Annotated in this window: 51 protein-coding genes (2 of these 51 only partly in view); 26 read left to right on the top strand and 25 right to left on the bottom strand. The window is 70.6% G+C overall.

Going from position 1 to position 56,431, the window contains the following annotated elements; genetic code table 11:
• Positions 1-66, top strand: the end of a protein-coding gene (locus tag K8Z49_RS24640) for an Lrp/AsnC family transcriptional regulator (RefSeq protein WP_024934832.1). It extends 948 nt beyond the left edge of the window; only the last 66 of its 1,014 coding nucleotides appear in the window; the start codon falls outside the window, past its left edge; it ends in the stop codon at positions 64-66.
• Here K8Z49_RS24640 and K8Z49_RS24635 read toward each other — a convergent pair.
• Positions 57-689, bottom strand: coding sequence for a TetR/AcrR family transcriptional regulator (locus K8Z49_RS24635; RefSeq protein WP_412515324.1), 633 nt, complete (start codon positions 687-689; stop codon positions 57-59). The two genes, K8Z49_RS24640 and K8Z49_RS24635, sit on opposite strands and share 10 nt — an antisense overlap.
• A gap of 95 nt (positions 690-784) precedes the next feature.
• Here K8Z49_RS24635 and K8Z49_RS24630 point away from each other — a divergent pair, with 95 nt between their 5' ends.
• From K8Z49_RS24630 to K8Z49_RS24620, 3 genes are read left to right on the top strand one after another with little or no spacing between them, the layout of a single operon-like run.
• Positions 785-1,639, top strand: a complete 855-nt coding sequence (locus K8Z49_RS24630; protein ID WP_021599663.1) for an enoyl-CoA hydratase/isomerase family protein — start codon at positions 785-787, stop codon at positions 1,637-1,639.
• Positions 1,640-1,687: 48 nt separating this feature from the next.
• Positions 1,688-2,221: a thiamine pyrophosphate enzyme-like TPP-binding protein gene (locus tag K8Z49_RS24625; protein ID WP_021599662.1), complete on the top strand. Its 534-nt coding sequence runs from the start codon at positions 1,688-1,690 to the stop codon at positions 2,219-2,221.
• A complete protein-coding gene (locus tag K8Z49_RS24620) occupies positions 2,221-2,811 on the top strand; it encodes a thiamine pyrophosphate-dependent enzyme (protein ID WP_021599661.1) in 591 nt (196 codons plus the stop codon). Before K8Z49_RS24625 ends, K8Z49_RS24620 begins: the two co-directional genes overlap by 1 nt.
• A gap of 18 nt (positions 2,812-2,829) precedes the next feature.
• On the opposite strand, the gene K8Z49_RS24615 is transcribed toward K8Z49_RS24620, so the two are convergent.
• The 3 genes from K8Z49_RS24615 to K8Z49_RS24605 all read right to left on the bottom strand — a co-directional run bounded on the left by K8Z49_RS24615 (position 2,830) and on the right by K8Z49_RS24605 (position 5,628).
• The gene (locus tag K8Z49_RS24615) at positions 2,830-3,399 is read right to left on the bottom strand and encodes a carboxymuconolactone decarboxylase family protein (RefSeq protein ID WP_146877371.1); all 570 of its coding nucleotides are present in this window, start codon (positions 3,397-3,399) and stop codon (positions 2,830-2,832) included.
• A 160-nt stretch (positions 3,400-3,559) separates the two neighbouring features.
• The gene (locus tag K8Z49_RS24610; protein WP_412515323.1) at positions 3,560-4,117 is read right to left on the bottom strand and encodes a YceI family protein; all 558 of its coding nucleotides are present in this window, start codon (positions 4,115-4,117) and stop codon (positions 3,560-3,562) included.
• 20 nt (positions 4,118-4,137) lie between these two features.
• Positions 4,138-5,628 carry a DHA2 family efflux MFS transporter permease subunit gene (locus K8Z49_RS24605; RefSeq protein WP_412515322.1) on the bottom strand — a complete coding sequence of 497 codons (1,491 nt, stop codon included), beginning with the start codon at positions 5,626-5,628 and terminating at the stop codon, positions 4,138-4,140.
• A gap of 69 nt (positions 5,629-5,697) precedes the next feature.
• Here K8Z49_RS24605 and K8Z49_RS24600 point away from each other — a divergent pair, with 69 nt between their 5' ends.
• On the top strand, positions 5,698-6,129 hold the full coding sequence (locus K8Z49_RS24600; RefSeq protein WP_021599260.1) for a MarR family winged helix-turn-helix transcriptional regulator: 432 nt from the start codon (positions 5,698-5,700) through the stop codon (positions 6,127-6,129).
• A gap of 17 nt (positions 6,130-6,146) precedes the next feature.
• On the opposite strand, the gene K8Z49_RS24595 is transcribed toward K8Z49_RS24600, so the two are convergent.
• Positions 6,147-9,332 carry a hypothetical protein gene (locus K8Z49_RS24595; protein WP_412515321.1) on the bottom strand — a complete coding sequence of 1,062 codons (3,186 nt, stop codon included), beginning with the start codon at positions 9,330-9,332 and terminating at the stop codon, positions 6,147-6,149.
• 185 nt (positions 9,333-9,517) lie between these two features.
• On the opposite strand from K8Z49_RS24595, the gene K8Z49_RS24590 reads away from it, so the two are divergent.
• The 5 genes from K8Z49_RS24590 to K8Z49_RS24570 all read left to right on the top strand — a co-directional run bounded on the left by K8Z49_RS24590 (position 9,518) and on the right by K8Z49_RS24570 (position 14,548).
• A complete protein-coding gene (locus K8Z49_RS24590) occupies positions 9,518-9,643 on the top strand; it encodes a hypothetical protein (RefSeq protein WP_021599262.1) in 126 nt (41 codons plus the stop codon).
• Between the two features lie 164 nt (positions 9,644-9,807).
• Positions 9,808-10,329, top strand: a complete 522-nt coding sequence (locus K8Z49_RS24585; RefSeq protein WP_412515320.1) for a DUF3592 domain-containing protein — start codon at positions 9,808-9,810, stop codon at positions 10,327-10,329.
• Between the two features lie 337 nt (positions 10,330-10,666).
• On the top strand, positions 10,667-11,017 hold the full coding sequence (locus K8Z49_RS24580; protein WP_412521329.1) for a hypothetical protein: 351 nt from the start codon (positions 10,667-10,669) through the stop codon (positions 11,015-11,017).
• Positions 10,903-11,553, top strand: coding sequence for a TSUP family transporter (locus tag K8Z49_RS24575; RefSeq protein ID WP_412521157.1), 651 nt, complete (start codon positions 10,903-10,905; stop codon positions 11,551-11,553). Before K8Z49_RS24580 ends, K8Z49_RS24575 begins: the two co-directional genes overlap by 115 nt.
• A gap of 547 nt (positions 11,554-12,100) precedes the next feature.
• Positions 12,101-14,548, top strand: a complete 2,448-nt coding sequence (locus tag K8Z49_RS24570; protein WP_412515319.1) for a hypothetical protein — start codon at positions 12,101-12,103, stop codon at positions 14,546-14,548.
• Positions 14,549-14,605: 57 nt separating this feature from the next.
• Here K8Z49_RS24570 and K8Z49_RS24565 read toward each other — a convergent pair whose 3' ends face one another.
• Entirely contained in the window at positions 14,606-15,613 is a 1,008-nt protein-coding gene (locus K8Z49_RS24565) for an ATP-dependent DNA ligase (protein WP_412515318.1), read from the bottom strand.
• Positions 15,614-15,749: 136 nt separating this feature from the next.
• Positions 15,750-15,944: a hypothetical protein gene (locus tag K8Z49_RS24560; protein ID WP_412515317.1), complete on the bottom strand. Its 195-nt coding sequence runs from the start codon at positions 15,942-15,944 to the stop codon at positions 15,750-15,752.
• Between the two features lie 180 nt (positions 15,945-16,124).
• On the opposite strand from K8Z49_RS24560, the gene K8Z49_RS24555 reads away from it, so the two are divergent.
• Positions 16,125-17,519, top strand: a complete 1,395-nt coding sequence (locus K8Z49_RS24555; protein WP_021592792.1) for an alanine/glycine:cation symporter family protein — start codon at positions 16,125-16,127, stop codon at positions 17,517-17,519.
• A gap of 65 nt (positions 17,520-17,584) precedes the next feature.
• Here the strand turns inward: K8Z49_RS24555 and K8Z49_RS24550 are convergent, their stop codons facing one another.
• Both K8Z49_RS24550 and K8Z49_RS24545 read right to left on the bottom strand, forming a co-directional pair.
• Positions 17,585-18,865, bottom strand: a complete 1,281-nt coding sequence (locus K8Z49_RS24550; RefSeq protein ID WP_021592793.1) for an ArsB/NhaD family transporter — start codon at positions 18,863-18,865, stop codon at positions 17,585-17,587.
• 14 nt (positions 18,866-18,879) lie between these two features.
• A complete protein-coding gene (locus K8Z49_RS24545; RefSeq protein ID WP_021592794.1) occupies positions 18,880-20,139 on the bottom strand; it encodes a cation:proton antiporter in 1,260 nt (419 codons plus the stop codon).
• A gap of 141 nt (positions 20,140-20,280) precedes the next feature.
• On the opposite strand from K8Z49_RS24545, the gene K8Z49_RS24540 reads away from it, so the two are divergent.
• Positions 20,281-20,757: a CBS domain-containing protein gene (locus K8Z49_RS24540; protein ID WP_021592795.1), complete on the top strand. Its 477-nt coding sequence runs from the start codon at positions 20,281-20,283 to the stop codon at positions 20,755-20,757.
• On the opposite strand, the gene K8Z49_RS24535 is transcribed toward K8Z49_RS24540, so the two are convergent.
• Complete coding sequence (locus tag K8Z49_RS24535) at positions 20,754-21,227, bottom strand: RrF2 family transcriptional regulator (RefSeq protein ID WP_021592796.1); 474 nt, start codon at positions 21,225-21,227, stop codon at positions 20,754-20,756. The two genes, K8Z49_RS24540 and K8Z49_RS24535, sit on opposite strands and share 4 nt — an antisense overlap.
• 83 nt (positions 21,228-21,310) lie before the next feature.
• Here K8Z49_RS24535 and K8Z49_RS24530 point away from each other — a divergent pair, with 83 nt between their 5' ends.
• Together K8Z49_RS24530 and K8Z49_RS24525 are read left to right on the top strand one after the other, a co-directional pair.
• Positions 21,311-22,054, top strand: a complete 744-nt coding sequence (locus K8Z49_RS24530; protein WP_412515316.1) for an SDR family oxidoreductase — start codon at positions 21,311-21,313, stop codon at positions 22,052-22,054.
• Positions 22,055-22,251: 197 nt separating this feature from the next.
• Entirely contained in the window at positions 22,252-25,707 is a 3,456-nt protein-coding gene (locus K8Z49_RS24525; protein ID WP_412515315.1) for a hypothetical protein, read from the top strand.
• Here the strand turns inward: K8Z49_RS24525 and K8Z49_RS24520 are convergent.
• Both K8Z49_RS24520 and K8Z49_RS24515 read right to left on the bottom strand, forming a co-directional pair.
• Complete coding sequence (locus K8Z49_RS24520) at positions 25,694-27,268, bottom strand: Imm49 family immunity protein (RefSeq protein WP_412515314.1); 1,575 nt, start codon at positions 27,266-27,268, stop codon at positions 25,694-25,696. The two genes, K8Z49_RS24525 and K8Z49_RS24520, sit on opposite strands and share 14 nt — an antisense overlap.
• 79 nt (positions 27,269-27,347) lie before the next feature.
• Positions 27,348-28,328 (bottom strand): GlxA family transcriptional regulator, encoded by a 981-nt coding sequence (locus tag K8Z49_RS24515; RefSeq protein ID WP_021592800.1) that lies wholly within the window; start codon positions 28,326-28,328, stop codon positions 27,348-27,350.
• A gap of 107 nt (positions 28,329-28,435) precedes the next feature.
• Between K8Z49_RS24515 and K8Z49_RS24510 the strand changes: the two genes are divergently transcribed.
• On the top strand, positions 28,436-29,416 hold the full coding sequence (locus K8Z49_RS24510; RefSeq protein ID WP_412515313.1) for an NADP-dependent oxidoreductase: 981 nt from the start codon (positions 28,436-28,438) through the stop codon (positions 29,414-29,416).
• Positions 29,417-29,513: 97 nt separating this feature from the next.
• On the opposite strand, the gene K8Z49_RS24505 is transcribed toward K8Z49_RS24510, so the two are convergent.
• Positions 29,514-30,965 (bottom strand): MFS transporter, encoded by a 1,452-nt coding sequence (locus K8Z49_RS24505; RefSeq protein WP_021592802.1) that lies wholly within the window; start codon positions 30,963-30,965, stop codon positions 29,514-29,516.
• A 273-nt stretch (positions 30,966-31,238) separates the two neighbouring features.
• Between K8Z49_RS24505 and K8Z49_RS24500 the strand changes: the two genes are divergently transcribed.
• Both K8Z49_RS24500 and K8Z49_RS24495 read left to right on the top strand, forming a co-directional pair.
• The gene (locus K8Z49_RS24500; protein WP_021592803.1) at positions 31,239-31,589 is read left to right on the top strand and encodes a DUF6153 family protein; all 351 of its coding nucleotides are present in this window, start codon (positions 31,239-31,241) and stop codon (positions 31,587-31,589) included.
• Between the two features lie 73 nt (positions 31,590-31,662).
• Complete coding sequence (locus K8Z49_RS24495; protein WP_412515312.1) at positions 31,663-32,268, top strand: DUF305 domain-containing protein; 606 nt, start codon at positions 31,663-31,665, stop codon at positions 32,266-32,268.
• Between the two features lie 170 nt (positions 32,269-32,438).
• Here K8Z49_RS24495 and K8Z49_RS24490 read toward each other — a convergent pair whose 3' ends face one another.
• A complete protein-coding gene (locus K8Z49_RS24490) occupies positions 32,439-32,918 on the bottom strand; it encodes a MarR family winged helix-turn-helix transcriptional regulator (RefSeq protein ID WP_111830561.1) in 480 nt (159 codons plus the stop codon).
• Positions 32,919-32,948: 30 nt separating this feature from the next.
• On the opposite strand from K8Z49_RS24490, the gene K8Z49_RS24485 reads away from it, so the two are divergent.
• Genes K8Z49_RS24485 through K8Z49_RS24475 form a run of 3 tightly spaced genes read left to right on the top strand, consistent with a single transcriptional unit; the run spans position 32,949 to position 35,404 of the window.
• Positions 32,949-34,025 (top strand): GNAT family N-acetyltransferase, encoded by a 1,077-nt coding sequence (locus K8Z49_RS24485; RefSeq protein ID WP_412515311.1) that lies wholly within the window; start codon positions 32,949-32,951, stop codon positions 34,023-34,025.
• 52 nt (positions 34,026-34,077) lie between these two features.
• A complete protein-coding gene (locus K8Z49_RS24480; RefSeq protein ID WP_021592807.1) occupies positions 34,078-34,572 on the top strand; it encodes a hypothetical protein in 495 nt (164 codons plus the stop codon).
• Positions 34,544-35,404 carry an alpha/beta fold hydrolase gene (locus K8Z49_RS24475; RefSeq protein WP_412515310.1) on the top strand — a complete coding sequence of 287 codons (861 nt, stop codon included), beginning with the start codon at positions 34,544-34,546 and terminating at the stop codon, positions 35,402-35,404. The genes K8Z49_RS24480 and K8Z49_RS24475 overlap by 29 nt, the downstream gene beginning before the upstream one ends.
• Positions 35,405-35,627: 223 nt before the next feature.
• On the opposite strand, the gene K8Z49_RS24470 is transcribed toward K8Z49_RS24475, so the two are convergent.
• From K8Z49_RS24470 to K8Z49_RS24425, 10 genes are all read right to left on the bottom strand, one after another.
• The gene (locus K8Z49_RS24470; protein WP_075021582.1) at positions 35,628-36,623 is read right to left on the bottom strand and encodes a LacI family DNA-binding transcriptional regulator; all 996 of its coding nucleotides are present in this window, start codon (positions 36,621-36,623) and stop codon (positions 35,628-35,630) included.
• A 111-nt stretch (positions 36,624-36,734) separates the two neighbouring features.
• The gene (locus K8Z49_RS24465) at positions 36,735-37,781 is read right to left on the bottom strand and encodes an aldose epimerase family protein (protein WP_075021581.1); all 1,047 of its coding nucleotides are present in this window, start codon (positions 37,779-37,781) and stop codon (positions 36,735-36,737) included.
• 50 nt (positions 37,782-37,831) lie between these two features.
• The gene (locus K8Z49_RS24460) at positions 37,832-38,707 is read right to left on the bottom strand and encodes an SMP-30/gluconolactonase/LRE family protein (protein WP_075021580.1); all 876 of its coding nucleotides are present in this window, start codon (positions 38,705-38,707) and stop codon (positions 37,832-37,834) included.
• A gap of 52 nt (positions 38,708-38,759) precedes the next feature.
• A complete protein-coding gene (locus tag K8Z49_RS24455) occupies positions 38,760-39,704 on the bottom strand; it encodes a sugar kinase (RefSeq protein ID WP_075021579.1) in 945 nt (314 codons plus the stop codon).
• Between the two features lie 41 nt (positions 39,705-39,745).
• Positions 39,746-40,381 (bottom strand): bifunctional 4-hydroxy-2-oxoglutarate aldolase/2-dehydro-3-deoxy-phosphogluconate aldolase, encoded by a 636-nt coding sequence (locus K8Z49_RS24450; RefSeq protein ID WP_075021578.1) that lies wholly within the window; start codon positions 40,379-40,381, stop codon positions 39,746-39,748.
• Between the two features lie 5 nt (positions 40,382-40,386).
• Positions 40,387-41,424: a zinc-dependent alcohol dehydrogenase gene (locus tag K8Z49_RS24445; RefSeq protein ID WP_412515309.1), complete on the bottom strand. Its 1,038-nt coding sequence runs from the start codon at positions 41,422-41,424 to the stop codon at positions 40,387-40,389.
• A 49-nt stretch (positions 41,425-41,473) separates the two neighbouring features.
• A complete protein-coding gene (locus K8Z49_RS24440; protein WP_412515308.1) occupies positions 41,474-43,159 on the bottom strand; it encodes a dihydroxy-acid dehydratase in 1,686 nt (561 codons plus the stop codon).
• Entirely contained in the window at positions 43,159-44,073 is a 915-nt protein-coding gene (locus tag K8Z49_RS24435; RefSeq protein WP_412515307.1) for a dihydrodipicolinate synthase family protein, read from the bottom strand. Before K8Z49_RS24435 ends, K8Z49_RS24440 begins: the two co-directional genes overlap by 1 nt.
• A gap of 128 nt (positions 44,074-44,201) precedes the next feature.
• Complete coding sequence (locus K8Z49_RS24430) at positions 44,202-45,737, bottom strand: APC family permease (RefSeq protein WP_021592817.1); 1,536 nt, start codon at positions 45,735-45,737, stop codon at positions 44,202-44,204.
• A gap of 151 nt (positions 45,738-45,888) precedes the next feature.
• Positions 45,889-47,577 carry a phytoene desaturase family protein gene (locus tag K8Z49_RS24425; RefSeq protein WP_412515306.1) on the bottom strand — a complete coding sequence of 563 codons (1,689 nt, stop codon included), beginning with the start codon at positions 47,575-47,577 and terminating at the stop codon, positions 45,889-45,891.
• A 502-nt stretch (positions 47,578-48,079) separates the two neighbouring features.
• On the opposite strand from K8Z49_RS24425, the gene K8Z49_RS24420 reads away from it, so the two are divergent.
• From K8Z49_RS24420 to K8Z49_RS24405, 4 genes are read left to right on the top strand one after another with little or no spacing between them, the layout of a single operon-like run.
• Entirely contained in the window at positions 48,080-49,069 is a 990-nt protein-coding gene (locus tag K8Z49_RS24420) for a sugar ABC transporter substrate-binding protein (protein ID WP_081842460.1), read from the top strand.
• Between the two features lies 1 nt (position 49,070).
• The gene (locus K8Z49_RS24415) at positions 49,071-50,093 is read left to right on the top strand and encodes an ABC transporter permease (RefSeq protein WP_412515305.1); all 1,023 of its coding nucleotides are present in this window, start codon (positions 49,071-49,073) and stop codon (positions 50,091-50,093) included.
• Between the two features lie 13 nt (positions 50,094-50,106).
• The gene (locus tag K8Z49_RS24410; RefSeq protein WP_412521155.1) at positions 50,107-51,621 is read left to right on the top strand and encodes a sugar ABC transporter ATP-binding protein; all 1,515 of its coding nucleotides are present in this window, start codon (positions 50,107-50,109) and stop codon (positions 51,619-51,621) included.
• The gene (locus K8Z49_RS24405; protein ID WP_412515304.1) at positions 51,606-52,670 is read left to right on the top strand and encodes a phosphotriesterase; all 1,065 of its coding nucleotides are present in this window, start codon (positions 51,606-51,608) and stop codon (positions 52,668-52,670) included. The genes K8Z49_RS24410 and K8Z49_RS24405 overlap by 16 nt, the downstream gene beginning before the upstream one ends.
• Before the next feature lie 91 nt (positions 52,671-52,761).
• Here K8Z49_RS24405 and K8Z49_RS24400 read toward each other — a convergent pair whose 3' ends face one another.
• On the bottom strand, positions 52,762-53,703 hold the full coding sequence (locus K8Z49_RS24400; RefSeq protein ID WP_412515303.1) for an ankyrin repeat domain-containing protein: 942 nt from the start codon (positions 53,701-53,703) through the stop codon (positions 52,762-52,764).
• A 1,208-nt stretch (positions 53,704-54,911) separates the two neighbouring features.
• On the opposite strand from K8Z49_RS24400, the gene K8Z49_RS24395 reads away from it, so the two are divergent.
• Both K8Z49_RS24395 and K8Z49_RS24390 read left to right on the top strand, forming a co-directional pair.
• Positions 54,912-55,082: a hypothetical protein gene (locus K8Z49_RS24395; protein ID WP_021592823.1), complete on the top strand. Its 171-nt coding sequence runs from the start codon at positions 54,912-54,914 to the stop codon at positions 55,080-55,082.
• A 262-nt stretch (positions 55,083-55,344) separates the two neighbouring features.
• On the top strand, positions 55,345-56,431 hold the 5' portion of the coding sequence (locus tag K8Z49_RS24390; RefSeq protein ID WP_412515302.1) for a lanthionine synthetase C family protein. The gene runs 152 nt beyond the window's last position; only the first 1,087 of its 1,239 coding nucleotides appear in the window; it begins with the start codon at positions 55,345-55,347; its stop codon lies beyond the right edge, outside the window.

Below are 56,431 nucleotides of genomic sequence, written 5' to 3'. Positions count from 1 at the left end.
GTGCTCGACGCCGACGGCCGGGCCGTCGGGATCGTGCCGCTGCTGCCGGACGACCCTCAGCCGTAGGCGCGCAGGAACGCGTCGACCCCGCGGTCCACGAGGCGGAGGATCTCGGTCTCGTCGGCCCCGGTCTCGGCGCCGGCGTCGAGCGCGTGCAGGGCGAGCTCGACCGTGAGCGCGGTGAAGTGGCGCGCCGCGAGCTCCGGCTCGTCGGCGCGCAGCCCGCCGCCGGCGGCGAGCTCGGCGAACCGGGCGGCGAGCATCCGCTCGGGGCGGTCGCCGGTGGACAGCGCGAGCCGCGGGGCGGCGCGCTCGGACGCGAGCCTGCGGAACGTCACGTAGTCCGACGAGGGGAAGGTGCCGGTGACGATGCGCCGCGCGAAGGCCGACAGGCCCTCCCGCAGGCCGCGTCCGGGCCGCAGCTCCTCCTCGATCGCGGCGCCGACGGTGCGGACCAGGGACGCGTGGACGCGCTCGACCACGCGGAGGTAGACGGCGCTCTTCTCGCCGAAGTGGTCGTACACGGTGCGCTTGGAGACCCCGGCCCGGGCCGCGATCACGTCCATGCTCGCCCGCTCGTACCCGTCCGCGAGGAAGCGGTCCTCGGCCGCGTCGAGGATCGCGGCGCGCTTCGCCTCGGACCGCCGGCGCCGTCCCGGCGTCTGGACCTCGGCGATGGCTCTGGGCATGCCGGTAGCGTAGCCACCGAAAAGCACACTGGCTAGTGTGCTTTACTGGGCGGGCCCGGGACGCCCGAGCCGACCGATCACGACATGGAGGTCCGATGGCAGTCGATCTCGCCGAGCGCTGGGAGGGGCACCTTCCCCCCTCCCCGTTCGAGGAGTACTCCAGGAAGTACGCCGACTTCTTCGAGATGCGGCGCGAGGACGGCATCATCGAGGTCCGCCTGCACACCGGCGGCGGGCCGTACGTGCACACGCACGCCGCGCACAACGTCTGGCCGCGCGTCTGGCAGGAGATCGGCAACGACCAGGAGAACCAGGTCCTGATCATCACGGGCACCGGCGACCGGTGGATGACCGGCGACCCCAAGGGCCACAACCCCGCGCCGGCCTCCGACCTGGACCCCGACCTCTACTACCAGCGCGTCTACGACGGCTGGAAGGTCGTCGAGAGCTTCGTCGCCAACATCGACATCCCGACGATCGCCGCCGTCAACGGCCCTGGCGTGCACACCGAGTTCGCGACCCTCTCCGACATCACCCTCGCCGCGCCCGACGCCGACTTCATGGACCCGCACTTCTGGCTCGGCACCGCGCCCGGCGACGGCCAGGCGCTGGCGCTCCAGGCGCTCATGGGGCCTAAGCGCGCCGCCTACCACATCTACTGCGCCAAACCGATCCCCGCCGACAAGGCGCTCGAATGGGGCATCGTGAGCGACGTTCTCCCGCGCGAGCGGCTGCTCGACCGCGCCTGGGAGATCGCGCGGTTCATCATGCGGCGTCCGCGCTTCGCGCGCTGGGCCGCGCACAACATCCTGTCCCGGCCGCTGAAGAAGGCCGTGGCCGAGGACCTCGGCTTCCACATGCCGCACCAGATGCTCGCCACCCTGGCGAGCAAGAGGGTCGTCCCCGACCCGGATCTGTTCAACGACTCCGAGGCCCGCAAACTGTTCTGACGGTCCGAAGACGGACCGCCGCGCCCTTGTGAAAGGAGTCGCACGCACATGACCTACGCAGAGGCCGTCGCCGACGGCATCTGGGCGGCCGGAGCCGTGCGGGTCGGGTACATCCCCTCCGTGACGGTGGCGCCCGTCATCGCGGCGCTGGTCGCACGCGACGGCGGCGCGGACGGGGTCTCCCCGCGGGTCACCCCGCTGTCGCGGGAGGAAGAGGCCGTCGGCGTGATGGGGGCGGTCGCCTTCACCGGCCGCCTCGGCGCCGTGGTGATGCAGGACAACGGCTTCGGCAACGCCCTCACGGCCCTGACGACGTTCGCGCTCTCCTACCACCTCCCGCTCCTGGTCTTCGCGAACACGCGCGGGGGCCTCGGCGAGTACAACTCGATGATCCATTCCATCAGCCAGCCCACGCCCGCGGTCCTGCGGACCGTCGGGCTGCCCGTCATCGAGCTCGACCGGCGCAGCGGCGCGGGCGACTGGCGCGACACGGTCCAGGAGGCCGGTGTCCACGCCGTCATGACCTACCGGCCCGTCGTCGTCCTGGGGTCGTTCTGGAACACCGACGGAAAGGTCGCGTGATGAAGCGGATCGAAGCGCTCCGCGTCCTCGCGGAGCTGACGGACCGGCATCCCGTCGTCGTCACCTGCGCGGCGACGAGCCGCGAGCTCGCCTCGGTCAAGGACGGTGACAACCACCTCTACCTGCTCGACTCCATGGGCCTCGCCGGCTCGGTGGCCACGGGCCTCGCGCTCAGCCTCGACTCCGCCTTTCCCAAGGTCGTCGCCATCGAGGGCGACGGCTCGCTGCTCATGAACCCGAACGTCCTCCCCACGGGCGGGTACCTCGCCCCGGACAACCTCCTGCTCGTCCTGCTCGACAACGGCGTGTACGGGTCGACCGGCGCCCTGCCGACCTACTCGTCCACGATCGACCTCGCTCGGCTGGCCGAGGCGTCCGGGTGGACGACCCGCACGGTCGACACGGCCGACGGGTTGAAAGACGCCTTCGAGGACCTGCTCGCGGTGACGGGCCCGGCCTTCCTGCACGGCCGCATCGAGGTGGGCAACGCGCAGGGCATCGCCAAGCTCCTCATCGACCCCGTCTCGATCACGCACCGGTTCTCCCGCTGGCTGCGGGAGAACCACTCCGCGGGGGAGACGCCGGGCTGACGATCACCCGTGCGCTCGTCAGCCGGCGTCCGCCGGTACAGGCACGTCGTAGGCGTTGAGCACCATCGCGACGCTGGCGTACTGAGCGATCAGGAAGACGAGTTCCGCGGTGCCGGTCTCCCCGAAGGAGTCGACCGCGGCGCGGTACAGGGCTTCGGGCAGCGGCGCGCCGGAGTGGAGCCGGGCGGCCACATCATGCGCGACGGCCTCCTCGGACGTCAGCTCGGAGGGCCGCCGCCCGGCGGCCAGACCCGCGATGACGCCGCTCGGCAGCCCGACCGCCGCCGCGACCCTGCTGTGGGAGTAGAGCTCGTACGCCGCGCCGTACCTGGATCCGGTGGTGAGGATGGCGACCTCCCGCACGCGCGCCGGAAGCACGCCGCCGCTCGTGACGCTCGTGAACCACTCCAGTAGGGGGCGGGCAAGACCGGGGAAACGCAGCATCACGGGAAACGGTCCGATCAGCGCGCCGTTCTCGTCCGTCGAGGTGAACGGCATGTGCAGCCCGCTCATCATCTTCCGCACGTGTTCGTCGAGCTGCCGTTGCTCTCCCGTCAGGACGCTGGGCTCGACCGGGGGCATGCGCACGGATTCCTCCTTCGGACGGGGTCTCGGAGCGGCGTTCAGTCTGCAACGAGGCGGGCGAATGACCGGCAGGCTGCGTGATTCCCATCGAATAGGGGCCCGGAATGCACGAATGCTTCGTTCCTGGGCGCCAGCGGGTCACCGCCCTCACCGCGCCGCTCGTCTAGTCCTGCTGGAGGACGGCCAGGATTTCGAGTTGGACGGAGACGCGGTCACCGACCATGACGCCACCGGTTTCGAGGACCTTGCTGAAGTTGACGTTGTAGTCGTTGCGGTCGATCTCGAAGGTCGCGGTGCAGCCCGCCCTGGGGACCCCGTCGTGGCCGGGCGTGAAGCCGCCGATCTCGACGTCGGCGGTGATCTGCCGGGTGACGTCCTTGATCGTGAGGTCGCCGTCGACCAGGAAGGCGTCGCCGTGGGGCCGGATGCGGGTGGAGGCGAAGGTCAGGGTCGGGTAGGTGCCGGTCTCCAGGAAGTCGGCGGAACGCAGATGGTCGTCGCGCATCTCGTTGTTGGTGTCGATCGAGTCGGCGGCGATGGTGACGCGGACGGAGGAGTCGAGCACGTTCTCGGCCGCGTTGATCTCCCCGTCGAGGGTGCGGAACCTGCCGCGGGCCTTGGTGACCAGGTGGCGGACGGAGAACGTGGCGTCGGAGTGGATCGGGTCGATCTGCCAGGTACCGGGGATGTAGCCGGGAATCTGAGGAGCGGTGGCGGTCATGACACGTTCCTTTCGGGGATTCAGTGGGTGCTCGAAGCGAGGACGGGCGTGCGTTGCCCGGCGTCCATTTCCGTGGGCGGGGTGGTGTCGGCCGCGTCGGTTCCGAGTCGGGCGTTGACCAGGGCCATGACGGCGACCGCTCCGACCGCCAGGAGGGCGGCCGCGCCGGCGGCGGCGACCGTGTAGCCGTGGACGGTGCCGGCGGCGAGCGAGGCCGCGGGGTGGGCGGCGGTGCCGGTGACCGCGATGGTGTTGAGGACGGCCACCCCGGCCGACGCGCCGACCTGTTCGGAGACGTTGAAGGCGGCGCCGGCGATGCCGGTCTGGTGGGCGGGGACATCCAGGGTGGCGAGGTTGGCGGCGACCGGGGACAGGGCGCCGACCCCGGCGCCGATGAGCAGCAGCGCGGGCAGGACCCCGGAGGCGTAGCCGGTGCCGACGTCGAGGCGGGTCAGCCACGCCAGGCCCGCGGCGGCCAGCAGCAGGCCGATGGCCAGCAGCGTGCCCGTCCGCAGGCGGGTCATCACGCGCCCGGCGGCGGTGGAGGCGAGCAGGGTGGTCACGGCGAACGGCAGGAAGGCCGCGCCGGCGCGGACGGCGGTGTACCCGGCGATGGTCTGCAGGTAGTAGGACACCAGGAGGAACATCCCGGACATGCCGATCATGACCAGGACGAAGGCCAGGTAGGCGCCGCCCCGGTTGCGGTCGGTCACGATCCGCGGCGGCAGCAGCGGGTGCCGGATGCGCGTCTGGACAGTGGCGAAGGCGGTCAGCAGAACGATCCCGGCGCCGAGCGCGCTGAGCGTGACCGGTGCCGCCCAGCCATGGGCGATGGCGGTGCTGGACCCGTAGATCAGTGCCACCAGCCCGGCGGTGGCCAGAACGGCGCCCACCATGTCCACCCGCGCCCGGTGCGCGGGGCTCGCGGGCAGCACGAGGACGGCTGCCAGCCCTGCGAACAGGGCCAACGGGACGTTGATGTAGAGCGTCCAATGCCAGCTCAGGTGCTCGGTCAGCACGCCGCCCAGGACCAGCCCGACCCCCGCGCCACCGCCCATCACGACGCCGAACACGGCGAACGCACGACCGCGTTCGCGGGGGCCGGGGAACGTGGCGGCGACCATCGACATCGCCGCGGGCGCGAGCAGGGCGGCGAACGCGCCCTGGCCGGCGCGGGCGGCCAGCAGCGTCGCGAGGCCGGTCGCGGCGCCGCCCGCGGCGGACGCGGCGGCGAAGCCGGCGAGCGCGATGAGGAAGGCCTTCCGGGCGCCCAGATTGTCGGCGATCTTGCCGCCCGCCAACAGCAGCCCGGCGAAGGCCAGGGTGTAGGCGCTGATCACCCAGGAGCGGCCGGACTCGGAGACGCCGAGGTCCCGTCCGATCGTGGGCAGGGCGACGTTCACGATCGTGACGTCGAAGACCACAATGAGCTGGCCCAGCGCGATGACGGCCAGGGCCCACCATCGGCGGCGGTCGCCGATCGGGCTCGGTGTGTGTGCAGGGGTGCGCATCCGCGGATCTCCTCTGTTATCAGCTTGGCTGATATAAGTGGTATCAGCCAAGCTGATAAGATGTCAACCATGAGCCGTCCGCTGCCGCCGTTCATGCAGCTCCAGCACCTGGTCCGGGTAGAGCTACGGGACGCCCTGACCGATCTGGACCTCACGCCGGTGCAGAGCACGGTGCTGCACCTCATCGCGGCCACGCCCGGCATCTCGTCGGCCGAGCTGGCGCGGCGCACGCACGTCACCCCGCAGACGATGCACAAGATCGTCGCCGAGCTCGGCCGCCGCGACCTGCTCGAACTGAGTCCCCGTCCCGGACACGGCCGCATCCTCGGCGCCGCGCTCACCGAAGCCGGACGCACGCTCCTCGACAAGGCCGACGTCGTCGCCCGGGGCATCGAGGACCGCATGGTCGCCGGCCTCGACGATCATCAACGCAGGCAGCTCGCCGACCTGCTCCAGCGCTGCGTCACAGCGATCGCCGGCGACCGGCCGCCCGCGGGGTGACGCGGGCCGTTCAGAGGTCAGAGCAGGTCATGCCACTGCCATGCGGGTTCGGGGGTGCCGTCATGGGCGCGGCCGAACCTGAACCGTTCGGCTCGGCCGGGGGCGGCGTCCAGAAAGATCGTGAACGCGCCCGCGGTGGCCGCCCGCTCGGCCAGCGTGGCGACGGCATGCTCGGCACCGAGCTTCTGCAGGGCCTGCGACAGGGCGTCAGCGTGATGGGGCCTGTCGAGGGGGATGAGGGCGGCGCGCTCGGCCAAGGCCGCGGCGGCATGCGCGGTGCCGCCTTCCCCGAGTGCGCGTATCAGGCGCGCGATGCCGGCCGGTTCGTCGAGAGGCACCTGGGCGGCGCGGTCGGCCAGCCGCGCGGCGGCCTCCACCGCGCCCGCAGCCTTGAGCGCTCGCACGAGGCGGGCGATATCGCCCGGGACGTCGAGAGCGACCTGGACGGCGGGCTTACGGGCCAGCAGCGAAGCGATCGTTGGAGCGGCGTCCACGGCCCGTAGCTCCTCCAGCAGGTAGGCGACGCCTCCGGGATCCGTGAGAGCGACCTGGTCGGCGGGGGCGCGGGCCAGCAGCGAGTCGATCGCCCCATCGTCCCCCGGGAGTTCCCGCAGTGCGCGTATCAACCGGGCGACATCGCCAGGGGAACCGAGGGTGACGTGGTCACAGGCCCGACGGGTCAGGACCGCGGCGCTCTCCTCGGCGTTCGCGTCATGCAGCGCCCGGAGCAGCCGAGCGATCTCGCCTGGATGACCGAGCGGAACATCGGCGGCGGCGCGTCCGGCCAGTGCGGTCACGGCATCGCCCGCGCCCACCTTCCACAGCGCTCGCAGCAGGTCGGCCACGTCGCCCGGACGGTCGAGCGGAGCGCCACCGGCGACGTGTCCGGCCAGCGCGGTCACCGCCGTTCCTGAGCCGACCTCGTGCAGCGCATGCAACAGGTGGGCCGTCTCCAACACGTTGCTGAGCGGCGCGTGGGCGGCGGCGCGGTCGGCCAGCAGGGTGAGGGCCTGCTCGGCGCCCGCCTTCTGCATCCCCTTGAGCAGGTCGGCGAGGCGGTACGCGTTGTCGAGGGGGGCACGGTCGGCGATGCGTCCGGCCAGCACGGTGACGCCCTGCCCGGCGTCGACCTGCCGCAGGGCCTTCAGCAGGCGGGCGACCCCGCTCGTGTCATCGAGCGCGACCCGCTCCGCGGGATCGCGGGAAAGCAGCGTGGCCACCGCCTGCCCGCAGCCGGCCTCGTGCACGTTCCGCAGCAGTGCGGCGACGGCACCCGGCTCGTCGACGGGCGCGTGCGCCGCCGCGCGTCCGGCCAGGTCGGTGACGGCCTGTTCGGCGTTCACCCGACGCAGTTCCTTCAGCAGGTGCGCGACGCCTCCCACCTGATCGAGCGGCGCGTGGGCGGCGGCGCGTCCGGCCAGCGTGGAGATCGCCTGCTCCGCGCCCGCCTTCCACAATTCCAGCAGCAGCTCACCGATGCCCTGCGGATCGTCGACGGGCATGTGCGCGGCGGCCCGATCGGCGAGCAGGCCGACGCTCTGGCCGGCACCGGCTTTCCACAGCGCTCGCACCAGCCGGGCGACGTCGCGCGGGTCACCGAGGGACTGGCGCGCGGCGACCCATTCCGCGGCGTGCCCGGCCAGCCGGGGGTCGATGGTGCGGGCCCTGGAGACGAGCCGGAGGGCCGCGGCCGAATGGCCGGCCGCCACGGCGTATTTGCGCATCTGGGCCGCGTCCCGGTACAGCCCACGGGCATCGGCCTGGTCCGCGATCACGGCGAGGTCGTCGACGTCCGCGGAGGCGGCCAGGGCCTCCCACAGTGACCGGGGCGGGAGCGCATCGGCACGTTGCCTGCGTCCCGCCTGCTCCAGGTAGTCGGCCAGCCGGTACCGCGGTGCCTCCGTCCGCGCGTGCGGAGCAGTGTCCGCGCCGCGGGGGACGGGAGCGGGCCGGGGCTTGGACCGAGTCAGCGGGCCGAGCGCGCCCCTGCATGGCTGGGCGGTGTAGGCCAGGGCCTCCTCGAACCAGTCGTCCCGCGTCTGCGCCCATTCCTGGTCGGTCAGGTACCCCGGTGCCGCCACTTCCAGCAGCGCGTGCGGCAGGGCGGGGCCGTGACCCAGCCGGCGGGCGTCGACGGCCGCGTCGATCAACGCGCGCGCCGGCGGGGGCGCGGCCTGGTAGCGCTCCAGCAGGGCGGGGACTCCCGCCAGGTATTGGGCGATGTGCCCGTCCCGGGCTTCCTTGACGGCCTGCGCAAGCCGCGGGTCCCGCTGCGCCGCCTCGGCGAGCTCCGCCGGCCGCGTCCCGCCGAACGACTCGGGCACCCGGACGAGGCTCCCCGCCAGCAGCGCCCTGGCCTGCGCGTACGGGTCGGCAGAGGTGGGCACGGTGAGCAGGTCCCAGTGTTCGGGCCACAGGGTGGCCAGCACCAGCACCGGCCCCCTCCCCGGAGCGCGCAGCAGATCCCGCAGGCCGGCCGCGACCTGCTCGCCCACCGCGGGCTGGGCCGTCCGCAGGTAGAGCTGCGCGTCGTTCAGCCACACCACGGTGCGCGGCCTGACCCGCTCCAGCTCGGACAGGAAGGCCGCCGCCCGGTCCGGGAAGATCGGGTGCCACAACCGCCATCCGGCCGGCAGCCCTTGGACGGCCTCCCAGCACGCCCGGGTCTTGCCGGTCGACGACCCGCCCACCAGCGACACGATCGCGCTCTGCCCGTCCACCGCCCGCGCCGTGATCTCCGCGAGCCGCCGGTCGTGCTCGCGGGCCAGGTAAGGGGGAAGGACGGGGAGTTCCGGCGCTCCGGCGGCGGACTCGATCACGATCGGCCGGTGCACCTCCAGCGCGAAGGGATCGGTCAGCTCGCCGACCGGCGTGCCGGCGGGCACGTCCATCCGGGACTTCACCCACAGCTCACGGACCCGCTGGACGGCGTCCTCCGCGGCCCATCCGCCGGACCGGGCCAGCACCGTCGCGACCGCCACCACATCGGCCTGCGCGGGCGGCGGCACGGGTTCGCCCACGATCCGGCGCACGGTGTCGCGGCCCGGCGCTCCGGCCAGGTCGTCATCGGCGGCGATCAACGCGGTGATCTCGTCCAGCGACGGTGCCCCCGCCTGGAGATACAGCTCGTACAGCAGATCCTTGAGATCCCGCAGCGGCCCCGGCGGCACCTGCGGCCGCGGGATCGGCCGCGGCCGGCGCACCGGCCCGCTCCTCTGATCGCCACTCATCGCAACCCATCATCGCGCCTCCTCCCGATCACGGGCCTGAAAAGGCCCGACGTCCGGACGCGCCGCGTCACCGTCGCGACTCGGAACCGGGCCGCCGGGCGGATGCAACCTGAAACCGCCGGCCGGCACGCCCGATCCGCCCAGACAGGGAGACCGCGATGACCCGCATCGAACTCACCCGCACCGAACGGCTCCTGCTGGCCGCCGCCGCAGTGCGCGGCGCCGCCGCCGGCGCCGTCAGAGCCGTGACCACCTGGCTCATCGACCGATTCCTCACCCCTTGAGCGGAGAGCGGGCGCATCCCCCGACCGATGCGCCCGCTCCCACCTCCCACGCCACCAAGGCAGGGGCACCCATATGGGTAATAGGCACCCGTCCCGCGGCAGGCCGACAATCACGCCCAACGGCTATTCCCAGAGCGTTGTCCTGCCAGCAAAGGGTTTCGACGTTGGACAGCAACGAATTCGTGTGGGCGAACATCGGCGTCGCCGTCGGCGAGCTGGTGTTCCTGTCACTTTCGGCGAGGTACGCCTTGCGCGCCACCCGGCGTGTACGCGACCGGAGCCGGTTACGGAGCTTCCGCCGGACGGCGCAGGCCGCACACGGGATCGTGGTCGACAACCAGGCGGAATGGCTCCAGGGCCACACCAGCGTGATGGCCTTGGACTCCGCCATCGCCGTGAGTTCGAACGCCGGTGGCGCCATCTTCCGGCCGGTGGTGCGTTTCGAGACCCAGGACGGTACTCCCGTGACGTTCGCCGGCCGTACCCCGAGCAGCCGCCAATGGATCGTCGGCTCGTCCGTTCCGGTGAGCTATGACCCCGGCAACCCGTCCAACTCGGAAGTCACCGGCGAAACGAGAATCCGCCATCCCCTATGGCCCCTGCTGAAACTCATCCTGTGCCTCATGGTGCTGGCCTATCTCGTCGCCGCGCAGGCCTTCTACCTGATGCAAGGGGTCAACGAGTAGCCCCTGACCGCCCGATCGCCACCGTCGCCGAGCGGCCGACGCGGTACCAACGGACAGGTTGCCCACCACCGCGTGCATCGTGCCCGCAGAAATGGCCGTGCTACGGCCCTGCCGAGCCGACCCCGGTCATCATGCACGCACCCCGGCACGCTGGCGGAACAGCTCGATCCTTCGTCCCCCGGCGGACCGGCAGGCCGTTGTTCAGCACATCGGGGCGTCCACCACATCCGATTCCGCCCTGGCACATGACCCGGTCTGCTCACGGTGGGTGCCGGGTGACTGGGGCGGCAGGATCTAGTGCGGCGGCCGTCACCCGCGTCCGGGAGGCCGGTCGTGCATGGGTGCCGAGCTCGACGGTGTCTATGGCGTCGCGACCGACCACCGCCGCACCCTGCGACACCTGATCAGCGCCAACGACCAGGGCGCGGAGTGGACGACTGCGGGCATCTGCTTGGCTGAGGGCATGGCGGTGCAGGCGGAACTGGTCGGCTTCGCCATCGGCGCGCTGATCGCCGTGGTCACCGCCCCGTCGGGGTGTCGGGAGCGGTATTCCTGCTTCCGGCGCAGCTCAGCGTGCTGGGGGTTCCGAGCCCCGCCGTCACGCCGACCAACCTGCTGTTCAACGTGGTCGCCGGTCCGGGCGCCCTGGCCCGCCATCACCGCCAGGGGGATCTCGCGGGCCCGCTGACCCGGCTGCTGATCGCCGGGACGCTGCCCGGCGTGATGCTCGGAGCGTCCATCAGAGTGTTCGTGGTCCCTGGCCCCACGGTCTTCCGCGTTCTGGTCGCCCTGCTCCTGCTGCCGTTGGGCCTGTGGCTGTGCGTCCGCGCCGTGCGTCCGCCCAAGCACCAAACCGGTCAGCCGTCCACACGCTTCATCACCGCGCTCGCGCTGGCGGTCCGCACCGTCGGAGGCATATACGGGATCGGCGGTCGGCCCCATCCTGGTGGGCCGCGGTATGCCCATCGCCCGCGTCGCTCCGGCCGCGCTCGCATCCACCTTCCTCACTTCGCTGGTGGGCGCGGGCACGTACGCGGTCCTCTCGCTCACGCCCAGCCGTTGACGGCACCGAGCCGAGGGACCCGCCGATGTGTATCACCGCCCCTTCCCAGAAGTGCGAGCTCAACGAGTGTTGGGGGCTTCGAGCGGCGTCGATTTGAGGGGTTGACGGTGCCGGTGGGGCAATTTACGCTCCAGAAAGCGCTTTCTGAGGAGGGTCGATGAAGGGCTCTGCCAGCCGCCGGCGCCTGCTCGCCGTCCACGGAACGGCCGCCGGGCCGGTGGGGCTCGGCAGGTTCCCGGACGGCCAGAGCGGCGTCACCCGCCAAGATGCCGATCCCGGTCCCGGGGTCACGCCGCCCGACCTCGTCCCGGAGACCCGAGGCCCGGATCAAGGCGGTCTCCCTTCCGGCACAGTTGCCACGGCATGCCTAAGCGGGCGGCTATGCGCCAGTCCAGGCGCCGCGGCCGCATTCGCTGTGCGGTTCCCGGCTGTTCGCCATGCCATCGAGAAAGCGCTTTCACATCTGGGGCGGCGGCGCCTGCGCGGCAGCCCGTGGCAGCGCGGCGGCTCGGCGTCGCGCTCGGGAGGCCGCCCGCCCCGGCGCCGACGCCGCGCGGCCCGGCGCCTCGCGGGGCCGGGGCTTCCGGGGGCTGGCTGCCTTGACGTCTGGCCGCTTCGACGGTTGTCCGTTTCGGCGCCCGGTCCGATCAGGGGCCGGGCCCGATGACCTGCACCACTGACCGCTGATCTTCGTAAAGGAGCGAGGGCATGGAGACAGGACGGCGCGCGTTTCTCGCGGGGACGCTGGGGGTGGCACTGGCGGGCACGATGCCCGGATGGGCGGCTCCCGCAGGGGCGGCGCAAGGGCCGGAGGCCGGGACGCTCCGTCTGGACTTCGGCGGCGCGACGCCGGAGCCGGCGCCGGGCTACGTGCGGGTCGGGACGGAGGCCTACACCGAGGCGCGGGGATACGGCTGGGTCTCGGCGGACGGGCTCAGCATCCGTGACCGGGGCGGTGATGCTCCGCAGCGCGACTTCGTGTTCGGAAAAGCGGCCCATGTGTTCCGGATCGGGAGTCTGGCGCCGGGCCGCTACCGCCTGCGCGTCCTGTCCGGCGACCTGACGTTCGCCGACCACTTCACCCGGCTGCGGGTGCCGGGGGTGGACGGCGGCGAGCCGCTGCCGGTGCTGCATCCGAGCTACGCGCAGTTCGCCGAGCTGACCGCGACGCTCGTCGTCCCGGAGGGCGGCACGGGGGTCGACGTCACCGTGGACTCGCCCGCGGACAACTGGGTCGTCAACGCGCTGGTCATCGAGCCTGTGGCAGCTCCCGAGCCGGTCCGGGTCACCTTCACCGATGCCCCGGTCACCAGCACCTGGGGGCCGATCCTGACCACACCGGATCCGACGGCGCCGCTGCTCGACGGCCACCGGTCGCGGTCGGCGGGCGGCCGGGTCCGGCCCACCGGCCTCGGGCGGGGCGACTACCTGCGGCTGATCACGAGTGAGGTGGACTTCTGGAAGGCCGGGCAGGACGCCGACGGCGCGATCATCGATCCCTACCGGAACCGTGAGTTCCAGTACAGCACGCCCGCCTTCGCCCACGCCGCCGCGGCCCTGGTCGTGTACGCCGGACGGAAGGACCTCCTGAAACAGGCCGCGCTCGCGCTGGACTGGTCGGCCCGGGAACTCGCCGAGCGCACAGCCGCGGACGGCCACGAGGACTTCTTCGCGCCGATGCTCGCCCATGCGATCCGGCTGCTGGAACCGCATGTCCCCACGGCGCGCTCCGCGGCCTGGAAGTACGACATCGGCCGATTCGACCCGTTCGCCACCTACCGTTCGGGCATCGGTGCCAACAACTGGAACATCGTCGCCGCCAGCGGTGAGGCGCTGTTCCAGAAGATGGGCCTGCGGGCGGCGTCCGACCGCTACCCCGAGGTGAGCTTCGCCGCGCAGGGCAGGCACTTCGACACCTCCTACGGGCTCTATCTGGAAGGCCCGATGCCCTATGACCACTTCCCGCGCCTCTGGCTCGGAGATCTCATCGCGCGGGGGTACACCGGCCCGTACCGGGCCGAGCTGACCGAGGCCCTCCGCCGTGCGGCCATCACCAGCCTCTTCATGCAGTCGCCGAACGGCGAGCTGCCCGCCGGTGGCAGGTCCGCGCACCACCAGTGGAATGAGGCGGAGCAGTGCGTGACCTACGAGGTCTTCGCGGCACGCGCGCTGGCCGCAGGCGACAGGGAACTGGCCGCCTACTTCAAGCGGGGCGCGCACCTCGCGCTGCGCTCCATGTTCCGCTGGGTGCGTCCGAGCGGCGAAATGCAGATCGTCAAGAACTGGATGGACCCGGCGCAGAGCTTCGGATACGAGTCCTATTCGGGCCACTCGCAGTACAACCTGCTGCCGATGTCGATGCTGGCCATCGCGTACGAACACGCGGCCACGACCGAGCGCGTCAGCGAACGGCCCGCCCCCGCGGACACCGGTGGCTACGTCCTGCACATCGAGCCGCTGCACAAGGTCTTCGCGAACGCCGGTGGCGGCTACGTGGAGATCGACACCGCCGGCGACCACCACTACGACGCGACGGGGTTCATCCGCGCGCACTTCGCGGGCCACTCACCGCAGCTCGGGTCGAGCGACTCGCTGCTGGCCGCGCCGAGCTACCGGATACCGGACGGCCCCAGGCCGCCGACGACCGGGATGGGCGTGGCGTGGGAGGACGGCCCCGGCCAGTGGCGTTACTTCGGCGAGCTCGAACCGGGCCTGACGCAGGACGCCGTCGTACGCCCGACCCGGCTGCGCGGCGACGACGTCAGGTTCACCGTCCGGTACGAGGGTGATTTCGGCGGCGGCGTCACGATGGTCGAGGAGCGCTTCGCGGTCACCCCGCGGGAAACCCGGGTCACCACGATCCTCCGCGGCTACGACGGGCCGGTGCGGCGCGTGGCACCGGTGCTCTCCCACGACGGACGCACTCCCGGCACGATCCAGGTCCAGGGGGACGCGGTGCGTGTCTGGCAGCAGGGCGAGCACGGCACCTCCAAGCTCACCTACCGCATGCCCGGCGCCGCGTCGGTCGTGGTCGGCAGCGAGGAATACGGCAACCACAACGGTCTGATGCGGCTCGCCGTCGGCGAGTACGCCGCGGGTGCGGCCGCCGCGGGCGTCACCCTCGTCATCGCCCCGCAGGGCGACGGGCGGATCTAGTGCGCGCGGACCCCTGGTGCGATGTGGGTGGCCGGGCATGACTCGCCGTAGGACGGCTCACTCGATGTCTGTACCGCCCGGGACGTCATCGGGCGGTACGTCCGGTCTGGTCCGGACGTACCGGACCGCGTGGCGCCACCGGCGGTGCTCGACGGCCGCGTCCACGCTGATCTCCACCACGACGTCCGGGACGACGCGCGTGTAGGCGGCCGGCCGTTCGGCGCCGGGCAGGCCGCCCGCCCAGCCCGGGGGCAGCTCGGCGGGCCAGGGATGGTCCTGGCCCGCCGCCGTCAGGACGCCGCCCAGGTCCGCTCGGGCGGCGGGCGGCAGCGGGGTGGACCGGGCGACCACGCGCAGCCGGCCGTCCGGTTCGTACCGGCCGAGGATCAGGGTCTGCGGGGCGGTCACCGTCCCGGTGACGCCGCCGATGATCGCCTCGGTGGTGAGGCGGTGCTTCACCTTCCACCACCCGCGCCTGCCCTCCCGGTACACACCGTCCGCGGCCTTGACCACCAGGCCCTCGATCCCTTGGGCGGTCAGCACCTCGAACCACAACCGCGCCTCGCCGACGTCGCGCAGTTGCGGGCAGAGCACGACCCGGGACGTCCCAGGGAGCTCGGCCAGCAACTCCTCCAGTACCGCCCGCCGCCGTGACAGGGGCCGGGGACGGTGGTCCACCCCACCGGTCTCCAGGACGTCGAACACCACGTAGTGGCACGGCTCGGCGACCGCCAGGTCGGCGCGCCGGCGGCCGGCCGCGTGGCGGCGCTGCAGCGCACCGAAATCCAGGCGCCCGTCGCCTCCCCACCGGACGATCTCGCCGTCGACGACGGTGCCGGGCGGGACGGCCTCGAAGACCGCCGTCACCACATCGGGAAAGGCGCCGTTCAACCGTTTGCGGCGGCGCGACCACAGATGCACGCCGCCGTCCTCGTCCACGATCGCCAGCGTGCGGAACCCGTCCCACTTGGGTTCGTAGCGGCAACCACCCGGACACGCCCGTTCCTCGGGGACGCGGTCGACGGCGGTCGCCAGCATCGGGGCGACGGACGCACGGATGTGCACGGCGTCAACGTCCCCGAAGCCGGCTCATGGCCTACGGCTACCCTGCCGCCTCACCCCCACAGCGGCCCGGCACCATCCTTGAGCCGGCGATGACCAGGTCATTGCTTCGCGCTGAGCCACCCGGAGCGGTGCGGTGTCAGAAGGTCGTCGGGGCCAGGTATCGCAGGACGATGACATCGGCGCCACGAACCGAGGTGGACGCGGTGAACGAGCCATAGGGGCAGTCGCGAGGCGCCAGGTGCTCGACCGCGAGGGGGGCGTGGCGCGCACATCCAGGCACGGGGTGTCGATCGTCCAGCGTGCGGTCGTACGGCTGTTCAGGGTGTGGCATGAGACATCTCCTGCGGCATCGACAGGGCCGGTCCCATCGCTACCGCCTGGCAGCCGAAGTAAACATGGCCGATTTGCCCCGATATAGGGCGAATGATCCGCGAATGTGGATCTTCACACGGGCGCCGTCTCGCGTTACGGTCCGGGGAGTTCCTTCAGCCCCTCGCCCTGTGGTGGTCCCATGGAGTCGCTCGAGAACTTTTTGGCGGATGTCAGCAGTTTCGTCTGGGGTCCGTGGCTGCTGATCCCGCTACTGCTGCTGACCGGCCTGTACCTCACCATCCTTCTGCGCGGCCTGCAGTTCCGGCATTTCCGCCTGGCCTTCTGGCTGGCGTTCTTCAAGCGCAAGGAGGACGACGATGTCGACGGCGACATCGCGCATTACCAGGCGCTGACGACGGCGCTGGCCGCCACCGTGGGCGTCGGCAACATCGCGGGTGTGGCGACCGCCATCGCGCTCGGCGGGCCCGGCGCCGTGTTCTGGATGTGGTTCACGGGCCTGGTCGGCATGGCGACCAAGTACAGCGAGGCCTTCCTCGGCGTGCGGTTCCGGCGCACCGACGCCGCCGGGGAGCAGAGCGGCGGCCCCATGCACTACCTGCGGGAGGGCATCCAGGGCCGTCTCGGCTGGTTCCTGGGCGGGTTCTTCGCGATCGCCGGCGCCATCGCGGCCTTCGGGATCGGGAACATGGTGCAGGCCAACACCGTCGCCGAGAACGTCGAGGACGAGTGGGGGCTGGCGCCGTGGGCGACCGGCCTGATCGTGACGGTGCTGGCCGGCGCGGTCATCCTGGGCGGCATCAAGAGCATCGGCCGGATCACCAGCGCCTTCGTCCCGATCATGATCGTCTTCTACATCGTGGGCGCCGCCGCGGTCCTGGCGTTCAAGATCGAGGAACTGCCCGGGGCGATCGGGCTCATCTTCACCGACGCCTTCTCGGGGACGTCGGCGACCGGCGGGTTCGTGGGCGCCGGGGTGGCCGCCGCCATCCGCTACGGCGTGGCGCGGGGGATCTTCTCCAACGAGTCCGGGCTCGGCACCGGCGGCATCGCCGCGGCCGCCGCCAAGACGACCCACCCGGTGCGGCAGGCGCTGGTGTCGATGACGCAGACCTTCATCGACACCCTGGTCGTGGTGAGCTTCACCGCCCTGACGATCATCGTGACCGACTCCTGGAAGATCGGTGGCGAGGACGAGGCCGCCACCTTCACCGCACGCGCCTTCGACGAGGGGCTCCCCGGCGACTGGGGCAGCGTCATCGTCACCCTCGGCGTGCTGTTCTTCGCCTTCTCCACGCTGCTGGGCTGGTCCTACTACGGCGAGCGCTGCATGGAGTACCTGTTCGGGCGGCGTGCCGTCCTGCCGTACCGGCTGGTGTTCATCGTGGCGGTCTACATCGGCTCGGTCTCGACGCTGACCGCGGTGTGGACGTTCTCGGACGTGATGAACGGGCTGATGGCGCTGCCCAACCTCGTCGGCCTGCTGATCCTGAGCCCGCTGGTCTGGCGGGAGACCCGCGCCTACTTCCAGGAACGTCCGAAGGAAGAGGAGCCCGCCGACGCCGGCAAGGCCTGAGCGCCGGCGTCGTCCCATCATGATGTGCGCGGCGGCCCACCGGGCGGTGGGCCGCCGCGCCGCGGTCAGAGGTAGCGGAGCCAGAGGTACGGGGTCGCGAGAGCCACCGTGATGACGGTGACGATCAGGCCGTACTTGGTGAAGTGCCAGAAGCTGATCGGCGTCCCGTTGCGGGCGGCGATGCCGAGGACGACGACGTTGGCGCTGGCGCCGATGGCGGTGGCGTTGCCGCCCAGGTCGGCGCCGAGGGCGAGGGCCCACCACAGCACGTCGCCGTCACCGCTGGGCTGCTGCTGGACGAGGTCGGCGACGATCGGGCTCATGGTCGCGACGTAGGGGATGTTGTCCACGATCGCCGAGAGTCCCGCCGAGGCCCACAGCAGCAGCATCGTCGCGAACCCGAGACGGCCCTCGGTGGCGTCCGCGGCGGCGCGGGAGACGTCGCCGATGACCCCGGTCTCCACCAGCCCGCCGACCATGACGAACAGGCCCGCGAAGAAGACGAGGGTGGGCCATTCGACCTCTTCCAGCGCCTGCTCGGTGGTGACCTTGGTCGCGGCCACCAGGATGCCCGCGCCCAGCAGGGCGACGACGGACGGTTCGTAGTGCAGCACGGGGTGGAGCACGAACGCGGCGACCACGAGCCCGAGGATGATCAGGCTCTGCCACAGCAGCCGCCGGTCGGTGATCGCCTCCTTCTCCTGCAGGGTCATGACGTCGGCGGCGCGCTTGGGGTCGTAGACGAACGCCCCCCGGAACAGCCAGCGGCACAGCAGGCAGAACACCACCATCAGCACCACGACCAGCGGGGCGAGGTGGATCAGGAAGTCGTTGAAGGACAGGTCGGCGCGGCTGGCGATGATGATGTTGGGCGGGTCGCCGACCAGAGTGGCGGTGCCGCCGATGTTCGACGCCATCACCTCGGCGATCAGGTAGGGGACGACCTTCAGCGCGAGCCGCTCGCAGACCAGGAAGGTGACGGGGGCGATGAGCAGCACGGTGGTGACGTTGTCCAGCAGCGCCGAGGCGACCGCGGTGATGACCGTCAGCATCACCATCAGCCGGTAGGGCCTGCCGCGAGCGCGCTTGGCGGCCCAGATCGCCACGTACTCGAACACGCCGGTCTGCCGGAGCACCGAGACGATCACCATCATCCCGAGCAGCAGGAAGATGACGTTCCAGTCGACCCCCGACTCGGTGGAGAAGAACGCCTTCTCCGCGTCGGTGATGTGGAACAGCAGCATCAGCCCGGCACCGCCGAGCGCGACCGCGGTGCGGTGGATCTTCTCCGTGGCGATCAGGACGTAGGCGGCGGCGAATATGGCGATGGCGGCGGCAGCGGCCAAAGGTCAGCTCCTGATCATTCCGGGTGCTTCGGGTCGGCTGTGTCGTCCGGCGGTGCGGTCCGGGCCGGCCGCCGGACCAGGGTGCGGGCCCTGCCGAACCAGGCCGGCACCTCCCGCTCGTCGTCGAAGCCGCGGGCGACGACGATGTCGGTGGAGGAGTGGGCCAGGATCGACAGCATGATCGTCACGCCGACGAGGTGGAAGATCTCCTCGCCGGCGGCGATCCCCGCCTCAAGGACGAGCAGCCCGTACACGACGGAGGCGAACCCCTTGGGGCCGAACCACATCACGGCCACCTGTTCCCGCATGGTCAACCGGGAACCCAGGAACGACACCCAGATCGCCACCGGGCGCGCGACCACCAGGGCCAGGACCGCGAAGACCCAGCCCGTCCAGCCGACGTCACCGAGGAACGCGGGCGACAGCAGCGCGCCGAACACCAGCAGCGCGGCGAGCTTGAGCAGCTCGGCGACCAGCTCGCCGAACTCCTCGAACGCCTCCCGGTGGCCGCGTCCCATCGTCGCGACGGTGACCCCGGCGGCGAAGGCGGCCAGGAACAGGTTGCCGTGGGTGGCCTGCGCCGTCGCCAGCACCAGCAGCCCGATCGCGACCGCGTTCAGCGGTTCGTACTTGGGGGCGATCGCGAACCAGCGGGTCCGCTCCAACATGATCGCGGCCCACGGGATCACCACGCCGATGGCCACCCCGCCGGCCAGTTCGACGCCCAGCTCGCCCAGGTGCAGGTCTTCTTCACCCTGGGCGATGGCGAGGAACAGCACGACGAACGGCAGGACGAGCCCGTCGTTGACGCCCGACTCCACATTGAGGAGATGGCGCAGCCGGGGCGGCACCTTGTCGTTGCCGACCAGCGCGGCGGCGAACACCGGGTCGGTGGGGGTGAGGATCGCCGCTATCAGCAGCGACTCCACCCAGCCCAGCCCCACCACGTACCGCGCGAGAACCGCCGTGACCAGCAACGTCAGCGGCAGCCCCCAGCCAAGGGCACGACCCGGCAGGCGCCACGCGCTGCGCAGGTCCTGCCAGCCGGCGTGCATACCGTCGGTGAACAGCACCGCGAACAGCGCCAGCTCCGCCAGCCCGCCCACCAGCTCGTCCCCGGGCTGGAGCGAGATCACGTCCGTGACGCCGTCACCCAGCAGGAAGCCGCCGACCAGGAACAGCGCCGCCGTGGACAGCACGGTGCGGTGCGCGAGGCTGGACACCAGCACCGCCAGCAGCAACATGGCGGCGAAGCACAGCAGGAGGCTCGTCATGCCGGGGTTCCTTCAGGAAGGCGGATACCACATGCCGACCAGACTTCCCGGCTCACCAGGGACAGACCCTAACGGGATCCGGGGACATCCGCTACGCCCGCCCCCCGCGGTCGGAGCGCCGGTGTCGGATACGTTGCAGGTGTGCGCGCCCGAGACCTCGCCGTCGAGTACCCCACCGTGACGCCCGAAAGCAGTGCGCTGGACGCGGCCCGGCTGCTGGCCGGACACCGCCTCCCCGGCCTTCTCGTCGTCGACGCCGAAAACCGCCCGGTCGCCGTCATTCCGGGCTCCCAGCTGCTGCGGTACACCATCCCGCAACACGTCCGGGACGACCCCACCCTCGCCCGCGTCTACGACGAGCGGCACGCCGACCAGCTCTGCGGCCGGCTCGCCGGCAAGCACGTCGCCGATCTGCTGGCCGAGGAGCGCATGCGGCTCCCCGTGGTCGACGCGGACGCCACCGCCATGGAGATCGCCAGCGTCATGGCGGCGGCCCGCAGCCCCGTGGTGGCGGTCTCCGGCGAGCCCGACCGCACCGACGCCCCGATGATCGGCGTCATCACCGCGTCCCACCTCCTCGACCGCCTCCTCCCGGCCGTCCCGCCCGACGCGGGCTAGGTCGTCTCCGCCAGGCGCGCACGGGTGCGGGCCGGTGCCGAGGGCGGGAGGGTGTCGAGGACGCCGGCCAGGGTGACGCCGGAGAGGCTGTCCCGCCAGGCCTGGTGCGCCTCGGCCATCTTCGCGGCGAGGACGCAGGTGTTCCGGCAGTCCTCGGGCGGCAGCGCGCCCCGGCCCTGCTGACGGATCTCGCGGCACTCGTACGGCGAGGACGCGCCGTCGACGGCCTCGACGATCTGCAGGAGCGTGATCTCGGAGGCGGGGCGCGCGAGCCGGAACCCGCCGCGCGGGCCCGCCGTCGCGGCGAGCAGACCGGCTCTGACGAGGGCCTTCAGCTGCTTGGCGAGATAGGGCGCCGGCAGGTCGTAGTACTGCGCCAGCTGCGCCGTCGACGCGCTGGCTCCCGGCTCCAGCTGGGCCAGCGTGGTCGCGCAGTGCAGAACCCATTCGGTGCTTACAGGCAGCTTCACACCCAGGAGTCTATCGTAGATATCGTGGATCTATATTATCCATGATAGCCTTCAGGTCGCTCGCCAGAACAAGGGAGACCACCATGCGGATCGCCGTCGCCGGCGCGACCGGGAACATCGGAACGCTCACCGTCGCCGCTCTCGAGCGGGACGGCCACGAGGCAGTGCGCATCAGCCGCTCGCTGGGCGTGGACCTGACCACCGGCGACGGCCTCGACGACGCGCTGGCCGGCGTGGACGCGGTCATCGACGCCACCAACAGCACCGCGGCCGACCCGGCCGAGACGGTGGCCTACTTCGGTGCCGTCACACGGAACCTGCTCGCCGCCGAGGACCGGGCCGGTGTCGCGCACCATGTGCTGCTGTCGATCGCGGGGGTCGACCGCATCGAAGGCAACGCGCACTACGCCGGCAAGCGCGAGCAGGAGCGCCTGGTGGCCGCCGGTCCGGTGCCCTGGACGATCGTCCCGGCCACGCAGTTCCACGACTTCGCCGCGATGGTGGCGAGCTGGACCGAGCAGGACGGCGCCGCCACGATCGCGCCGCTGCTGGTCCAGCCGGTCGCGCCCGCGGACGTGGCCGGCGTGCTCGCCGAGATCGCGACGGGACGGCCGCGGGGGCGCTACGGCGACGTCGCCGGGCCCGAACCGCAGGACCTGGTCGACATGGCCCGGCGCACCAACCAGGCGCTCGGCCGCACGGTGAAGCTGGTTCCCACGTGGTCGGCCATTTTCAGTGCGGAGGCCGCCGGCGACGTGCTCCTGCCCGGCCCGGACGCCCGCATCATCCCCACCACCTTCGACCAGTGGCTCGCCGAGCAGCGATAGACCGTCCGAGATCACGATTGGGCATCCCGCGGCACCTCCGGCGGGGCATTGTGGCGTCCTAGAACGGATCACGGCCTCTCCGCCCACCGGAAGGAATCGCACCTGCCATGTCGCCCTCTGAACCGGTATCGGGGTTACCGTCACCCGAGGACATCTGGACCTATGGCGGCGTGGTGGCGGCCCTGGTCAGGGGAGGGATGGGGATCGCCTCCTGCCGGGTCGGCGCCTCGGGCCTGGACTTCGACGACGGCGGTGGCAACCGGTGGACGCTGACCTGGGTCGATGACGAGCGCGCCGTCCTCGTCGGCGCCGACCACGAGTTCAGCCGGACGGCCTGGCACGACCCTCCGATCGACTTCCTTGCGGACGCGCCGGACTGGTTCCCGCACGCCTGGTTCCGGGAGGTCGACGACGGGGCGCTCGGATTCGTCTTCTGGTGGGACGGCGGCGGCTGGGACCGCAGCCCCTATCCGGAGACGGCCGGGGACGACGGGAGCGCCATCGCCAAGAAGTTCAGCAGTGACGACTCCGTCCACGACCTGTTCAGCGATGGCGACTGGGACGACGAGGCCCTGGACGCCCTCGACGACCTGATCGCCGCCGCCGAGGAATGCTCGGTGGACGAGGCCGTCCTGTCCAGGGTGTTCGAACGGTTCGGCGCGCGGCGGTACGACCTCGCCGCGGCGCTGGCGTGCGCCGAGGAAGCCGGGCTGACCCCGGACAGCCGGCGCGTGCGCGTCCTGCCGTACGAGACAAGGGAGGTGCGCCGCTTCCTTCCCGCGGATGCCCCGCCCCCAGAATTTCCGGACCTCGGCGAGGCGCTGGCGAGCGCCGCCGACGATCCCCCGGAGGCGCGGCGGCGGGTCGTCGGGTCCGCCGTCGACCTGCCCGCGTGGCTCGTTCCGGCGTTCTTCGAGCACGCCTGCCGGACGTTCCACGTGGCCGGGCACGGGGCCCTGGCCTCGGCGTTCTTGCGCAAGGCCTGGGAGGCCGAGGACTCCTTCGCCGCCCTGTTCGGACTGGCCCCCGACACGGCCCGGTCGCACCGCACGGTGCTGGAACTGGTGCCGGCCGGGGCGTTCGCACCGGACCTGGTACGCGAGTATCTGGCCCGGTTGTCCGCTCGTCCCGACGCCGCCGCCGCGCATGCCGAGGCGCGTGAGGTCGCGGACGCGGTCTTCGCCCTCGGCGCCGTCCCCGATCCCGGCTTGATCACCGACCTGGTCGCGGGGGCGGACGCGGCCGGGACGGAGGGCACGGCCGAGGAGGACTGGGTCGCCGAACGGCTGCTCCGGCACGACCTGCTGCGGCGTTCGGCGCGGCCCGTCTGGGAGGCCGTGCGAAGCGCGATGCGGCGGGTGTGCTACGACTCCGCCGACCTGCGCGACCTTCTGATCGCCGCCGACCCGGGCCGGGGAGACGCCCTGGAGCAGGTCCGCCTCGAATGGCTGCGCCTGCTGGCCTGGAGCAGGGCGGGCGCCCACCTGTCTCCGGAATGGTTCGTCTCCCTGGGCCCGGCGCCTGCGGAACCGCTCGCCTCTCTCGTCGACCAGGCCACCGACCGCCTCTTCGCCCCGTCCGCGGGCGGGGGACCGGTCAGGAGCGCGGAGCCGCTGGCGTTTCGCAACCTCGACAAGAATCGTCCCGAGGGCGGGCCGGCCTGGGTCCGGAGAGACGATCTCGACGAGCCGGCCAGGCGCCTGCGGGACGACCCCGCCGGGTTCCGCGACGAACTCGACTGGTTCGTCCGCACCGTGACCTACTACGCCTCCAACGCGACCTACCTGGGCCGCTTCTGCGAGGTGCGCGAGCTCGGGGAGGCACTCGCGGGGCGCGTCCGGGAATGGACCGCGCAGGTCTCGGCCGGTGACCTCCTCGGCCTGGAGATCGCGCTGCCCCACCTGGTGCCGCTCGCCGACGCCGGGCACACCGGCATCGATCCGGACGCGTTCGCCGGCCTCGCCATCAGCGACCCCGTCGACGTCGTGTACCGGGCGCTTCGCACCGGCCTTCCCGAAGAGCTGGCCCCGCCCGTCGCCCCGCGGCCCGGCAAGGCGCGGGTGGTCGCGACCCAGCACCTCGACCTGCTCACCGTGGCGATCGGGAGCAGCGTCGAAGTGCACGGCCCGGACGGCGTCGTCCACCGCGCCAAGGTGGCCTCGGCCGCCGGACGCCCCTGGTACGACGGCGAGTCCTTCTACGTCTCCAGCGGCGACGTGTCCACTGGAACGCGCCGGACCCTGCGCGTGGTGAACGCGGAGGAGCTCGCCTACGACCCGGAGGCCCGCGACCGCTGGCCGAACGCCCCGTCCAGCGTCGAGGTGACCTTCCCCGACGCCGCCGAGCCCGCCTCCGTCCGGCTTCACGGGGCCATGATCCATATCATCGCCCCGGACGGGTCGCTGACCGCCCGGGTCCGCTACCGCGATTCCCAGAGCATCGAGGAACCGCTGGTGCCGCCGCCCGGCTGGTGGCCCCGACTCGTCCCGGCCGACGTCGCCGGGTCGCAGGCTCTGCGCGGGCTGACACGCGAGGTCGCCGAGCAGCTGGTGGACGCGGCGCTGCACGGCCCGGCCGAACGCGCCGCCGCACTCGACCGCCTGCTCCCCACCGTCACCGAGCCGCGGCTCAGGAGCGCGATCGACGACCTCGTACGACGCGCGGCCGAGGTGCTCCCCGGCGCGATGCGGCTCCGCGACCGGCTCGGCATCGACCGTCCCGAGCGGGCGCCCTCCCTGATCCGCAGGGAATCCGGACCGTCCGGCGCACGCGACGACGCCACGGTCATCGCGGCGCGCATCGTGGCCAGGGCGCTGGCGGACGCCGCCGACCCGGGCACGCCGCACCTTCTTCGCGCGATGGCGCTGCCGCCCGGCTTCGACCCCGTCCTGTTCACCTTCGGCAAGCTCGGAGCCGAGGCTCTGACGGCCGCCTGGCCCTGGACGCCCGCCCGAGACCGCGACCGGTCGCTGATCACTCTGCGGACCTGGGGCGACATCCCCTGGGGTGATGGCAGCGGGCGATGGCGGCTGCACCAACTCGCGTTCACCGGCGGGAACCGCGATCGGGACGGCGAGCTGTGGCGGACGCCGTCCGGCTCCCTTTTCCTGCAGCCCGCCCAGATCGGTCGCCACCGGGGAGCCTGGGCCGTCGAACACTCGCCGGACGGCCGCTTCGAGCCCCTCGACCTGCCCGGTCACACCGAGCTGAATCCCGCCGTCCCGCAGGGCTGGGGCGGCGCCCGGATCACGGAGTTCGTCCGGCTGCTCGACGAGCGCGGGCCGGCGCCCTACGACGTCGCCGGCGTCCGCGACCTGGCCGCACGCACCGGACTCCCTCTTCCCGAGGTCGCCTCAGCGGCCTTCGGCTACCCGTTCATGGCGGGCGACGAGGCCGAACTGGAGCGCTATCCGGCGGAGATCCTCGACCTCTACACCGATCCCGGCACCGGTGAGCGCGGCCACAAGGCCCAGCGGTCCTACCGGCTCGACCGCGAACTCCGCGAGGTCCTGATGCCCGACGACCCCGCCGACCTGTGGACGACCGGCCCCGCCTACGACCGCGCCGCCGAGTGGTGGCGCACCACCGGCTCCCACCACGACGACACCCCACCCCCTGACCAAGCGGGCGGGCCGGTCTTCAGCGTGGGCTGAGCCCGTCGATCACCGCGCGGGGCAGGTAGTCGGACTCGACCCGCACCGGGATGCCCCGGTCGTGGGCGAGGCAGGCCAGTCCGAGCGCGTCGAAGGAGAGCTGCCCGTCCGGGTCGTCGATGTTCTCGCCCGCGCTGTAGTAGTCGCGGTAGAGGCCGAGCGCGTCGGCGAGGACGGCGTTGAAGCCATCCGCGTCGTCCTCGGCTATGCGCTCCAGCAGCCGGGCACGGGGATTGCGCAGGCATTCCCAGTGCCCGTCACCGGACGTCTTGGCGAGGGCGTTCCGCAGATGCGGACGCGGGTCCTCTCCGCGCAGGACGGCGTGGCACGCGCGCGCGTAAGAGTTGGTATCCGGAAGCGAGACGTCGAGGTCGTCGGCGTCGAACGCGGCCAGGATCGCCAGATCCGCCTCCCTGCGGGACGTCCAGGCCAGCGCGGCGGCCCTCGCGTAGTTCCAGTCGGAGACGTCGCCGTTCGGCCCGGACGCGGGCAGTTCCTCGGTGCGTCCCCGCAGCGTGACGGCGATCGCCGTGCCGCGCGGGACCGAGGCCAGCCGGAACGCCGACGCGAACGACTCGCTCGCCATCAGCAGCCCGTCGATGTACGCGGAGGTCTCGGCTCGCGGGTCCAGGACGGAGCGGAACGCCAGCGCCAGCATCTTGTGCTTCGCGGGACCGGCCATCGCCGAGAACCGGAACCGGACGAGCACTTTCGGGCTGAACGCGTGCTCCACATCCTGCTCGGAGACCTCGCTGTCGTCCTCCAGCCATTCGGCGGCGCGGTCGGCGTCGAACTCGGGGCGGGCGACCGGGCCGTCCGCGCTCGGTTTCCTGGGCCCCGCCTGCGTGAGCAGCCGCTCGGGAAGATAGCCCGACTCGACCTCGATCGGCAGCTCGGCCTCGCGCGCGAGCGCGGTCATGGCCAGCGGCCCCCAGGCGATCAGATCGCGCGGGTGCCTCCCGGCCCGCTCGCGGTGCTGCTCCAGGGCCGCGCCCAGGGCGGCGTTGAACGCGGCGGCGTCGCCTTGGGCGATCGCGCGCAGCATCCGGCCCTCGGGGGAGTCCGGGTAGGTCTCGGCGGGCTGTTTCCCGAAGAAGGCGCGAAGGCCTAGAAGGTCGTCATCCTCGGGCAGGGACCGCATGAATCGGCTCAGGTCGAGCATGGCGCGCTCCTCCCCGACGGCGAGCGCGACCTGGTAAGCCCAGATCCAGTCGCGCGTGCTGAGGCTCTCGTCATCCTCCTGCCGGAAGCCGAACCCGACGCCCAGGTATTCGACGAAGGCGCGGACCTCCCCGCCGGCCGGGACGGTCTGGGCGAGCACATAGTCCCTGTACAGCTCCGCGGCGGAGGTCAGCGCGAGCCAGGTCTCGCGGGTCTCGACGAGCGGGTCGATCTCGACGGTGCGCGCCGCCGCGTAGTCCAGCAGCATGTCGGCGAGCATCTTGATGCCGTACGGGCCGCCGTTCTCGGCGAGCTTGGTGTCCCGGTCTAACTGCTCGGGGACGTCCGCCAGAGCGGACGCAACAGACTCTTCGGAAATGTCATGACGATCAATGCGCATGGAGCGTGAGCGTAGCGACCGCGACCGACACCCGAAGGCCAACGCCGGAACCCGTCTCCGGCGCTCCACGGCAGGGTGGTCACCGCGTCGTCACCGGCTGCGGCGCGTTGTGGGCGCGGCGGTAGGCCAGGGGCGACAGGCCCACGTGCGCGTGGAAGTGCTTGCGCAGGGCGACGGGGTCGCCGAAGCCGCAGGCGGTGGCGATCCGCGCGACGGTCAGGTCGGTGGACTCCAGCAGCAGGCGCGCGTGTGCCAGCCGCCGCTGCGCCAGCCACTTCAACGGGCTGCTGCCCACCTCGCCGCGGAACCGCCGGGTGAAGGTGCGCACGCTCATGTGCGCGTGCCGGGCCATGTCCTCCAGGGTGATCGGGTCGGCCAGCCGGTCCAGCGCCCACTGCCGGGTCGCCGAGGTGGAGCGGTCGGCGTCCTCCGGAACGGGGTGCTCGATGAACTGCGCCTGCCCGCCCTCGCGCCACGGCGCCACCACGCAGCGCCGCGCGGCGGCCGAGGCCACCGCCGCCCCGTGGTCCAGCCGGACCAGGTACAGGCACAGGTCGATGCCGGCCGCTCCGCCGGCGGACGTCAGGATGCGTCCGTTGTCGACGAACAGCACGTCCGGATCGACCTCGACGTCGGGGAACAGCCGCGCCAGCGCGTCGCACAGCATCCAGTGCGTGGTGGCCCGCCGACCGTCCAGCAGACCCGCCGCCGCGAGCAGGAAGGCCGAGGTGCACAGGCTGACGATGCGGGTCCGCGGCCCCATCCGGGCCAGCGCCGCGGCGAGTTCCGCGGGGAGCGCGCCGGACGCGAGCAGTTCCTCGCCGGGCTCCTGCGTGGCGATCACGACGGTGTCCGCGGTCTCCAGCAGCGACTCGTCGTGGTCGACGACGATCCGGTAGTCCTCGTGCGTGCGCACCGGCCGGCCGCCGAGGGAGCAGGTGCTGACGGAGTACAGGCGGGTCCCGTCCGGTTCGCAGGCCTCGTTGAACACCCGGGCCGGGATGCCCAGGTCCAGCGGCAGGACTCCGTCGAGAGCGAGGACGGCGACGCGATGCGGCATGGCCGGAATGGTACGACAGATGGCCTTCCGGCCACTCACCCGCGCCCATGACCAAACGCCACGCTTTCTCGTGCCGGGGCCTAGTCCCGGAGCAGAGCGAGACGGACATGAGCGAGGACGACATGAGCGAGCACACCATGCGGGCGGTCACCATCAGGGAGTTCGGCGGACCGGAGGTCCTGACCGTCGAGGAGGCCGCGCGCCCCGAGCCGCTGCCGACCGAGGTCCTGGTGCGCGTGCACGCCGCCGGCGTCAACCCGGTGGACTGGAAGACCCGCGAGGGCCAGGGCATGGCGGGGCTGCAGACGTTCCCGCTGATCCTGGGCTGGGACGTCTCCGGCGTCGTCGAGGAGGTCGGCTTCGGCGTCACCGCGCTCGCGCCCGGCGACGAGGTGTACGGCATGCCCTGGTTCCCGCGTGCCGCCGGAGGCTACGCCGGGTACGTGACCGCACCGGCCCGCCAGTGGGCCCGCAAGCCGGCCACCCTCGACCATGCGCACGCCGCCGCAGTGCCGCTGGCGGCGCTGACCGCCTGGCAGATCGTGGTCGACACCGTCCAGGTGCGGGCCGGGCAGCGCGTCCTGATCACGGCGGCGGCCGGCGGGGTGGGCCACTTCGCGGTCCAGTTCGCCCGCCACCTGGGCGCCCACGTGATCGGCACCGCCGGCGCCGCCCGCCACCCCTGGCTCAAGGAGCTCGGCGCCGACGAGACCATCGACTACACCACCACCCGCTTCGAGGACGCCGCCGCCGACGTCGACATCGTCATCGACCTGGTGGGCGACGCGCATGACCGGACGGGCACCCGCTCGCTCAAGGTCCTGCGCCCCGGTGGTCTGCTGGTGGCCGTCCCGGGCGGTGTCTCCCCGGAGCTGGCGCAGGCCGCCGAGACGGCCGGCGTCCGGGTCACTCCGTTCCTTGTGGAGCCGGACGGGGCCGCGCTGACCACGATCGCCGGGCTGATCGACGCCGGCGATGTCGCGGTCGAGGTGGAGGAGACCTTCCCGCTAGAGCAGGCCGGCGCGGCCCACGCCCGCGGCGAGACCGGCCGCAGCCGCGGGAAGCTCGTTCTCACCGTGACCGACTGACCAACCCCCGCAAGCACCCGGCTGGCCCGCTCAGGGCGTGGGCATTCTCCGCTCCGGAGTCCCGGGGGCCGCCGGTCGCGGCGCCCGGAGGTGCCGGTCAGTGGCTTGGGGCCTTCTCGTGTTCCGCTTCCGGGACGGATGTGGACGCCGGGCGCGGGGTGCGCAGGGTGACGGCGGCCAGGACCGCGCCGGCGAGTGCGATCAGCGCCGCGCCGACGAAGGCGGCGGAGAACCCGTCGGTGAGCGCGGGCAGGTCGCCGAGCCGCCCGGCGCCGGAGGACGCGGCGATGGCGGTCATCGCGGCCAGCCCCAGTGCCGAGCCGACCTGGTAGCTGGTGTTGACGATCCCGGAGGCCAGGCCGCCCTCCTCCGGACGGGCGGCCGACAGCGCGGTGCCCAGGGAGGGGATGAAGGCCAGGGACATGCCGAGCGCCGCCACCAGCGAGGCGGGCAGGACGTCCACCCAGTAGTCGCCGTCCGGGCGGATCAGTGACAGCCAGCCCATCCCGGCGGCCAGCACCAGCAGCCCGGCGACGATGGAGCGCTTCGGGCCGAGGCGTCCGAGGGTCCGCGGCGCGAGGACGATCATCCCGAGCATGATCAGCGCGGTCATCGGGACCAGCGCGGCGCCCGAGGGGAACGCGCTGTAGCCGAGGACCTGCTGCAGGTAGAGGTTCAGGAAGAACCACATCGGGATCCACGCGCCGCCGAGCAGGAGCTGCGCGAGGTTGGCGGCGCCGAGGTTCGGCGCGCGGAAGATCGAGAGCGGCATCAGCGGGACGCGGCGGGACGCCTGCACGGCCAGGAACACCCCGAGCAGGACGAGCCCACCCGCCAGGACCGCCCAGGTCGCGCCCGCGTCCCAGCCGACCTCGGGTGCGCGGACGACGGCGAACACGATCGCGCCGAGCCCCGCGGTGACGGTCAGCGCGCCGATCACGTCCACCGAGCCGCGGGCCCCGCCCCGGCCGCCGGGCATCAGCGCCGGCGCGGCGGCCAGCGCCAGGACGGCGATGGGGATGTTGATGTAGAAGACCCACGGCCAGGACACGTATTCGGTGATGACGCCGCCGAGGAACACTCCCGCGGTGCCGCCCGCGGGGGCGGCGGCGCCGTACAGCGCCAGCGCCTTGGTCAGCTCGCGCGGCTCGGAGCCGAACAGCATCATCAGCAGGGTCAGCGCGGCGGGCGCGATGAGGGCGGCGCCGACGCCCTGCAGGGCGCGGCCGGTCAGCTCGACGGGGACGGTGCCGGCGGCGCCGGCCACCGCGGATCCGGCGAGCAGGACGGCCCAACCGGCGGAGAACAGCCGCCGGGCGCCGAGCAGGTCCGACAGCCGCCCGCCGAGCAGGAGCAGGCCGCCGAAGGCGACGACGTAGGCGTTGAACACCCAGGACAGGTTCTCCTGCGAGAAGCCCAGGTCCTCCTGGATGCGCGGCAGTGCCACCCCGATGATCGAAGTGTCCATGATCACCATGAACTGGGCGGCCGCGATGAGCGCGAGCGCCCACCACCGGCGGGCGGCCGGCGGTGCGGAACGTGCGGACATGACCCCTCCTTATTTACCCCTATGGGGTATACATCACAGCGCGAATTACCCTAGGGGGGTATATGGGGAAACGTCAACCTCGCTCTCCACGGGAGGCCGAACGGGACGTGCCGGCGCGAGGCGCCCCGCTACCCTGTGTTTCACGACGAACACCCCGATCAAGGGCTCGCCGGTGGCCAGCCTCTCGGTGGAAGCGCGGAACGGCAGGTGGGACGGCTGAGGAGGACACCGCGGCGGTGCCGGCGTCAGCCCCTCCCGAGGCTGCCGCTCGGCTTGCTGGTCCTGCTCGGCGTCCTGGCGATGCACGGCTTCCAGGCGTCGCCCAGCCCGGTCGAGATGCCCGGTGTCCCTCTCTCGGTGAGCGCCGGCCACGCGATGGCGACCGGCGTCGAGCATCCGTTCCCCGCCAAGGATCAGCCGGACGACCACCACGGTGACCATCCGGGCGGCCAGGTCTGCCTGGCGATGCTGACGATGCTCGTCCTGCTCGGCGCCCTCCTCGTTCTGTACCGGCGCGGATCGACGGCCGTGGCCGCGCAGAGCTTGGTCAGGGTGCGGATTCTCCTGGTCGGACGGCCGCCGCCCAGGCCGTCCCTGCACCGGTTGAGCGTGCTGAGGCTGTGACGGGCCCTCGGCGCATCTCGCATGCGCCGGCGGTCCTGAACACAGAACTCACCACGAAAGGGTCCATCCCCTCATGAAGCGTGCATTCGCGCTTGCCGTCGTCCCTGCCCTGGCGATCGCCTTGGCGGCGTGCGGCGACGACAAGGACTCCGGCGGCTCGTCGCCGGACCACTCGATGTCAGGTCACTCGATGTCCGCCTCGCCCAGCGGTTCCCAGGCGGGGCGGCACAACGACCAGGACGTCACGTTCGCCCGGATGATGATCCCGCATCACCGGCAGGCGATCGAGATGGCCGATCTCGCCACCGCCCGCGCCTCGTCGCCCGAGGTCGAGAAGCTGGCCGCGGAGATCAAGAACGCCCAGGGACCGGAGATCAAGAAGATGACCGGATGGCTGACCGCCTGGGGCGCCTCTCCCGAGATGGGCGGCATGAACCACGGCGGCATGCACGGCATGATGACCGAGAAGGACATGAAGGACCTGAAGGCCGCCAAGGGGAAGCCCTTCGACACGGCCTTCCTGGACATGATGATCGAACATCACCAGGGCGCCGTGGCGATGGCCAGGACCGAGCAGAGCTCGGGCCGGTCTCCCGAGGCCAAGCAGATGGCCGCCGACATCATCTCGTCCCAGACCGCTGAGATCGAGAAGATGAAGACCGTGCTCAAGAAGGTGTAGCCACCGGCGGCGGGCAGGGCCGAACCCCCTGTCCGCCGCCGACGCGTGCCGACCTCGGGCAGCGCCTCAGCGGTGAGGGCTCTTGCTGCGGTGGGCCAGCGCCTTCCTCGGCGCGTTCCGCCGCACCGTCGGCACCACCCGCCCGGGTAGCGCCGCTGTGGAGCGGCCCTTTAGGACTGGTGCGTCTCGTCCGGGGATTCAACCTTCCCGGCGATGTGTTCCAGGGCGGTGAGGTCTTCCGGCGCGAGGCGGTCGATGAAGTGGTGGCGCACCGACTCCAGGTGCGCGGGGGCGGCGTCCGTCAGAGTGTCCAGGCCGTGTTCGGTGAGCACGAGGACGCAGCCCCTGCCGTCGGCCGGGTCGGGTTCGCGCCGGATGAGGCCGCGCGCCTCCATGCGGGTGGCGTGCCGGGAGAGCCGGCTGCGCGACCAGCCCATCTTCGCCGCCTGCTCGTGCAGGGTGCCCGCGTGGTCCGGACGTTCCGACAGCGTGCTCAGCACCTCGTAGTCGGGCTCGGAGAGGCCGGCGCGGGAGAGGTCGCGTGCCGTGCCGGTCTGGACGGCGATCATCATGCGGCGGAAGGCCCGCCACGCCCGTTCCTCGTCCGGGCTCAGCCAGCGCACGGGGTCGCCCGGCGGTTTCTTTGACATGTAAACAACCTATCGGCTACTTTCGTTTACATGTCAATGAAACAGGCGCGCGTCCTCGTGCTGGTGTGCAGCACCCGTCCCGGCGCCCTCGGCCCCGCGGTGGGGGCGTGGCTGACCGAGACGATCACGCCCCGTGCCGCCGACCTCGGCGCCGAGCTGGTGCCGCTGGCCCTCGCCGACCTCGGCCTCCCGTTCCTCGACGAGGAGGAGCATCCGTCGTCGGGCGTGTACCGGAACGAGCACACCCGACGGTGGAGCGCGCTCGTGGACGCCGCGGACGGCTTCATCGTCGTGACGCCGGAGTACAACTACGGGATGCCGGCGACCCTGAAGAACGCGCTGGACTACCTGTCCCGGGAGTGGGCGTGGAAGCCGGTCGGTTTCGTCAGCTACGGCAACACCTCGGCGGGAACGAGGGCCGTCCAGCACGCCAAGCAGGTGGTGGCCACGCTGCGGCTGGTGCCGCTGGGGTCCACGGTCGCGCTCCGCATCGCCGACGCCGTGCGCGACGGGGAGGTGCGGCCCGCCGCCGCTGCCGGCAAGGCCGCGATCGGCGTCCTGGAGGAGCTGGTCCGGGTCGCGCACGCGCTCCGGCCGATGCGCGAGCGGGCGCGGCCCGCATCGGTGGCCGGGCCGGAGCAGGGGTCCTACCTGCGGCGGCTGACGGCTGACGACGCGCCCGACGTGACCGTCCTGCAGCGGTGCTGCTGGGTGGACGAGGCCCTCGTCAACGACCCGTTGACCGTCCCAGCGCTGCACGAGTCCGTGGAGCAGGTGCGCGACTGGCTCGCGGACTGGCACGCGGTCGGACTGTGGCGGGACGGCCGGCTCCTCGGCATGGTGCGGACCCGCCGCGTCGGCGCCGAGTGGCATGTGGGACGGCTCGGCGTCGTCCCCGACCTGCGGGGGCGCGGCCTCGGACGCTGGCTGCTCCAGACGGCGGAGGCCGCCGCCGACCCGGCCTGCCGTCGGTTCGTGCTGTCCACTGGGGCGGGCAGCCGGAACAACATCGCGCTCTACCGGAGCGAGGGATACCGCCCGGCCCCTCTCCCCGGCAAGGACGGCACCGTCCGCCTCACCAAGGAGCCACTCCCCACCGGGGCCTGAGCGCCCCCAACTACTTGACGCTTGGGAGCAAGTACTTGCTAGTGTCTGTCAAGTGACGACCACGAGCGACCATGTCGAGCTGGTGACCGAGCTGGTCCGGCTGCTGGAGACGCGGATCCTCGACCCGCTGGAGATCCTGCTGGCGTCCGACGAACTCCTCGGCCCGATCAGGGCGCGGCTGCGCGTGGAGGCGGAGGTCTGGGCCGCCCAACTGCTCGGCCCCGACCGCCGGCGGGCCACGCTGACCGCAGTGCGGATCATCGCGGTGCTGTTCCCCGGCGACGGGCCCTTCGACCCGCCCGCGTCGTGGTGGCGCACCGCGCTGGGACGGGCCGTGGCCCGCACGGCCGGCCACCCCGCCGTGGCGGCCGTGTCCTACTCCACGGCGGGGGCGATGCTCGGCATCACCCGGCAGGGCGTCGCCGATCTGATCAAACGCGGCAAGCTCGACAGGCACTCCGACGGTGGCGTCACGACCTCCTCCATCCGAGATCGGCTCAACCGTCTGGAGAGTGCCCGTGGCACCGCACGACATGACCATCGATGACCGTCCAGTCCGCCTTGCCGTCCGCGACCACGGCGGCCACGGAACCCCCGTCCTGCTCCTGCACGGCCTGGGCGGCACCCTGCTGCACTGGGACGCGGTCGCGCCGCTGCTGACCGGCGCGCACCGGGTCGTCGCCATGGACCTGCGCGGCCACGGGCTGTCCGGCGACGGACCGTGGGAGTGGGACGCGGTCCTGGACGACGTGCAGGCCGTCATCGAACACCTCGGCCTGGACGCCCCCCTCGTGGTCGGCCACTCCCTCGGCGGCATGCTCGCGGTGCGGTGGGCGCTGCGCCACCCGGACGGCCCCGGCATCGTCAACCTCGACGGCCTGCGCTCGGCGGAGACCGCACCACGGCACTACGCGGGCATCGGCCAAGACGACCTCGGCGCACTGCTGGGGGAGATGAAGGCCGTCTTCGACGCCCAGGCCGAGGCGATGGCGAGGCCGCTGCCCGAGGCCCACGCCGCGATGTATCCCCAACGGGCGTTGCGCACCACCGACGAGGGCGTCTTCATGCGGCCGGACGCCGCGCTGGCCGGGCAGATCAGGTACGACCCCCACTTCCAGGACGCCGTCGCGGCGGTGGCCGGCATCCGGTGCCCCGCCCTGTTCGTCCTGGCCACCGGCAACATGCCCGGCCTGCCGGGCCGGGTCGGCGAGCTCATGCCGGCGTTGCGCGCCGGCATCCGCCGCGACCTGCTCGCCCTCACCGCCGACCGGCCGCACCTGCGGGTGCTCGAACTGGCCGCCAGCCACAACATGGTCGACGAGCAGCCCGAGCAGATCGCCCGAGCCGTCCTGGGATTCCGGGCACAGACCACTCGCTAGGTGAGCGGTGCTTTCGACCGTGATGACGGATGCTGGAGCGCCATGTTGTACGGGCGTCTTCCCTTTCGGCGCGGTGCTGTGCGACCTCCACGGCGTGCTCCGCACGTTCGACCACGCCGTCCAGGACGCGATCGAGGCACGGCCACGTACCTCAGCTGGACTGCCCGACCCTGGTCGACCACCATCTCCGAACCTTCTTCACCGACACGTGACCGGCCACGATTTACGCCGAGGCGCGGATTACCTGTTCTACTGGGAGGTGTTCGGACGTGGCGTCGGATTGCTTTCCGTCGATTTGTTCGATGAGGATGGTGGCGGCCCGGTGGCCCATTTCGAAGCCCGGTACCCGGACGGTCGTGAGCGGCGGGTCGGTGTGCTGGGCGAATTCGAAGTCGTTGAACCCGATCACGCTGACGTCCTCGGGTACGCGCAGGCCCGCCGCTTTCAGTTTCGCGATGGCGCCGATGGCGAGCAGGTCATTGCCGGCGATAATGGCCGTCGGAGGCTGGGGGCGAGCGCGGATCCGGGCGGCCATCTGGGCTCCGGTGTCCGCGTTCCATTCACCTTCGAACAGGGTCAGGCCCGGGTCGAAGGCGATCCCTCTCTTCTTCAGGGCCTCCTGGTAGCCGGCGAACCTTTGCTCGATCATGGGCCAGGGGGTCGCCGTGCCGAGGAAGGCGATGCGCCGGTGTCCCTTGTCGATCAGATGCATCGTCATGTCGTACGCGCCGACACGGTTCTGGGCGGTCACGGTGTTCACCGAGGGGTCAACCAGGTCCTCGAAGACCACCAGGTTCGAGGTGAGCTGTTTGGTCTCTTCGGTGTATCTGCGGCGCACGGCCGCGTCGCCGCACAGCAGCAGCAACGCGCCGTCCACCCGGTTCTGGCGGATCGGCAGGAGCAGGCCCGAATCGAAATCCCCCGGTTTGGCGGCGTGGACGAGCACCATGTACCCGCGTTCCCGTGCCACCGCGCCGACCCCGGAGATGATGAGGTCGGTCATCGGGTCGGCGAGATAGCGTTCGTCGGGATCCAGCAGCAAGAACGCCAGCGTGTTCGTCTTCTGGATGCGGAGACCGCGCGCCTGGGAGTTCGGCGTGTAGTTCAGGTCCCGCATGGCCTTCTCCACGCGGAGCCTTGTCTCCGTGCTCATTTCGCCAACGCGTGCATTGACGACGTTCGACACGGTCTGAACCGAGACTCCCGCTAGGGCGGCCACGGCCTTGAGCCCTGATCGTTTCGCTGGCGGCTTAGTCGTCACTTGGCGATCCTCTGCATGATGCCTGCGTCACTTTAAGGTTACAGCATCATGACGGTCGGCAGCCTGGTATCAGGCCGTCGAGAACTCCAGGCGGATGCTGTTCAGGTACCTTTCGTCGGGGCGCAGCACCGGGTCCGGGAAGTGCGAGTGGTTCACCGAGTCCGGAAAGGTCTGCGTCTCCAGGGTGAAGCCGGCGAAGGCGTTGTATCGCCCTGCCGGTGCCTTCGCACTGACGCCCTGGAGGTAGCCGCCGGTGTAGATCTGGACGCCCGGCTGGTTCGTCGACAGGGTAAGGCGCCGGCCGCTGTTCGGGTCGATGATGGACGCGACCTCGCGCAGGCCGTGGCCGTCCAGAACCCAGTTGTGGTCGTAACCCGCCCCTGCGTCGGTGATGGCACGTCCGGCCCCGGAATGGGAGACCTTATCGATGTTCTTCCCGATCGGCGTGGGTGCGCGGAAATCGAACGGCGTGCCCTCGACGGCTCGCACTTCGCCGGTGGGAAGCAGCTCCTCATCGACCGGGACGTAGTACGTGCTGTTCAGCTGCATGATGTGGTCGAGGACGGAGCCGGAGGAATGGCCGGCGAGGTTGAAGTAAGCGTGGTTCACGATGTTCGCGACGGTGGTCCGATCCGTGATGGCCTCGATGTCGATTTCGAGTTTGCGGCCTTCCAGTCGATAGGTGACCTGCGTTGTCAGTGTCCCGGGGAACCCCTCCTCGCCGTCGGGCGACACCCGCCAGAAACGCACGTGGTTTCCGTCCATGTGCTGCGTGCTCCAGATCTGCCGGTCGAATCCGCGCTTGCCGCCGTGTAGATGGTTGTTTCCTTCGTTCCTGGTGACCTCGCAGACCTTCTCGTCGAGGGAGAACCTGCCCGCACGGATCCGGTTGGCATACCGCCCCGCTGTCGACCCCATGTAGTTGGGATCCGCCGCGGTCTCATCAAGAGTGGCGCGGCCCAGCACGACATCGGCGAGACTGCCGTTCCTATCTGGAACGTGAAGTTCGAGCAGCCGGGCACCCAAGTTGGTCAGCACGACCCTGCAGAAGTCGTTCTCCAATGTGATGACGTCGATGTCGAAGCCGTTCACCTGTGCGGTGTTGTTCCAGGTCATTTCGTTCCTTCCAGCAGCGGGCACAAGGTCGTTGGTCGTTCGGTCGGTTGTCAGGACCAGGCGAAGGTGGTCGCCCCTCGGGCGGGGACGTCCGCAAGGAACAGGTGGCCGGAGGCGGGATGTGCGGCGAGGTCGTCGGCCGACAGTTCGTCCCTGGCGGTCGTGATCAGCAGCCGGTCACGACCGGGGCCCACGAAGGCGACGCTCGACACGTGCGGTGCCTTCACCAGCACGGTGGCCAGGAGTTGCCCCCGAGGGGAGAAGCACCTGACCTCTCCGCGGCCCCAGATCGCCACCCAGAGGTTGCCGTCGGTGTCGACGCAGATTCCGTCGGGCGACCCGTCCCGGACACTGAAGGCCACGTGGCGTTCTCCGCATTTTCCGGAGGTCGCGTCATAGGAACGGGCCCATATGGTGCCCGGCGTGGTGTCGACCGTGTAAAGGACGGCCCCGTCCGGTGACCACGCGATGCCGTTCGACAGGGCCAGATCGTCGTCGAGAACTGAAACTCCGGCGACGGGATCGATCTGGTACAGCGACTCCCTGCGTGCGGGCTCGCCAAGTGACAGGGTGCCGACCAGGAACCTGCCGCCCGGGTCGCATGCCCCGTCGTTGAACCGGCGCCGCTCGCTTGGACGCAGGGGGCGGCTGACCTCGGTCAGGTGCCCCTCGCCGGTCAACAGGTGAACGGCATGGTGGCCGGCGACGAGCAGATCTCCCGAATCGGTGGGTGCCACCGCGCCGACCGTGTCATCGACGTGATGGGATGCCGTCACGGTGACGCTATCGCCGTCCAGCGTCCCGATATACACGTTGCCCCCGGCGATGTCGACCCAGAGCACGCGTTCACCTGTATCGTCCCAGACCGGCCCTTCCGCTAGCTGATAGGCGTCGACTGAGGCGACTTCGGCCACATACTCCTTCATTTCCCGCCCTTCCCGGTCATCGTGGATATAGCGATCCTCTATCGCAGAGAGTTCAACGAACCGTAGTGTGAATTTCCATGCGACTTTCCAATTCGGATAGGGTCGGCAGACCTTCCCAGTCGCCCCGCGTGCCGACGGTGCAGGCAGCGCAGATCGTGCCCCACCGGAGCCTTTCGGGGATCGGCAAGCCATGGCCCCGCGCCGCGAGATAACCCGCCACGAAGCTGTCACCCGCCCCGATCACGTCCAATACCGTGACGTCCATCCCCGCGATCTCGAAGAGTTCGCCGTCGGCCGCCGCGCAGGCGCCGTTCTTCCCCTGCTTGACGACCACCTCTGCGGGACCGCGTTGCAGGAGTTCCCGTGCCGCGCGCCCGGGCTCGGTCTCGTCTGTGACGAGATGGAGCTCGTCGTGGCCGACGAAGAGCACATCGATGTGCGGCAGGACCTCGCGCATATCGGCCGGCGTCGGTCCGGACAGAGCCCGGCGGTAGTTGACGTCGAAGGACACGACCGTGTCCCGTTCTCGCGCCAGTTGCAGGGCGCGGAACACGGCGGTTCGGCAGCTCGGGCTCAGGGCGAGCGTTATGCCGGTGACGTGGAGGAGGTCGACCCTGTCGAGTGCCGCGAAAGCGGCTTCGACGTCATCTGTGTCCAGTCGCGCGCCGGAACCGTGCTTGCGGTAGTACAGCACCGACACGTAATCCCTGGTCCGGTGGTCGCGCAACATGAAACCGGTGGGCACGTCCGGCGCGAATCTGGCGAACCGGGTATCGACTCCCTCCGCGGTCAGGTCGCGATGGACCCGCGCGCCGATCTCGTCCGAGCCCAGCACGCCCACCCAAGAAGCGGCATGGCCCAGCCGCCGCATCCCGATGGCGACGGTCGATTCCGCTCCCGCCGTCGACAGGTGAAGGTTGACGGCGTTCTTCAACGGAGTCCCGGCGGCGGTGGACGCCACGCCGAGGGTTTCACCGAAGGTGAGCAGGGTTGCCATGGGAACTTTTCTTTCACCGGAGCGCTGAAAACGATGGACTGTCACTGGACGGCGGACAACGCCGACCGGAGTTGGCGGGCTCGGGCAGAGAGCTCGGCAAGCGAGCCGCCTTCGGGCGCCGATCCCAGCAACGGGCTTCCCATGCCGAGTGCCGTCGCGCCCGCGGCGATATAGGCGGAAGCCGCGGAGAGATCGACACCGCCGGTAGGTACCAGAGGAATCTCGGGGAATGGATCGCGCAGCGACCGGAGATACACCGGTCCTCCCAGCGCGGCCGGGAAGATCTTTATCGCCGTGGCGCCCGACGTCCACGCGGTAAGGATTTCCGTCGGAGTGAACGCTCCGACCACGATGGGCAACGGGACAGTGCCCGCGTACTCGATGACGGGCACGCTCACTGCCGGAGTGACGAGGAACCGGGCGCCGGCGTCGGCAGCGGCCTTGGCTTCCGCGACGGTGGTCACCGTTCCGGCACCGAGCTGCACGTGGGCGGGCAGGGTACCGGCAAGCTCCTGGACGGCGGTCAACGCCCCCCGAGTCGTCAGCGAGAATTCGATGATGTGGATGCCGGAGTCCACGAGCGTCCGGGTCACGGCGGGAAAATGCTCAGCGTTGTTCGCCCGGAGAATGGCGATACAGCCGTGGTCACGAAGGGTGCCGGCGTCCAGTGGGTCCATCGGTGTCACCCTTCGCCGCGCATTTCGATGAGGACCTTGCCGCGGGGTTCACCGCTGCTCGGATCGGCCAGCACGCTCAGGGCCGATGCGAACCGATCGAGGCGGAAGCGATGCGTCACCAGCCGCGACGGCTGGAAGATCCCGCTGTTGAGCAGCCGAACCGTCTGCGCCCACGCCGCGGCCGTGTAGCTGAAGCTGCCGCGGATCCGCAGGTCGTTGTTGACGACGTCATCGACCGGCAGCCGAGCCGTCTCACCATGGCCCGAGATGCCCAGCAGCAGGACCTGGCCGCCGCGCCGAGCGGAGCGGAACGCGGTCTCGCAGGCCTCCGTGCTCCCGGCCGCCTCGATCACGATGTCGTACGCCCGTTCCTGGGGCGGCTTCACCGTGAACCGGTCCGCGCCCATGGAGACGGCGAGATCCTCTTGTTCGGGTCGCCTCCCCGACACGGTCACGCCCGAAGGGGACCACAGCCGGACCAGATGCGCGGCCAGCAACGCGACCGTGCCGTCCCCGATGACCAGGACGCTCATACCTGGAACGAGGTCGGTCTCGCTCAGCGCGCGCAGCACGACCGCCGCCGGCTCCACGAGCGCCCCGCTGTCGAGAGGAATGCCGCCGGAAAGGCGGTGGACCAAATATGCGGGTACTCGGACGGCGGGCCCCGCGGCTCCGTCCAAAGTGAATCCGAGTTCGTCGTAGTTCTCGCACAGATTGGTCCTGCCGCTGCGGCAGGCGTGACAGAACGAGCACGGCACGATGCCCTCGACGACGACGGGGTCATCGGCGGCCAGACCGTCCACCTGCTCACCCGTGGCCAGCACCTTGCCCGACCACTCGTGCCCGAGGACCAGGGGGTACCGGACATAGGCCGGGTCGAGGTCCCCGTCGATGATCTCCAGATCGGTTCCGCACAGGCCGACGAAATGCGGCTCGACGAGAACCTCGCCCGAACCGGGCGGCGGGACGACGCGTTCCTGAAGCACCAATTCGCCCGGACTGCGAACGACCAGCGCTCGGCCGCGCACGGAAGACTCGGTCATGGAAGTCCTTTCCTCACAGGAATCGGGGCCGGTGACAGCGCCGGCGATCTCAGCTTCTGCCCACGACGGGATCGACGAAGGGCAGGGCCTCAGCCGTCCGTGGAACCAGGAAGTCGAAGTCCGCGCCTTTGGGCGCTTGCAAAACGTGCTCCTGGTAGAGCGCGGGCCAGCCGCGGTGATGCCGTATCGGCTGTGGCTCCCGTGCCGCGATCCGCTCCGCAACGACCTCCGGGGGGAGATCCACTTCGAGTAGTCGCCGTGACACGTCCAATGTGACGATGTCGCCGTCCCGCACCGCCGCGAGAGGTCCCCCGGCGGCCGCTTCCGGCGCCACGTGCAACACGCAGGTGCCGAAGCTGGTGCCGCTCATCCTCGCGTCACTGACCCGGACCATGTCCGTCACGCCCTCGGCCGCGAGCCGGCGTGGAATGGGGATCATCCCCCACTCCGGGAAGCCGTCGCCGCCGCGCGGGCCGCAGCCGGTGAGGACGAGGACGGAATCCGCCGTGGCCCCGAGGCCGGGATCGTCGATGCGTCGCATCATGTCCGCGTGGCCGTGGAAGACGACGGCCGGCCCTGTGTGCCGGACGAGCCTTCGACTCGCCGCGGCCGTCTTGAGGACGGCCCCATCGGGCGCCAGATTGCCGCGCAGGACGACCAGCGCGGGGGAGTCGGTGACAGGGTCGTCCACCGCACGGATGGCCCGATCGCCTTTCGCGCCGTCCCCGGGGAGCCCCGATCGGTGTCGACGAAGGTTCGCCAGCACCGCCTGGATCCCGCCGGCCCGGTCGAACGCGGCGATGGTATGGCGGCCGATCGGCGCGACGTCGGCCAGCACCGGTGTGGCGGCGGCCGCCTTGTCGAACTCTTCGAGGCCGAGGGGGATCATCCGCCGGCCCGCCAATGCGCACAGGTGGATGACCGCGTTCGTCGACCCGCCCACGGCGGCGAGCGCCATCAACGCGTTTCGAAACGAGTCCGGGGTGAGGACCTGGTCCGGCGCGGCGCCGCGGCGCACCATCTCGACGATCAGGGAGCCGGTTTCCCCGGCCTTCGCCTCAAGCCGGGGATCGTCGAACGGCAGGGTGCTCGCGCCCGGGACCATCATGCCGAGGACCTCGGCCATCATCGACATCGTCAGCGCCGTCCCCATGACGTTGCACGCGCCCTGCGAACAGCCCAGCGCGGCTTCCAGGCCCTGCCAGTCCCGGTCGTCGATCCTGCCGTTCCGCCGCTCCTCCCAGTACTTCCACAGATCGGTGCCGGCACCCACCTCGGCGCCGTGGAAGCGGCCGGTCCTGCGGTAGCCGCCGCTCAGCTGGAGGGCCGGGAGATTGGCGCTGGCCGCGCCCATGAGCTGCGCCGGAATCGTCTTGTCGCAGTTCCCCAGCAGCACCACCCCGTCGAGAGGGTGGGCGCGGATCGTCTCCTCCACCTCCATGGCCATCAGGTTCCGGTACAGCATCGCCGTGGGCTTCATCAGATCTTCGCCGAGCGAGATCGTGGGCAGCTCCACCGCGATTCCTCCGGCCGTCTCGACCGCCGACCGCACCGCGGTGGCGAGACCGCGAAGGGGGAGGTTGCAGGGGTTCAGGTCGCTGGTCGAGTTCAGGATGCCGATGACCGGGCGGTCCTCGTGCCGGGAGACGGGACGCCCGGCCGCGCGCATGGCCGCACGATGCTCGAGCCCCACCTCGTCGTCCCGGGCGAACCACCGGGAACTACGCAGAACCATCAGATGACGACACCTGCCCCATAGGCCTCGGCCAGGACATCGAACCGCCGGTCCACCTCGCGCTCGGTCTCCGGATCGACCAGGTATCCGACCGGGCCGCGAGAGTACGTGTGCGAGAGCACCCCCTGCCTGCGCAGCAGGTGCTTCTGCACCGAGACGAACGAGTCCAGGCTGTTCTGGATCGACACGAGCGCGCTGAGCGGCCCGTTGAGCGCGTCGACCAGCGCGGCGTCCCCCGTTTCGAGGGCCTTCCACAGCGCGACCAGCGCCCAGCAGATGTCCGGTCCCGGCATCGTGCCCGCGATGCCCCGGGTGAAACTGTCCACGAGCGCCAGCCCGCCCGTGCCCTCGTAGACGCGGGCGCTGCCGTCCGTGGCGTCCCGCAGCGCGCTCAGTCGCGGGCCGATGGGCTGGGCCTCCGGCTTGAACAAGGCCCTGTCGCCGTAGTCGCGCAGCAGCCGCGCCTGCAACTCGATGGACAGCGGCCGGCCGAGGTACCCGCTGGCGTCCTGGACGACCACGGGAATGCCGACCGCGTCGAAGATTCCCGCGTAGTAGCGGAAGAGTTCGTCGTCGTCGCAAGCGGTGGCCAGCGGCGGGATCGCCATCAGCGCCGTCGCCCCGCTCGCCTCGGCGTGCCGGGCATGCCGGACGGCGGTGTGCAGGCTCTCCGCCCCGACGCTGGCGGTGACGGTGGCCCGCCCGTCGACCGCCGCACAGGTGGCCTCGGTGAGCCGGTCCCGTTCCTCGCTGGACAGGCGCAACACCTCCGACACCATGCCGAGGACGACGCCGTCGACTTTCTGGGCCAGGACCCACTCGATCTCATTCGCGAGCGCGGCCGCATCGATGTCGCCATCGGCGGTGAAGGGCGTGGCCAGCACGGGCAGGACCCCCTCGGGGGACTTGGGCATCGAAACTCCTAGAGGAAGGGGAGCGGTACGGGAAAGGTGCCGGCCGTCGTGGTGTTCCGGGAGCGGCGGCATGGAAGCTTTAACGTTCCAGTTGTACGGGACGACTCTGGCGCCGTCAACCGGCCGGCTCACCCGGGGCGGGCCGGGGACGTCGTGTCGTCGGGGAGATCGCCGATTCGCGCGTACTTCACCGGGTCACGCCGGCGCAGCCACGCGGCCCGGCCCATGCCCACCAGCGCGGCGCAGGGCAGCGTCGCCGCCATCCCGACCGTGGCGACCGCACCGGGATCGCCGATCAGCAGCCCGAAGTTGCTCAAGCTGACGGCGGCCAGACCCAGCAGACCGAGCATGCTCAGCGCCGGAGCGAGGACGGTGTGCCAGACCCGCTTGTCGGCACTCCGCCGGCGGAAGAACACGAAGACCGCCACGGACGCGATCGACTGCAGGATGATCACGCCGATGGCGCCCAGCCCGGTCGCCCACACGTAGAGGCCCCCGTAGGGATCCGCGCCGGACACCGCGAACACGCCGATCACGACGGTGGCCGTCGCCGCCTGCACCAGGCACGCGACGTGCGGCGACTGGCGGGTCCGGTGCGTGCGTCCGAGCCGTCCCCAGACGAGCCCCTGCCTGCCGAGGGCGAACAGGTACCGGGCCAGCGTGTTGTGGAACGCCAGGACCGCGGCGAAGATGCTGGTGATGATCAGCACGGACATGATGTCGTTGCTGATCGCGCCGAGCTGCGACCGCAGCGCCTTGGCGGCGAACGACTCGGGGTCGTCGCCCGCTTCCGCGACGACGCTGTCGGCCCGGAACGAGTTCGTCAGCAACCACGCCGAGATCGAGTAGAACACGCCCATGCCGATAAGAGCGATATAGGTCGCCTTCGGCACCGTCCGCCGGGGATCGCGCGCCTCCTCTCCGTAGATGACGGTGGCCTCGAAACCGATGAACGAGGTGTAGGCGAACACCAGCGCGATGCCGAGCGCGCCGCTGAACACGGCGGCCGGTGAGAAGGGCTCCCACGACAGGCCCGCCGGACCGCCTTCACTGGCCCCGCCCGTGGCGAAGATGGCCACGTCGAGGACGATGATCAGTGCGCTTTCCAGCAATAGCATCACCCCCAAGGCGCGAGCGCCGACCTCGACCTTGCGGACGCCCAGCGCCAGGCACAGCGCCGTCCCCGCCAGTGAGTAGAGCCACCACGGCAGGCCCGCGCCGAGATATCGCTGCACGAACCGGTCGACGTATGCGCCCAGCGCGCCGAACATCCCGGCCTGGATGGCCGTGTAGGCGAACAGGGCGAGCGTCGCCGCGCCCAGCCCGGGGATACGGCCGAGGCCATGCGCCACGTACGTGTAGAAGCCGCCCGCGTTGACGATGTGGCGGCTCATCGCGCTGTAGCCGACGGCGAAGAGCAGCAGGACGGCGGTGACGAGGACGAAGGTGCCGGCGGCGCCTGTCCCGTTCCCCTGCCCCACGATGACGGGGACCCCGAGCACGATCCCCGAAAGCGGGGCGGCCGCGGACACCACGAAGAAGACGATGTGCCCTGCCCCGATGGTGTTCCCGCGCAACTTCCCGCGGTCGACGGCGACACCGTCGCCGGGTGGTGTAACGGACGCACCGGCCGCGCCGGACGCGCTCTTTTCTCGCAGCCACATTGATCTGCACCTCGTTCGCGCACTGGATTGTGGGCAGTAGGAATCGGAGTTCGTTGAAGTGGGAGGCATGCCGCCTGGGTTCACGACACCGTCCGGGTTTCCGGACACCGCAGCGAATGGCGGCGGCCACGTTGTTCTGGTCGGCGGCTTCTTACATCCGTTTGCCGACCTTGACGACGCCACGCAGCGACTTCTGCCGCATCGCCCAGTTGCGGAGGCGCTTGAGGCCGGGGTGGCTGGCGAGGCGGTCGACGATGTCGAGGCGCCCGCCCGCGTTTCGGGCGGTGACCCGGGGCCTGGGCGTGCCGGCCAGATCGGCGATGACGGCTTGGGCGGCGTTGTGCCCGCACGCCCCCATGACCGCGCCACCGGGATGCGTCGCCGCTCCGCACAGGTACAGACCCGGCACGGGTGTCTCATAGCCGCCGAGCCCGGGAGCGGGCCGCGAGGAGAACAGCTGGTTCAGCGACATGGCGCCCTGGAAGATGTTTCCGCCGGTGAGCCCGTAGTCGCGCTCCAGATCGAGCGGCGTGATGGTGTAAGTGCCCACGATGCTGTCCGCCAGGTTCGGGGCGTACCGCGCCAACGAATCGATGACGGTACGGGTGAACTCGTCCTTTCGGGAATCCCAGTCACCCTCGGCGAGCGTGAACGGCAACTGCTGGATTCCGGTCGAGATCGTGTGCATGCCAGAGGGCGCCACGCTCGGATCCGTCGCCGAGGGAATCAGCAATTCGATGGGATAGCCGGCGCACAGTTCGCCCCGCTTCTGGGCATCCCACGCTTTCTCATACGCGGACCGTGTCCCGCCGAGAAGGGTGAACCCGCGATGCTGCGGTCCCGGCCCCGGAGGCAGACCGTGGTATCGCGGCAGTTCGTTCACCAGCAGGTGGACACGCGCCATGCTGCCCCGGAAGTCGAGGGACTCGACCTTGTCCCGGACCGACCCGTCCACCGCGTCGGGGCCGAGCAGATCCAAGTAGGTGTGCTTGGTGTCCGCGCTGGAGACCACGACATCGGCGGCGAGGAGTTCGCCGCCCGAGCGCACGCCCCGGACCCGCCCCCCACTGGTCACGATCTCCTCGACCTCGGCGTTCGTCCGGATGACCGCGCCGGCCTCGCGCGCCGCCGACGCGATCGCGTCGGAGATCGCGCCCATCCCGCCCCGGGCGAAACCGAACCGGCCGAACTCGCCGTCGTACTCTCCCCACGAATGGTGGCTGAACCCATAGGCGGTCCCCGGATCCATCGGACCGGCGTACACCGACACCAGCGCGAAGAACGTGAACAGGCCGGACACGAGATCGTGGCTGAAGTAGCGCCGCAGCATCGAGTCGACGCTCCCGGTGACGAACTCGTGCCAGAGGTCGATCTCGCCCGCGTTCTCGAATGCGCCGATCAGCTCGCTGAGCGAAGGCGGCTCGGCCAGCAGGTACGGCTCGACGAGCTTGGCGAATCGGCGGAACCGGATGCCGAACTCGATGAACCGGTCGACGTCGCGTTCGCCGATCCGCTCCAACTCCTTGATGGTGCGGTCGATCTCCGGCCATACGAAGAAGTGGTCGCCGTCTTCGCCCATGACGAAGTTCATGACGTCGGTGGTGTACATCTCCAGCGAATGCCGCTCGAGCTCGAGGTCGCGGATAATCTGCGGGCGAAGCGAGGAGTTGACGTAGGCGCAACTCGAGAACCTCGCGCCCGGGATGAGTTCCTCGGTCACGCAGGCGCCCCCGACGACGTGCCGGCGCTCCAGAACGGTCACGTCGTGCCCGGCCTTGGCCAGGTAGGCGGCGGCCACCAGGCCGTTGTGGCCGGCTCCGACGACGATGATTCTGCTCATGTGGTGCGTTCTCCGATCGAACGGCGCCGGCGGCCCGCTAGCGGGGGAGACCGGCGGCCTGGGGCGCGATAGAGACGGATGCTCCCCGCCGGGGCACCCCGGACGGGGATTCCCGGACGCGGGCTCTTAGACGAGGGAGGTCGGGACGGACGGACTCCGGCCCGGGGAGTGGAGAAGGCGTCTACTGTGACGTTAAAGCTCATTAGATCCACCGGGGCGGGTCCTGTCAACCACCTCGTGAGCTGGGGTTGCCCGCGAATCGGGTGTCAACCCGTCGGCGGGGTTGACAACCCGGGCCGGACGCGTCTCTAATCCTTCTTTAACGTCACAGTTGGCCATCCCGGGACGCCGGGCGGCCCCGATCGCCGACCCGGAGACCGGGGCGCCGACCTTCCTTCACTCTCATCCACCGACCCGCTGGCACACCTGGCCATCGGCCTCGGCGAGGTCGTCGAGCGGCACCGAGCTCACTTCGGCGGCGCCGAACTTCTACGGAGATTCCATGTCACATTCAGTGAGGACGTCCGCGGCCGCCCTGACCCGTCGCCGGATCCTGCGGTTGGGCGCCGCCGGTGCCCTGCTGGGGGCCGCGTCCGCCTGCAACGTCGCGCCGAGCCGTGACTCGTCGAAGACGCTGACCGTGGGGTTCTCGATCTGGGACACGGCGATCCCGTTCGCGGTTCCGCTGGCCGCCGCCCTCCGGGAGGCGGCGCGCCGGGCGAAGATCGATCTGAAGCTGGTGTCGGCCGCCGGCGATCCCTCGGTCCAGACCCAGCAGGTGGCTCAGCTGGCCGCGCGGAAGGTGGACGTGGTCTGCGTGACGCCGCTCGACGTCGTCGCGATCCTTCCCGCCGCCAGGTCGGCGAAGCAGGGCGGCGTGCCCGTGGTCGGGGTGGGCGGCACCATCGAGGGATTCCCCTACCTCGGCGCCGACGACACCGAGTTCGGCAAGCAGATGGGCAAGCTGATCCTGCAGGCGCTGAAGACGAAGAACATCCAAGGGCAGAAGAAGATCGGGCTGCTCCGGGGCCTGGCCGGGGGGAGTCCCGACAGGGATCGGTTCAAGGCCATCACCGAGACGCTGGCCGCCGACCCGAGCGTGAAGATCGTCGCCGAGACCGCGACGGACTGGTCCGCCGACAAGGGCCTGACCGGAACGCAGAACATGCTGCAGCGGTTCGGCAAGGGCGAGATCCATCTGATCCACGGATTCGGCAGCGGGGTGGAGACGCCCGGAGCCAAGTGGGCCCACACCCAAGCCGGGCGTGACGACGTGCTCTTCACCGGTGGCGAGCTGCCGAAGTCGACGCAGGAGGCCATCACCGCGGGCTGGACGTACGGGGTGGTCATCCAGGACCCGACGAGCCTCGGCCAGATGGTGATGAACGCGCTCCCGCGGATGGCCCCGGACTTCACGAAGACCCCCGCCGACGCGGTGCTGCAGCTACCGGTGTGCACCAAGGACAACCTCTCCCAGTACAGGGCCTTCTGACATGACGGTGGGAACGAAGGCATCCGGGCCCCCTCTTGAGGCCCAGACCGGGCGCGCCGCTCTCCGGTGGCTGGCCGGCACGTGGGACAGGTTCGGCTCCGGCATCATCCTGGTGCTGCCCGCCCTGTTCCTCGTCGTGGCGAACCCCCAGTTCCGGGACGGTGAGAACCTGATCAACGTCCTGCAGCAGGCGTCGATCATCGGTGTGATCGCGATCGGCCAGACCATGGTGCTGATCCTCGGCGGGTTCGACCTGTCGGTCGGTGCGGTCGCCGCCATGGCCGGGGTCGCCACCTACCTGTTCTTCGGCGCGGACCCGTCGCCGGGCGCCATCGTGGGCGGCATCGCGGGCGGCCTCCTGCTGGGCGCCCTCATCGGGTCGGCGAACGGGTTCATGATCGCCAAGGTCCGGATCAACCCGCTGATCGCGACGCTCGGCGCGATGAGCCTCGTGCGCGGGCTGGTGCTGATCGTCAGCGACGGGAAGCTGGTGTACGCGCAGGGCAGCGCCGCCGGGTTCGCGAACCTGGTCCAGGGCAGGGTCCTCGGGGTTCCGGTGTCCGGGCTGATCTTCCTGCTCGTCACCGTCGCCGGGTGGGGCGTCCTGCGGCTGACCGCGTTCGGGCAGTCGGTCTACGCGATCGGAGGCTCCGAGCGGGCGGCCCTGCTCTCGGGGATCAAGGTGGCGCGCATCAAGGTCATCACCTATGCCGCGTGCGGCCTGCTCGCGGCCGTCGGCGGCCTGATGCTGGCCACCAGGACCGCGTCCGCGCTGCCCAACGCGGCGACCAACTACGAGTTGCAGGTCATCACGGCCGCCGTGATCGGCGGATGTTCGCTCAAAGGCGGCAAGGGGTCCATCTGGGGGACCGTCCTCGGAGTGCTGATGCTCGCCGTCATCGCCAACGGCCTGGATCTGTACGGGGTGTCGGTGTTCTGGCAGACGGCCGTCACCGGTGTCGTCCTGCTCATCGCCGTGACGTTGAGCGCGATCGGCGAGCGGTACCGGACGCGGGGAGCGTGAGGCCGTGCTGGAGATGAGGAACATCAGCATGAGGTTCGGCTCCAACCAGGTCCTCGGCAACGTCGACCTCACCGTGGAGTCCGGGCGGATCCACGCCCTGTGCGGAGCCAACGGGGCGGGTAAGTCGACCCTGATGAAGGTGCTAGGCGGCCTGTACCCGTCGGCCGAGGGCACCATCAGCCTGGACGGCGTCGAAACCAGGCTCCACACCCCGCGGCAGGCTCTGCTGGCCGGGATCGGCATGGTGTACCAGGAGTTCGATCTCGTTCCCTCGCTCAGCGGGGCAGCGAACATCCTCCTCGGACACAACACGACCCGGCGGCTCGTCCCCGGCCTGCGCTACTTCAGCCGCGGCGCGCTCCAGCGGCAGGCGGAGCGGTTGAGCGCCCGATACCGGTTCGATGTCCCGTTGACCCGTCCGGTCGAAGAGCTCACGGTCGGCGCGCGGCAGCTCATCCAGGTCTTGAAGGTCCTCGCCCAGGACTCGCGCGTGGTCGTCTTCGACGAGCCCACGGCCAGGCTCACCGCCACCGAGCGCGCGGCTCTCTTCGCGGTGATGCGCAGGCTCGCCGGGGAGGGCAGGTCCGTCATCTTCATCTCCCACTACCTCGAAGAGGTGCTGGAGATCAGCGACCACGTGACGATCCTGCGCGACGGGAGGAACGTGTTCGACGCGCCCGCGGCGAGCGTCACCACCGCGCAGATCAGCCTGCACATGGTGGGACACGAGGTCGAGAAGCGGGAGTTCTCGCGGAACACCCCCGGCGGAGTCGTCCTGAAAGTCGACAAGCTCAGTTGCCGGCCCCATTTCTCCGGTGTCGACTTCGAGGTACGCGCGGGGGAGGTGGTCGGCCTGACGGGCATCGTCGGGTCCGGCCGGCAGCAGCTGGTCCGCGCTCTGGTGGGCGAGGCCAAGTCCGCCGGGACCGTGAGCCTGAACGGCGTTCCCGTCTCGACCCGGTCGCCGCAGTCGGTGGTCGGACGGGGCATCGGCTTCGTTCCCGAGGACCGCCGGCTGGAGGGCATCGTCCCGGACCGGAGCATCGAGTCGAACGTGATCCTCGGGACCCTTTCCACGGTGAGCCGGGCAGGATTCGTCGACCGCAAGGAGGCCCGCAGACGTGCCGCGGACGTGATCGACGTCCTTTCCGTGCGGTGCACCGGCCCGGGCCAACCCGTTTCCCAGCTCAGCGGAGGCAACCAGCAGAAAGTGCTCCTGGGGCGCTGGCTGGAGGGGAAGAGCGATGCCCTGGTGCTCGAATCCCCCACCGTGGGCGTCGACGTGGTCGCCAGCGACGAGATCCACCACCACATCCGGCGGCTCGCCGGTCAGGGCAAGGCGGTTCTCGTCTCCACCGACGACCTGGAGGAGCTCGAGCGCATCGCCGACCGCATCCTCGTCATGGTCCGCGGCCGGATCGTCGCGGAGTTCCCGCCCACGGTCGCCAAGGATCACCTCATCGCCACGCTGGGCGGATCCGACCCCTCGTCACCCTCGCAGAAGGAGCACGCATGGCCTCCGTCATGACGGTCACCGGCCCCGTCGACGCGTCCGAGCTGGGGATCACACTCAGCCACGAACACCTGCTCATCGACCTCACCGGCTATGTCGAACGGCCCGCGTGGGCCAGCCGTGCGGCGTTCACCGACGAGAAGGTGCAACTGCACAATCTCGACCGGATGCGGCGCAACCCGTACGCGAACCTGGACAACTGCCTCCTCGGGGACATCGACACGGCCGTCGAGGAGATCCAGCAATTCCAGCGCCTCGGCGGCCGCACCGTGGTCGATGTGACCAACGCCGACATCGGACGGGACCCGCTCGGCCTCCGCGAGATCGCCTTCGCGACCGGGCTCAACATCATCGCCGGCTGCGGTCATTACGTGCACGCCGCGCACCCCGCCGAACTGGCTTCACGGCCCGCCGACCAGATCGCCGGCAGGATGATCACCGACCTCACGACCGGGATCGACGGCACCGGCGTCCGGGCCGGGATCATCGGCGAGATCGGCACCACCGACCCCCTCGATCCGGCCGAGCGGAAAGTGCTGGAGGCGGCCGCCAAGGCGCACCTGGAGACCGGAGCGGCCATCTCGATTCACGTGCATCCGCCGACCCGGTACGCCCACGACGTCCTGGACGTGCTGGAAAGTCAGGGCGTTTCCCTCCGCCATGTCGTGCTGGGTCACATGGACGGGACGTTGGCGCACACGGACATCGTCCTGGACGAGGCGGTGGAACATCACGCTTCTCTAGCCGCACGCGGGTGCTACATCGAGTACGACCTGTGCGGCAACAACGGCTATTTCGAGCACAACGGACTGGCGTGGTGGCTGCCGTCGGACCAGCAACGGGCAATGGCCCTGCGCCGTTTGATCGACAGGGGCCACGGCGACAAACTGCTGCTCTCCCACGACGTCGGGCACAAGCATTACCTGACCAAATACGGCGGCTGGGGCTACGGCCACATCCTGCGGACGATGACGAAGATCATGGCGGCCTGCGAGATCACCCAACAAGAAATGACCGCGATGATGGTGGACAACCCGGCCCGCATGCTGACCGCCGCCCCCTGAGCGAACGCCCCTGACCGACCGAGCGGGTCGCCATCCACGACGAACACAACATCACCCGCTCTTCCTTGTGCGCGATCTCGGGGCAGCGTGCTCACTGAGAGCGTCTGGAACCGAGCCGCACCCACGCGTCCGGGCGCTCCAGGCAGTCTGTGGAATCGGGCTTCAAACCTGCGTACAGCAGGCAGTGCACGATCGCGTCGTGGCACGAGGCGAAGCTCGCCAGCACCTCGCGGGCGGTGGAGTCGGCATCGGGGTCGTAGCCGGGGTGCAGGTCCCATTTGACCCGTCGGCCGTCCTCGGCAATGTGCCCCTGGCTGCCGCTCTTGGGGTTGGCGTACATGCCGTAGGCGAACGTCCCTGCCGTCACCATTTCCAGCACATCGACAGCCCGGTACGCCCACGGCTGACCGATCACGCAGCCGCCGGGAACATCGGTGACGCCGACGATGTCTCCCTCACCGCAGAAATCCTCCTCGTACCACGGCGCCTGGTCCTCCACGAGGATGACCTCACCGACGGGCAAGCGTTGCATCGCCTCGACGGCCGTCAGGCCTGCTACGCAGGCCACCGAGAACCCGTCGTAGGAAATGCCGGAGAACACCTCGGCCAGCTGTGGTCCAGCATCGGCCATCGCCCGTTCCCGATCGGTGAGGGCCTGGTCTTCGGGGATCTCGAACAGGTCACCAAATGAGCCCCCCAGGCTGAGCCGGCCCGGCGACCAGCCGTCCATCATCGGCCGCCACGGATCGGCGCCCAGTTCAGCCAGTACCAAAGCGTTGTCGTCGCGGTGGTGGTAGACGGCGTTCCACAAAGCACTACGGCCCCTACAGAAGGCGTCGAGGTCACGAGCGCGGCTTGCCAGCTCGAACACCACCTGGGGCGAGCCTTCCCGCGCGGCCATGTGCAGCGGGGTGTCGAACATCCACAGTTCCCCCAGGGGGTCAGCCCCCGCCTCCAGGCGCAGCAGGACCTTCTCCGGGTCAGTGAAGTCGCCGTGGACGATACCGGACCAGTCAGCCTGGCCTCCGGCCATGATCCATCCCCTCTTGCAGCTCAACACCTGCCGACGGCCGAGGACACACAAACTCCCCCGCACCACCGGCACAAGCATGCCGCCACCCACTGACAACATCCCATCGCCATCGCCACCAAGAACGCACCACGCGACAACCAGAGCGTGATTCCCCACCGAACAGGCCGCGCTTGAAGTGCTCAACCTGGTCATCCGCAGCTCGCTCAAAGGACGAACAATTTTCAGACGCCCAACGTGCGCTATGAGGGGCGGTGATGGTCCACGACCGTTCTGGCGCCATCGGGGTCGCCTCCATGGAGGTGTGTAAGTTCAACCTGGTCAGAGGGTGTTACGCCCGTGAGGTGAGACGTCATCGCAGGATGCTGCCATATCGCGGATTAGTATCCTTGCGTGATGGGCGTCGAGCGAAGTTCCCGTGACGAGTCGCTCCCGGTCGAACGCGGAGGACAGGAAAGTCTGGAGCGGCTCGGCAAATACCTCGGCAGGGGCATCTTCAGGCCTGGATTGTCGTGCTCGGTGGCGGCGTGCTCGGCCGAATGCCGGGTAAGGACGACGACCACACCGACCCGCTGCCCGCGACCGAGGGCATAGCGCTCATCGCGTCAGTGCTTCTGCTGATCGCCGCCGCCGTCTCGTTGACCTATGCATACCTGCCGATCCGCAAGACAGGGAAGCACTGGTTCCTCTACGGGCTTGCTGCGTCACTCACCATTCTGGTGATGCGGTTTCGATCACCTTCGCGGGTGTCTCCACCCCTGGGTGAGGCTCCGTCCACCCGCCTGACGTGGCAAAAGGGCGAGTATGCCGCCGTGGCCTGCGCGCGGTGCCGGCCCCGCAGCCCGTACTCGGTTCGGCGAGTGCGTCGTCGGGCGGTCGCAACGCGCGTCCGGCGCGCCACGGGCATGGCGAATGATTTTGGTGCGTTCCACAAGGTCGTCGCGTTGTGGCCCGGGGTCGCGGGTCCGGGTGATTCCCGTGCTGTTGACCCTCTAGATGATCTTAGATAGATTCCGTTGTATTGGTACGCTCGGTGATGTGGTGATAAGGGTTCGTGGCCGGACCATTCCAATCTGGAAAGGGTTGTTCCAGCGTCTCTCCGGGGAATATCGCCGGAGTGCATTGCGCGTTCAACGCGATCGCCGGCGGCCTGTTGAGGGCGGCGCCGGAGAACCGGTGCCGACCTCGCTCCCACAGTGATCGGAGAACCAATGACGATCTCGCTCACCGACCAGGCAGGCGTCGACGCGCAGGACGAGTTCGACCTCGACGTCCGGGTCTCGGAGCTGTCGACGTCCGCCGAAATCCTCGACTGCACTGACTCCTGTCCATGCTTCACCGCCCCCTGCCAGTCCACGCCGACCTGCCTGGAAGGCATCTGATCAGCCCTGGGCGCGGCGCCTGGCACGGGTGACCCGCGGCGACCGCGTCGGACGTTCCGGCGCCGCGCCCTCGGCGGATGGCCGTCCGGTCGGAGCACCGGACCGATTTCAGCCGGCCGCCCGACTCGGGCGCAGTACGAGAATGGTTCGCCCGGCAAGGGCCCGGAGCTCCGCCGGACGGGCACCGAGAAACGGCAGGTCGATCGTGGGTGTGCAGGGCAGGCAATTGACCGGTCAAGAGGTCACCGAGGTCGCTCGCCACGTGGCCGACCGATTGACCGCCGCCCCCGCGGCCGATGGGTGGGAGAATCTGGGAAGCGGAGATCTCGGAATTGCGCTCGCCCTTCTCCACGCGAGCGAGGTCCTGGATGACGAGCGATATCTCAGAGCCGGTCAAGCCGTTCTCCGCCGCGCCGTCGAGGCCACCGCGCGGGACCCCCTGGTCTCGGCGGGCCTGTTCACCGGCACGGCGGGCTTCGTCTGGGTGCTGGCCGAGTTCGCGCGCCGCGATCCGCGCTATGGAAGGTCGCTCCGATCGGTGACCGGCCGGCTGGTCGAGCGGATACCGGGTCCGCCGGAGCGCGGCGGTGTCGCCCTGGGCGAGTACGACGTGATCAATGGTGCGGCAGGGCGGCTCGCCGCCGTGCTGAAGGCCGCGGAGACCGTGGGGGTGGCCTCCGGCGGCGGGCTGCGAGAAGCCGCCGACGGCCTCGCCGCCTACCTCCTTGAGGTCACGGCCGTCGACGCGGACGGTGCGCCGAAGTGGTTCTGCCCGCCCCGGCTGTACCCCAAGGCGGCGCCCTGGTTCCATGACCAGTTTCCCCACGGGATGTACAACCTGGGCTTCTCCCATGGCCTGCCGGGAATGCTGGCCGCACTGACGCTGGCGGCCCGCGCGGGCATCAGGCGGCGGCAGGCGGAGGAACGGGTCGCCGAACTCGTGGACCTGCTGGCGGAATGGCGGTGGGACGACGGCGCCGGCCCGACATGGCCCGGCGCCCTGCGGGCCGCCCCCGAATCCCGGCTGCCCGTCCGTACCGGGGACGACGCCCCGGCACGTACGGCGTGGTGCTATGGCGCCCCCGGCGTGGCGGCCGCGCTGCTGTCGGCCGCCACGATCAGCGGAGACACATCGCTCGCGGTCGCGGCGCTCACCCGTGTGCGGGACGCCCCGGAATCGGAGCGCCGGACGTTCGCCCCCACCCTCTGCCACGGTGTGGCAGGGCTGCTCGCCGTCTACACGCGGGCCTACGCGCAGACCGGCGACCCCGTCCTCAAAGAGATGCGGGACGACACCCGCTCGCGGTTGTGCGCCATGGCGTCGGACGAGCATCCCTTCGTGTTCGCCG

The sequence above is a fragment of the Actinomadura madurae genome (genome assembly GCF_047130825.1).
GTDB lineage: Bacteria > Actinomycetota > Actinomycetes > Streptosporangiales > Streptosporangiaceae > Spirillospora > Spirillospora madurae.
Note: the sequence above shows the minus strand (reverse complement) of the source record. Positions and strands in the feature narration are given on the sequence as shown.

What these genes read in the sequence shown, in the direction of transcription:
- K8Z49_RS24635 (WP_412515324.1), bottom strand. Translation starts at nt 689, where the DNA reads ATGCCCAGAGCCATCGCCGAGGTCCAGACGCCGGGACGGCGCCGGCGG.
- K8Z49_RS24630 (WP_021599663.1), top strand. Translation starts at nt 785, where the DNA reads ATGGCAGTCGATCTCGCCGAGCGCTGGGAGGGGCACCTTCCCCCCTCC.
- K8Z49_RS24625 (WP_021599662.1), top strand. Translation starts at nt 1,688, where the DNA reads ATGACCTACGCAGAGGCCGTCGCCGACGGCATCTGGGCGGCCGGAGCC.
- K8Z49_RS24620 (WP_021599661.1), top strand. Translation starts at nt 2,221, where the DNA reads ATGAAGCGGATCGAAGCGCTCCGCGTCCTCGCGGAGCTGACGGACCGG.
- K8Z49_RS24610 (WP_412515323.1), bottom strand. Translation starts at nt 4,117, where the DNA reads ATGACCGCCACCGCTCCTCAGATTCCCGGCTACATCCCCGGTACCTGG.
- K8Z49_RS24605 (WP_412515322.1), bottom strand. Translation starts at nt 5,628, where the DNA reads ATGCGCACCCCTGCACACACACCGAGCCCGATCGGCGACCGCCGCCGA.
- K8Z49_RS24600 (WP_021599260.1), top strand. Translation starts at nt 5,698, where the DNA reads ATGAGCCGTCCGCTGCCGCCGTTCATGCAGCTCCAGCACCTGGTCCGG.
- K8Z49_RS24590 (WP_021599262.1), top strand. Translation starts at nt 9,518, where the DNA reads ATGACCCGCATCGAACTCACCCGCACCGAACGGCTCCTGCTGGCCGCC.
- K8Z49_RS24580 (WP_412521329.1), top strand. Translation starts at nt 10,667, where the DNA reads ATGGGTGCCGAGCTCGACGGTGTCTATGGCGTCGCGACCGACCACCGC.
- K8Z49_RS24570 (WP_412515319.1), top strand. Translation starts at nt 12,101, where the DNA reads ATGGAGACAGGACGGCGCGCGTTTCTCGCGGGGACGCTGGGGGTGGCA.
- K8Z49_RS24560 (WP_412515317.1), bottom strand. Translation starts at nt 15,944, where the DNA reads ATGCCACACCCTGAACAGCCGTACGACCGCACGCTGGACGATCGACAC.
- K8Z49_RS24555 (WP_021592792.1), top strand. Translation starts at nt 16,125, where the DNA reads ATGGAGTCGCTCGAGAACTTTTTGGCGGATGTCAGCAGTTTCGTCTGG.
- K8Z49_RS24545 (WP_021592794.1), bottom strand. Translation starts at nt 20,139, where the DNA reads ATGACGAGCCTCCTGCTGTGCTTCGCCGCCATGTTGCTGCTGGCGGTG.
- K8Z49_RS24530 (WP_412515316.1), top strand. Translation starts at nt 21,311, where the DNA reads ATGCGGATCGCCGTCGCCGGCGCGACCGGGAACATCGGAACGCTCACC.
- K8Z49_RS24525 (WP_412515315.1), top strand. Translation starts at nt 22,252, where the DNA reads ATGGGGATCGCCTCCTGCCGGGTCGGCGCCTCGGGCCTGGACTTCGAC.
- K8Z49_RS24520 (WP_412515314.1), bottom strand. Translation starts at nt 27,268, where the DNA reads ATGCGCATTGATCGTCATGACATTTCCGAAGAGTCTGTTGCGTCCGCT.
- K8Z49_RS24515 (WP_021592800.1), bottom strand. Translation starts at nt 28,328, where the DNA reads ATGCCGCATCGCGTCGCCGTCCTCGCTCTCGACGGAGTCCTGCCGCTG.
- K8Z49_RS24510 (WP_412515313.1), top strand. Translation starts at nt 28,436, where the DNA reads ATGAGCGAGGACGACATGAGCGAGCACACCATGCGGGCGGTCACCATC.
- K8Z49_RS24505 (WP_021592802.1), bottom strand. Translation starts at nt 30,965, where the DNA reads ATGTCCGCACGTTCCGCACCGCCGGCCGCCCGCCGGTGGTGGGCGCTC.
- K8Z49_RS24495 (WP_412515312.1), top strand. Translation starts at nt 31,663, where the DNA reads ATGAAGCGTGCATTCGCGCTTGCCGTCGTCCCTGCCCTGGCGATCGCC.
- K8Z49_RS24490 (WP_111830561.1), bottom strand. Translation starts at nt 32,918, where the DNA reads ATGTCAAAGAAACCGCCGGGCGACCCCGTGCGCTGGCTGAGCCCGGAC.
- K8Z49_RS24485 (WP_412515311.1), top strand. Translation starts at nt 32,949, where the DNA reads ATGTCAATGAAACAGGCGCGCGTCCTCGTGCTGGTGTGCAGCACCCGT.
- K8Z49_RS24465 (WP_075021581.1), bottom strand. Translation starts at nt 37,781, where the DNA reads ATGACCTGGAACAACACCGCACAGGTGAACGGCTTCGACATCGACGTC.
- K8Z49_RS24460 (WP_075021580.1), bottom strand. Translation starts at nt 38,707, where the DNA reads ATGAAGGAGTATGTGGCCGAAGTCGCCTCAGTCGACGCCTATCAGCTA.
- K8Z49_RS24455 (WP_075021579.1), bottom strand. Translation starts at nt 39,704, where the DNA reads ATGGCAACCCTGCTCACCTTCGGTGAAACCCTCGGCGTGGCGTCCACC.
- K8Z49_RS24450 (WP_075021578.1), bottom strand. Translation starts at nt 40,381, where the DNA reads ATGGACCCACTGGACGCCGGCACCCTTCGTGACCACGGCTGTATCGCC.
- K8Z49_RS24445 (WP_412515309.1), bottom strand. Translation starts at nt 41,424, where the DNA reads ATGACCGAGTCTTCCGTGCGCGGCCGAGCGCTGGTCGTTCGCAGTCCG.
- K8Z49_RS24440 (WP_412515308.1), bottom strand. Translation starts at nt 43,159, where the DNA reads ATGGTTCTGCGTAGTTCCCGGTGGTTCGCCCGGGACGACGAGGTGGGG.
- K8Z49_RS24435 (WP_412515307.1), bottom strand. Translation starts at nt 44,073, where the DNA reads ATGCCCAAGTCCCCCGAGGGGGTCCTGCCCGTGCTGGCCACGCCCTTC.
- K8Z49_RS24430 (WP_021592817.1), bottom strand. Translation starts at nt 45,737, where the DNA reads ATGTGGCTGCGAGAAAAGAGCGCGTCCGGCGCGGCCGGTGCGTCCGTT.
- K8Z49_RS24425 (WP_412515306.1), bottom strand. Translation starts at nt 47,577, where the DNA reads ATGAGCAGAATCATCGTCGTCGGAGCCGGCCACAACGGCCTGGTGGCC.
- K8Z49_RS24420 (WP_081842460.1), top strand. Translation starts at nt 48,080, where the DNA reads ATGTCACATTCAGTGAGGACGTCCGCGGCCGCCCTGACCCGTCGCCGG.
- K8Z49_RS24415 (WP_412515305.1), top strand. Translation starts at nt 49,071, where the DNA reads ATGACGGTGGGAACGAAGGCATCCGGGCCCCCTCTTGAGGCCCAGACC.
- K8Z49_RS24410 (WP_412521155.1), top strand. Translation starts at nt 50,107, where the DNA reads ATGAGGAACATCAGCATGAGGTTCGGCTCCAACCAGGTCCTCGGCAAC.
- K8Z49_RS24405 (WP_412515304.1), top strand. Translation starts at nt 51,606, where the DNA reads ATGGCCTCCGTCATGACGGTCACCGGCCCCGTCGACGCGTCCGAGCTG.
- K8Z49_RS24400 (WP_412515303.1), bottom strand. Translation starts at nt 53,703, where the DNA reads ATGGCCGGAGGCCAGGCTGACTGGTCCGGTATCGTCCACGGCGACTTC.
- K8Z49_RS24395 (WP_021592823.1), top strand. Translation starts at nt 54,912, where the DNA reads ATGACGATCTCGCTCACCGACCAGGCAGGCGTCGACGCGCAGGACGAG.